This is a genomic window from Sulfurimonas gotlandica GD1, from assembly GCF_000242915.1.
Lineage (GTDB): Bacteria > Campylobacterota > Campylobacteria > Campylobacterales > Sulfurimonadaceae > Sulfurimonas > Sulfurimonas gotlandica.
On the sequence record NZ_AFRZ01000001.1, the window covers coordinates 403,701 to 461,371 of the forward strand.

Here is a 57,671-nt window from a genome sequence, read left to right on the forward strand (position 1 = left end):
CATTAGGAACTTTTTTATGTTTTAGAAGATATACCTTTTCTACAAGGTTTATTTTCATTATAACCTTGTGCAGTTCATCTTTTTGGGCTTCTAAAAGCTCAATTAATTCAATATTACTATTTACATCTACATAGCCCTTATGTGATTCAAACAACGATGAAATATTGTGTATCTCTTGATAAAGTAGTTCTTGACTCTCATATCCTGCCATACTTAAAAACTGCTCATTAACCTGCGTAACTACCCCATTATCTATCACTACAATTCCATGCTCAATCATGTCAACTATAGTTTTTGTTTGTAACATGTTTTTTAATATCTCTTCTTGAAGAAGTTGATTTTGCTTCTTGTTATATATATATTCACTTATCTTATATAAAACAAGTAAAAACTTTTTATTATTAAATGGTTTTAAAACAAATTTATCAACTCCATTATCTATAAGTTCCATGAGATAATCTGGCTCGTTATATGCAGAAGTGATGATAACTTTTTGCTCTTCATTTATCTCTTTAATGGCATGAACCATCTCTATACCATTCATCTTTGGCATATTAATATCGCTGATGACAATATCATAATGACCTGTTTTATAGAGCTGTAGCCCCTCTTCACCATTATCAGCTAAAACTATAGTTGGAAAAAAACGGCCTAAAAAATCATGTATCTCATGTTGAATAGCTTTATCGTCTTCAACATACAAAACTCTTATATCTGCTGCATACTCTTTTAGTTTACTTATAGTAATCATTTTTCCTCCTATAAAATCTTTATATGCATCTTAGCATAATGAAATTTGTACGTATATTATGTTATCATTTATAACATTTTACATTAAAATAATAATATTTGCTTATCTAGGTTACTAAGGAGGAGAATCTACATGAAAAAACTCGATACATCATCCCTTCGCAAAAGTGTTACCTTCTCCATAGTTATTACTATGTTTATTCTTATAGTTGTAATAGTAGCAATAACAAATTTTATTTATGAGGACAGGGATAAAGATTACGAAAGAAAGCACTCCCTTCAAGTTCATAGAAGTATAGATCAAACTATACACCATTATGTTAAAGAGTACGTATACATAAATAAACGTATTATTCAGACAACTAAACTGGCAACACTTTTAGAAAAAAAAGATCGTGAATCAATTTACAAACTTTTAAAACCTAAGTGGGATTTAATGCGTGAAGAAGAGAGTGCTCTTAAAACCATGCATATTCATCTTAAAGACGGTCACTCTTTTTTAAGAATGCACATGCCAAACATCTACGGTGATGAACTCACTCATATAAGACCTATAATAAAAGAGATTCATACTTCACATAAAGAGATATCTGGTTTTGAAACAGGTACACACAACTCACTCTATAGAATTATTACACCTATATTTGATAACAAAAACGAATACATAGGTGCTTTAGAAATTGGTTTAAGCCTTAACTTCATAATAAATGAGTTAAAAGATATCAATGGTGTTGATGGACTTGTATTCATTAAAAATGACAAATTATCCCTTCCTAAAAACATTAAGAATAAACTGTTAAATGGGTATGAGATACAATCTACTCCACATGGAAATCTCGACTTGATATATAAATCACTAAAAACTTTAGATTTTAAAAGACAAGATGTAACTGTATCAACTGCAAATAATGACTATAAAGTGCATATTTTCTCATTAAATGATTTTGAAAATAAACCAAAAATAAAAATTCTAATTTTTCACGATATTCTCAAATCTTTTACAGATGAAGATTACTTGTTGATTATTCAACTGTCGTTTATTTTAATATCACTTGCTATTTTGGTATGGTTTATTTACACCAGAATTAAATCATATGAAAATCGTGTAACAGAGATTTACAGAAAACAAATTTTAAAGATTCACGAGAGTCAGCATCTACTTGCGAAATCACAAAAGATTACTCATATAGGAAGTTGGAAACTAAATATAGCCTCAAATAAACTAATCTGGTCAGATGAGATTTATAATATCTTTGAGATAGATCCTAAAAAATTCGGTGCTACCTATGAAGATTTTTTAAATGCTATCCATCCGGATGACCGAAAGGCTGTAAACTCAAAATATTTAGAATCTTTGGAAAACAAAACACCCTATTCTCTTGAGCATCGCCTTCTAATGAAAGACGGGCGAATAAAATTTGTAAAAGAGAGATGTGAGACTACCTTTGATGAACTAGGTAATGCTTTAGTGTCTATTGGAACTATAGAAGACATTACTAAACAAAAAGAGCTTCAAAACGAGATAGAGTTTAACCGCGACTACCTTCAAAACATTATAGATGCCCTTCCTAATATCGTTATCGTGACAGACGGTGAAAAGATAAAAAGAGCTAACCGTACTATGCTTAACTTTACAGGATATGAGACACTCGACGAGTTCAAAAAGGATCATGACTGCATCTGTGATTATTTCATAAAAGAAGAAAACACTCTTATGCCTTTTGTTGATGAGCTTACTTGGCTTGCTTATATCTTTGCAAATCCAAACCAAACACATGAAGCTTCAATGATGCGCGATGGAAAAATTCATCGCTTTATTGTTCAGGCAAAAGACTTACCCGTAAATGACTCGACTTATGAAAAAAACATTAGTGTTGTTACTTTTGCTGATGTAACGGAGATTGAAGTTATCAGGAACAAACTAAACAATAGCAATAAAGTTCTTTTGGAAAATGAAGAAAAACTAAGAGCCATAACAGACTCTGCTCTGGATGCAATTATAATGCTAGATAATGATGGTAAGTTTATATTTTGGAATCCTAAAGCTAAAGCAATACTTGGCTATGAAGAAGATGAACTCTTAGGAAAAGATTTCCACAAAATTGTTGCTCCAAAAGCCTTTCATGAAGCAGCTAAAAAAGGATATGCAAAATTTGCAAAAACTGGAGAGGGGGATGCCCTTGGCAAGATTTTGGAACTCTCAGCTATTAAAAAAGGCGGTCATGAGTTTCCTGTCTCACTTCTACTAAATGGTGTTCAAATAGATGGGAAGTGGCACGGAGTAGGATTTATGCGTGACCTCTCTGAGACAAAAAAAATGCAGAACGAGATCAAACAAAAAGATGAGATAATGCTAGCTCAGTCACGCCAAGCAGCAATGGGTGATATGATTAGTATGATAGCTCATCAGTGGCGTCAACCAATAACAGCCATAAGCATGGGAGCACAAAACATGCAGCTTGATATTGAGCTAGAAGACGTTGATTATGAGAGGTTTAACGACAAACTTTCCAAGATAGTGGAGCAAACATCTTTCTTATCAAAAACTATAGATGACTTTAGAAATTTTTTAAAACCTAACAAAAAAGCAGACATTTGTATGCTTTCAAAATTAGTAGAAGGCACTCTTGGACTTATTGGGAAAAGTCTAGAAAACAATAATATAACTCTTAATAAATCATTCAAAAATGATATTGAGTTTATTACTTACTATAGTGAAGTCATACAGGTACTGCTTAATATTATAAACAATTCAAAAGATATCATACTTTTAAAAAATATGAGTAATGGGACTATAGATATAAGAACAGACGCAGATGAAGAAAATGTTTATATAGAGATTTGCGACAATGCGGGTGGCATTGCCCAAGACGTACTGCCTAGGATATTTGAACCATATTACACGACAAAAGATGAAAAAGGCGGTACAGGGCTGGGTCTTTATATGTCACAGATGATTGTAGAAAAGCATCTAAAAGGTACAATAGTTGCAGAAAATATTAATGGCGGAGCCTGTTTCAAACTATCTCTTCCAATAAAGAGCAACGATGGAAAGTAAAATGGTTGATTTAAAAAAGCTTAAAGATTATACAAAGGATATGAGAGTTCTTTATGTAGAAGACGACTTAACAGTTCAAACAGAAATGTCCGAATTTTTAAAGAGATTCTTTCCTACGGTAGTTTTGGCAAACAATGGAAAAGAAGGCTTAGAAGCTTATAAAGAAGGTAACTATGATCTAATCATCAGTGACATAAACATGCCTGTTATGAACGGTATAGAGATGTCTAAGACTATCTTAGGAGAGGATCAAAACCAATCAATAGTAATCATCTCTGCTTATAATGATTCAGAATACCTTTTGGATTTGATTAACTTAGGAATAGAATATTTTGTACTAAAACCAGTTGGTTTGAAGCAATTGACAAAAATAATATACAGAGTTGCCCAAGCTCACAATAATAAAAAACTTGCTCATCTCTATCATGAATCTATCAAAAAACAAAATATTGAACTAGAGAAGAGTCTTGAAGAAAAGAGCCAAATAATAAATACTCAAATATATAGAGACTCTCTTACAGGCTTAGATAACCTATGTGCTTTTATGTACAACACAAACAATCATAAGCATCTAGAGTTTACCGTACTTATGCTCCTAGATGTAGACAACCTCCAACACATCAATGACCTTTATGGAACTAAAACCGGAAATCAGGTTCTAATCAGCTTTTCAAAACTCATAAAAGAGTTTTCAGAAGAATATTATTATGAGCTTTACCATACATCAGGTGACCAGTTCGTCCTTCTAGATCAGGTGGCTTATATAGATACTGAAAAGTATGAGATAGAGTTTGATATTTTACTAAACAGGATTAAAGAGTTCACATTTTTCATAGATGATTTTAAAAAAGAGATTAGCGTCAATGCAACTATTGGTATGTCTCTAGGATTGGAACATCCCCTAAAACATGCTGATATGGCTCTAAAAAATGCAAAAGACAACAACAAGACCTACGCTGTATACAACACTCTAATTGATACGACAAAAGAGATGCAAGAAAAAATGGAGTGGAGACACAAGATAACAGATGCACTTGAAAACAATCGAATTGTTCCTGTATACCAGCCAATAGTTGACAGAGATGCAAATGTTATAAAATACGAATCTCTAATGCGGATTTTAGAGATAGTAGACAATCAAGAAATACTGATATCACCTGATAAGTTTTTGAAGATATCATTAGAGACAAAACAATACAGTCTCATCTCTGCAATGATGATTTACAAAGTACTTGATTTTTTGCAAACAAATGAGCATACTATCTCTATTAATCTGACCTATTCCGACATTACAAACAAAAGCTTTATGGAGAGCCTTTATAAAAGGATCTCAAAAGAAAACTTAGGGAATAGACTTATAGTTGAGATTACTGAAAATGAAAGTGTACAAGACTATAAACTTCTAAAAAAAAGTATTGAAAGATTTCGTAGTCTAGGCGTTAAAATCGCCATTGATGACTTTGGAAGCGGCTATTCTAACTTTAGTCAGATTTTAGAGATTCACCCTGAGTATATAAAAATAGACGGAACTCTAATTGAAAATATAGACATTGATTCACACGCTTTTATCTTAACAAAAGCGATAGTTACATTTTTTAATGAACTTGGGATAAAGGTGATAGCAGAATATGTACACAGTGAAAAGATTCACGAAATACTGCAGGAGTTTAATATAGATGAATTTCAAGGCTACTATTTCTCTGAACCACTCAGAGAAATATAATTTCCTTTAACTCTCATATATTGAGATAAATGAAGATATCTCAGAAAAAACAACTGCTCTGTTTTGCTCTTTTTCATCTAAGATCTTTTCTAGCATCAAAGCTATATTCTCATCCATATTCTCAACCAGTGTTCTTATATTTTCAAGTTTTTCATTTTTAAGAACATTTGTAAATCTATCATAAGCCGAATATGCTTCTCTTTTTGTAAGAGCATAAAAAAGTCTACGACCTATCTCAAATAGTTCAAACTCTTCATTTTTACCGGTATATGTCTTATCGTTAAAACCAAAATCTATATCTATTCCTTTATCTCTTAGATAAGCTCCTAACTTCATCATAAAACCGATAGATGCAGGAGTATATTGTTTTAAGACTCTAGTGTGAAACTGCTCAAAATTTTCATCTGCTTTCTTGTGTTTTTTATACTCTAGCATCAAAGTCTCAACATAGAAGTGTGCGTACTTCAAAGGAGTAGATTTAAGCACTGTATATCCTTCTACTCCCTCACTCACAAGCTGTCCGCCTAAAGATATGTTCACACCGCCGACAGCTTCACCATCTACCTTTGTTTTACATCCTTCAAATCCTATATCTCCAAGACCATGGATGCCACAACCTTTAACACAGGCAGACCAGTACATTCTAACTCTACCTTTTTCAAGAGGTACTTTCTCATCCAAATATGTAGCCATATTGATAGCATCATTTTTATTCTCAATTACACCAAATGGACAGTGCTGGGTTCCTGCACAAGCTATAAGGTGGTTAAAGTATGGAGAATTTACACTTTTGTATTTTTCAAAGAACTCTTCGCTCAGTAGAGTATTAACATCTTTGACACCTAAGATATATAGACTCTGTTCCATATCAAAACGTATCTCTTTATTTCCGTAAGTCTCACTAAGGTTCGCAACCTCTATCATTCCACTACCTGTAAAAACACCTGAAGGCACGACAACATGAACTGCAAAAGAGCCATCACGAAGTTGAACTTTCCCCTGATCTGGATCATTGAAATCCATCTTTGTCATAGTCTCACCGGCTCTTGCAAAATCAATTCCAGCATTTTCACGGATAGCACTTGATATCTCGTCCATTCCCACTACATCTATAAGAAAGTGAAGTCTGTTTTTGTTTCTGTTATCTCTAAAACCAAATCTTTTAAATAAATCAGTAATTGACTCAAAAGCTTTAACTACCTCATCCTCATTTGCTAAAAATATATCTGCACTCTTTGCAATCTTACCGACCTTTCCGCCAAGGTACATGTTATAACCGTAACAACCATCCTTTTGAGCCAGTACAAAACAGCAGTCATGTCCAAAAACATTACATCTGTTTGATAGTGAACCAGTTATAGAAGTATTGAACTTTCTAGGTAGAGTTGATATCCACTCAGGAGAATATAGAAAAGTCTTTTGAAGTTTTAAAAGCAGCTCATAAGATGGCAGAACATTGTCAAACCCTAGAGCATCCAGTGGATCTGTCATGATATTTCTAAAGTTATCAACTCCTGTCTGGTAAGAATCAATTCCAACATTTTTAAGTCTTTGAAGTATTGTTGGGATATCTTTAATGTCCAGATATCTAAGCTCACATTGGCTTCTTGTAGTAAGGTCTATATAGTCTTGTCCGTAAGCAAGCGCACACTCACCAATCTCTCTTGCTTGAGTTGAGTTTAAATATCCTCCGGGAATACGAAGCTTTATCATAAACATCTGGGGTGTAGCTGGTCTGTCATAGATGCCAAAACACTTTAAAAAGTATTTTTTGTCTTCATCTGGAATAGAATCATAACCATTTTTTGCATACTCCCCAAGCTTGTCAAAAGCATCTTGAGGATTTTTAAGTTCTTTAACTTCTTCAATTTTATTTAGTTTTTTACTTCTAGCTTCATAAGCTTTTTGAAGAGAATCCATATTAAAGCTCCAATATTATTTATATACATAATATTAGCTACTTATTAAACACTACTATACAGTTTTATGATTAGTTTTTATACAACTCTTTCTTTTTCTTTGATTGAAATACCTTCATAAGCACTCTTCACATGTTCTATCTCACCTACTATTTCTCTCTCTTGAAACTCCAGTCCCTGAGGAACTTTTTTAGAGTGCAGTTGTATGGCTGTCTGCTTAAAGTTTGGCTCGCCAGACTTTGGACAGAAGCTCTCATTTGTCAGAGCATTTACGAGTTGAGTATTAAAGTGAAAAGGAACAAATACATTACCGGATGCTACACTGTTTGTTACTCTAACTACAACACCTTCTACTCTCCCTCTGGCACTTGAGAGTGAAATTCTATCTCCGCTTTTTACTTCTAATTTTCTTGCATCTTTGGGATTGACATCTACCCATGCTTCAGGAGCAAGATTATCAAGTATCTCAATTGAGCGTGTTTTTGTACGAGTATGCCACTGCTCAACCGTGCGGCCTGTATTTAAGATAAGAGGGAATTCACTACAAATAGGTTCAGCCATAGGAAACCAATCTGCGCATATTAGATTTGCTTTTTTATCAGGAGTTCTAAATGGTATGTCACTAGAGTAGAGTCTCTTAGTACCTAGTGGTCTATCTTCATTACAAGGCCACTGAATACCACCATGCTCTTCCATCAACTCATAAGTCATACCAGAGTAGTCACAGAGCTGTCCGCGAGTAATCTCTTTAAACTCATTAAACGCGTCTAGAGGTTTTTTCCAGTGATTAAAGAGAAGCTCATGAACACCGTGAAAATATTTTGAAAAATCAACTATGATATCAAAATCACTTTTTGTATTACCCAAAGGTTCTACTGCTTTGTTTGCACGGTTACATCTACGCTCTGAGTTTGTATATGTTCCCTCTTTTTCTCCCCATGTAGCAGCTGCGAAAACGACATCTGCTATCTCTGCAGTATCTGACATAAAGGCATCTTGGACTACAAGCAAGTCGAGTTTTGCAAGAGTTTTACGAAGTTTTTCTTGATTTACAAAACTCACAAGCGGATTAGTAGCGACTACCCAGAGTGCTTTTATCTCACCTCTGTCTATGGCGTCTATTATCTCTGCATATTTATATCCACGCTCTAATGGAACAATCTCCACTGGTACATTTACTATAGCTGCGTACTCTTTTAGAGCTGCTTTATCACCAAAGTTTCTATATCCAGGGAGTGAAGATGTAAAACCGCTCTCTCTTGTCCCCATAGCATTACACTGTCCTGTAATGGAAAAAGGCCCAGCACCCTCTTTTCCTATCTGAGCTGTCAGTAGATGCAGGTTTACTATTGCACTAACCGTATCCGTTCCCATAAAAGACTGGTTAACACCCATAGTCCAAGCTGTTAAAACTGAATCTCCAGATGCAAACTGACGAGCTAATTCATAAAGAGTCTTAACATCTATACCCGTGATATTTACCACCTCTTGCGGAGGATAGTTTTGAAGATGTTTTTTTAGCTCTTTATAGCCATTTGTATTTGCTTTTATATAAGCTTCATCTTCCCAACCCTGCTCCATAATGATATAAGCCAGACCATTGAAAAGTGCCAAGTCAGTTCTTGGTTTTAGAGGTACAAATATATCAGCCATTTGAGCAGTTTTAGAGCTCCGTGGATCTATCACTATTATCTTAGGATGATTTTTGTTTTTAGCTATATGAAGTTTGAGTATAGGATGATTATCTGAGATATTTGCGCCGACAAGTATGATAGTATTTGCTTTTTCAAAATCTTCATAAGAGCCTACCGGACCATCAGAACCTAAAGACTGTTTATACCCCATAACGGCAGATGACATGCACAGAGTTGTATTTCCGTCATAGTTGTTAGTTTTTAAGCCAAGTTGAACAAACTTACCAAGAGTGTAGAACTCTTCTGTTAGAAGTTGTCCCGTAGAGATAACACCAACAGCTTTTTCTCCATGCTCTTTTGCGATGCGTTTAAATTCATCTGCAACTTTTTTATACGAATCTTCCCATGAAGCATAAACAAGCTCTCCGTTCTTTTTGATAAGCGGAGTTGTGACTCTCTCAGGAGAGTTAATAAGCTGGTGCTCACTCAAACCCTTTGGACAGAGTGTACCTTTATTTACAAAGTGTTTTGGGTTGCCTTTAGTATATACAGCTCTGCCATCTTTTACACCGATGTAAAGGCCACATCCCACTCCACAGTAACCACAAGTTGAAAAGACCCACTTATCTGGTTTTTTCTCATCACTAATCATTCCAAAGAGAGGATCATTTGAGAGTTTATATTTCTCTGCTTTTATATCAAAACCTAAAAAATCTTTTAATTTATTTATCATATTGACTCTTTATATTTAATTGCTATAATTTTAGCGCAAATAACAGATATGGGAACTTTTAATAGCCCATTTATTAATCAATTAGGAGTTTACATTGAGAAAAATTATTTATATACTTAGTATTATGCTTTTTACAACTGCTCATGCTTATAATATGGAAGACTTTGAGTTTTACACAGAGGCCTGTAAAAGAAATGATTATGTAAGCTGTTCTCATTTAGCCATCATATATGAAGAAAATATCATCGTCAAACAAGATATGAAAAAAGCATTTAATCTTTACTCAAAAGCTTGTGGAGGGGACTATGCCTTTGCCTGTCATAATGTAGCTGTAACTTACTCAAAAAGTAACAATCAGGCACTTAAAGATATAGCTCTAAAGTTTTATGATAAGGCTTGTGATGGTGGTTATACTGAATCATGTATACATCTTGGACGACTTCATAGAGATTCTCATACACTAAATAGGGACTATAAAAAAGCTAAAGAGTATTTTGCAAAAGCTTGTGAGGGAAACAATCGTCTAGGTTGTAAAGAAGAAAGGATTCTTGAAGAGTCTGGATATTAACTTATATACACATTATAATGAGCTAAGCCCATTATAATGGCATGGACTTTAGTCCCTACAACCCCCTAAAGCTTCAAAAAACAAGTTTTTTGAGAAAAACATGCATTATCTATACCTATTATCTTTGTTTTCCTACGAAAAATCCTCCTGCCATTCCAAGAGGAACTACAGTCGAATAAAATAAAAATCTGTCACTTATCTCACTCGCAAAAATCAGCACCAGAGAGAGAGTCAGAGAAACAGAAGCGACTCCAAATGCTGATGTACTTAAAAGTACTATACTAAACAGAGGAAGAAGTACGCCTCCAAGTGCTATTGAGATAAAACGAAATAGTCTTATATTTTTAAAGTTCTCTTCATATAATCTAAGAGTTCTTTTTAACTGATACTCATTTGTACCTTCACTGCTAAGTGTTCTAGCATCTTCATAAGTGAAAAACAATTGAGCAAGTGCTCCAAGCATCCCAAGAGCTACTAATGGAATAGCAGCTTCAAGCATTCCAAGAACTACGGCAACAAGACTAAGCATAATAGGACCTATATATGTCACTCCAAAGAACTTCATATTTGTAGTTATCCTATCCCAAGCCGGTCTTGCTTTAATGCGGTAAATCATACTTTGAGCGTAGATGCCATAGATTCCGGCTATTAGAGTTATTAGTTCAATTAGTAGTATTAGAATTTGCGGCATCTCTAAAAAGTAGAGAACAACAACAACATTCATCAAACCGGTAAAGACTCCAAGAGCTAATGCTTCACGGGATAACCATGATGTCTTTATATTTTTCATCGCAGTAAGTGCTAAAAATGGACGACCTAGATGCAGCGCTGAGAGCGGAAGACCAATAGCTGCTGGAAGCATAACTAAGAGTGCCATCATCCAGTTAACCTTTTCAAAGCCAAGCAGACTCATAATATCACCCAAAAATAAAACTGCAAAACCACCAAGTGAAATTTGAGTAAGCACTGTCATAAATACAAGTGGAAGCTCAGAATGTGCAGGTTTTAAAATATGCTCATCTACCTCTTTCATCGAGTCTGGCAATTTTTTTGGAAGTGTATATCTTGTTGTAGAGTTTGTTATTCTTGCATCAGGTAAGAAAGGCATATTCCCTTCTTTATCTATATCTTTTTCCAACCACTTTTGAATATTTACAACTTCTATCTCTATAGCTCCAGATGGACAAGCTTGAACACAAGCAGGAGTCTGACCAACATCGAGTCTCTCATGACACATGTGACACTTTGTAACTATCTTTCTCTCTTCATGGTAAGTTGGAACCTCATAAGGACAGTTCCAAGTACAGTACTGACAACCTATACAAGTATCATCATCATGGACTACGATTCCGGTTTCTGATATTTTTATGTAAGAATTTGTCGGACACCCTTTTAAACACTCAGGGTCGATGCAGTGGTTACAGCTCATAGAGTTAAAGAGCTGAGTAAAGGCTGGAAACTCTCCGCCTTCCATCTCGCCGACTCTTCTCCACTTTATATCAGCTGGATTATTATTTTGTTCATTACATGCGACTTCACAACAGTGACAGCCTACACATGCAGTTGCATCGAAGTGAAACCTGTACTGTTCACCCTCTTGCAATTTTGGTATATTTATAGAGTAATTACCACACTGCATTCCGGTGTCAGCTTTGTAATCTATGAAACTCTCTAAAGGTGTTTGCATATTTTAATCTCCATATACTTTGTAATTGCGATAATTATACATTAATAAAACACTATCTCTATATGCTGTAATGGTTAAAATTTGCACATGCCATTTTTTATAATTGATTAGAATTCAATCTCAATAAATATATTTTTTACAACTGATCTGCATGTCCAAAAAATATCTCTTGATGGGAATTTTTTCTCATACTCTCTAAAATATTCTTTGCTTTTATCTTTGTTGGAGCATCAAAATATATAAACATATTTCTTGAGAAGATAAAATCAAATTTACCAAGATTTAAAAATGACGGATCAAACAGATTTGCAAGTTCAAAAGTCACAAGAGATTTTACACTGTTTTTTAGAGCATATTGCTCACCGTGCTTATCAAAGTATTTGTCGAGTATCTCAGCAGACAAATTTCTTATATTTCTCTCTTTATAGATAGCCTCTCCTGCTCTGTCTAATGCATCTGAGTTAATATCTATACCTACAATTTTAAACTTACTAGGAATTACTCCAGCTTCAAGCAGTGCTATTGCTATACTATATGGTTCTTCACCTGTAGCAGACGGAGCACACAAAATATCTACATTTCCCACGCAAGCTTTTACAAGTTCTACAAGTTGGGCTACCTGTCTAAATTCTCTGTAAAAAAACGTTTCATTAGTTGTTAAGTAGTCAATAAGTTCCTGCTTTATCTTAGCATCTGAATCAACAATCGACAGTAGTTTTTCAAATGAGATAATCTCTCTTTGCCTACAAAAGGTCATTACTTTATTTGTTAAAATGTTTATCTGCTTATCAAAAGTAACGCCAGTTTCATTTTTAAAATACTCAGCTATTTTTGTAACATCACTATAGTCTGTAAGCTCTACAACTTTAACTTCCTCTTTTTCAACAATCGGTTTTTTTTTCTTAAAAAAACTAAACATTATGTGCAAAACTCCTTTATTGATTCTACTATCTCACTTATATCTAATACTTTAATATTTTGTACTTCTTTTCTTGCACGACTTGGCATCCCATCAACTATAGCACTACCCTCACTCTCCGTAATACAAGAAGAGCCATTTAGCCCAAGTGTTTTACAAGCCTCTACCCCATCATGGCCTATTCCAGTCAAAATCACACTAAGAATCTCTACCTCTTTAGCAAACACAACAAAAGAATTAAACAGAATATTAATATCTGGATTAAAAGCATTTACGGGAGAGTCTTTTTTAGAAAAGATAAATCCTGAAGAGTTTTTACTAACAGTAGTTGCTCCGCAACATACATACACATTTGCATTTTCTAAATAGGTATTATCCTGTGCAACTGAGATTGGATTCAAATGATTTTCTTGTAGTCGTTTAGCAAAGCTGGCCATAAAACCTACTACCATATGCTGAGCAATTACTATACTAGTGTTTTTTAGCTCAGGAAGAGCATTTATGATTTTTTCAATCTGTCCCGGCCCTCCTGTAGAGGCACCGATTAGGACGATTTTACTAGGTATTGAATGTTTCAAGTTTTGCATGTAACTCATCTGTCATAGAGTTTAAGTGATCAGCTGCAGCAGCTATCTCTTCTACGTTACGAGCATTTACTAAAGAGATATCATTAATCTGTGTTATTTGATTAACTATAGACTCAACATCGTTTCCAGTTTTTTCAAAATCAGTTACAGTTCTATCACTAGCACTTACTGCTTCATCAACTATTTGAACACTGATATTGATTTTTTCTTCAACTTTGATAGCCATATCTGATAACTTCTGAATATCTTCAGAATTACTGCTCATCTGACCGCTTACATCTCCTATTGACTGAACTATTACGTTGATTGTAGCATTAATCTCTGTTAGAGATTTTTGTGTTCTCTCTGCTAGTTTTCTAACCTCATCAGCAACAACAGCAAAACCGCGACCATGTTCACCTGCGCGTGCAGCTTCAATAGCAGCATTTAGTGCAAGTAAATTTGTCTGCTCGGCAATATCAGAGATAACTTCAAGAACAACTTTAACTTCATTGGCGTCATGAGAAAGAGCATTCATTCTCTCTGCAAGTTCTACTTCAAGCTCTGCACTTCTTTGCACTTGTGCTGTTAGAGATATTACATCATCACGGGCTTCATTAAGATTCTGATTTGCTTTGATGATATCTTCTTTACTCTCTTGCGCATCTGTTATAGCATTATTAATTTCATTTTTAATATGTATTGCTTTTTGTGTAGCTGCTTCAACAACAGATACAGACTTTTCAACATTTTCTCCAACACCTAAAGCTGTAGTAGATAGCTCATGAGATATTGAAGCATTTTCCGAAGAGCTCTGTTTTGAAGTATCAATCAACTCTTTAAGAGAAGTCATCAGTCCATTAAAACTTATCGCAATTTGTGAAAGCTCTAGTGGTGCATTTTCATCTACCTTAAGAGTTAAGTTTTTATTATCACCTATGGTTAAAAGGGTCTCTTTAAACTTATTAATTGGTTTGATAATACTAGCATTTACTGCAATTATAGAGATTGATATCATAATAAGAAGAATAATCACCGACCACATTATGATACTGTTTCTAATGCTGTTTGGTACTATAAGAACTTCTGCTTCATCAATCTCTGAGATAATAGCCCATTTAAAATCTTCACCTATATGTATAGTTGAAAATGAAGATAAAACAGGATTACCATTGTAATCAATTACTATCTTAGTCTCTGTACTCCCTGCTAGTGCTTCACGAGAAGCTTCAGTATCAACAGAACCAGTTGAAGGGTTTGCAAATGAAGCTTTTAGTGAGTGCCCTGTTGGGTCTAGAAAACTATCACTTCTCATAAGCTTATCTGGACCAACTAGATAATCCTCTTGAGAATCACCATAGCCACCTCTATACTGCATAATCTTATTTATTGAAGAATCACTGATTTGAAATACTAAAACAGCTTTTATTTCTCCACCAACTTTTACAGGAGTTGATAAGAACATTGCCGGAGCACCATTACTTGGTGCATATGGTTTCATATCCACAAATGTAGGACTATTATTTTTAACAGCTAGTCTATATGCCTCACCCAATCCACTATTTTTCAATGAACCGTGAGTAAGGTTGGCGCCATAATCAGACTCTTTCGCAGCCGTATACATTACATGCCCATGTTCTGCACCAATTATAAAAATATCGTAGTAGCCATACTCTTTCATATACTCTTGAAAAAAGACCTCATGTTTTTCTTTTTTTTCTTTTGCCAACGGATTATGTACTGGATAATCTTCAGTAGCCCCAACTTCTAATTCATTGTAAACATCTCTTAAATCAGTAACCATTGAATAAAGATTCTGAGAATGGGAAAGAACATTTATATCACCTATTCTCTCTGCGAAAAAGCTTTCTATCTGATTTTTCTTCATATCTCTTACAGTCGTCAACTGAGAGTAGCTATTTTTCATCAAAGCATCTTTACTTTTAGTAACAGATATATCAGTTGTAATGAAAGCTAATATTATTAGCGATAACGCTGTCGATAAGATAATTTGCATTCTTATTGATAGTCTATTCATTGAAGAGCCCTTTTCCTTAAAATTTTCAATATTGTAGCAAATTTTTACTATAAATTTTTAAGATATATTCGCTAATAATTATTTTCACATTTAAATAAAAGTGAATTATGCTATATAAAAAATCTGCATATATATCAGTCAATATATCTTTCTTAAATTGATTAATATTTAATCATAAAAGAGATTATTTTACTCTCATATTCCATTATAATTTTGCCATATAATTTGTTTAGGAGACAATATGGCAGGATTTAAAGACTTAAAAGGACAAGGACACGCACCGACGTTGTTCATGGCTTTTTTATACTTCGATATGAGTTTTATGGTATGGACTATGTTAGGGCCACTTTCTACAGAGATATCAGAGGCATTAGCCGCTGCTGGCCATATGATGAGTGCTGGGGAGAAAGCTACACTACTTTCACTTCCTATTCTTTCAGGTGCAATTTTGAGAATCGTACTTGGTTTTGGTGTTGATAAGCTAGGTGCCAAAATGACAGCAATGATGGCGCAAACTGTTGTTATAGTTGCACTATTAACTGCATTTTTTATGGGTGATGGAATAACTTACAATGCTCTACTTTTAGTTGCTCTTGGTCTTGGTTTTGCAGGGGCTTCTTTTGCGGTTGCACTTCCACAAGCTGGTCAATGGTATCCGCCTAAACTTCAAGGTGTTGTTCTTGGAATTGCAGGGGCTGGTAACATCGGTGTTGTAATTGACTTCCTATTTGCTCCAAAAATCGCTGAGATTTGGGGATGGGCTTCTGTATTTGGGGTTGGTGCTGTTATGGCAATAGTTACTCTTATAGCTTATGCTTTTTTAGCTAAAGATGCTCCGGCAGATGTTTATACTGCTCGTCCTAAAAAACTTAAAGATTATGGGAAATTACTTAAAGATAGAGATACATGGTGGTTTTCACTATTTTATGCAATCAGTTTTGGTGGATTCGTTGGTTTTGCAGGATATATGAAAGTTTACCTTATGAACACTTACCAAGCTGATATGAGTGCCTTTGGTTTAGATATTTTAGATGAGTCAAATGTAAAAGTTGTTGCCGGTTACTTTGGTGCTCTGTGTATCTTTGCAGGTGCAGTTCTTCGTCCTGTTGGTGGAGCAGTTGCTGACCACTTAGGTGGAATAAAATCACTTTACATCTTCTTTGGAACGGTAGCTCTTTTAGCAATACTAAACGCAACAATGACTCTACCTTTTGGCGTTGCAATTTTTGTACTCTTTTTAATCATGGCTAACCTTGGTATGGCAAACGGTGCAGTTTTCCAACTAGTACCTCAAAGATTTGGTAAAGACATAGGAATTATGACTGGACTTGTTGGTGCAGCTGGGGGTATCGGTGGTACTCTTCTTATCAAAACACTTGGATGGTCAAAGGGAACTTTTGATGGTTACTCAGCAGGTTTTATGATATTTGCGGCTCTTGTTTTAGTTGCACTTGCAGGGATAAGCTTAGTAAAAACTAGATGGAGAACTACTTGGGGTGTTGCAGCAGGCGGTAGAATCTAACCATATACTATTTAGATGATGATCTCTTCATCATCTAAACTTTCTTCAATTACAAATATTTTTAATAATTTATAATATAAACTAATTCTGTTATTTTCTTAAACTAACTCAATGACAATTTTGGTACAATACAGCATAAATCTACACATGTGCAAGGTATACTTTGAAGTTAATATTTTCTTATCTATTTTTTACAATGACATTATTAGCCCAGACAAACCAAGGATTAGGACTTTTTGAAGACTTAAATCTACTTCTTCTTACACTATTCATTATCATCATACTTTTTATATATAGAAATAGAGAACTTAAAAAAATCGATAAAAAAAATATAGAAGAACTACATGAACGTATAGAACTTGCTTTACTTGGTAGTAATGATGGTTTATGGGATTGGAATATTACTGATGACTCAATCTATTTTTCTCCTCGTTGGAAAGAGATGCTTGGATTTAAAGATGATGAACTTCCAAATGAAATGCCATCATGGCAAGATCGCGTTCATCCGGAAGACCTTCAAAGTGCACTTGATGAAATAGAAAAAAATATAAATGGCGAAACAGATTACTATGAAAATATTCATCGTATAAGACATAAAAATGGAGATTGGATATGGACTCTAGATAGAGGAAAAGTACAACTCGACGAGAATGGCAAAGCTGTTCGTATGATTGGTACGCATAGAGATATAACAAACATACAGGAGATGCAGCTAAAATACTCTCAACAAGTTCAGATTATAGAGCAGATTCACGATTCTGTTATTTCTACTGATTTGAATGGATATATCACTAGTTGGAATAAAGGTTCTCAAATACTTCTAGAATATACAGAAGAAGAGATGCTTACAAAACATGTTTCATCACTATTTTTAGAAGAAGACCATAAAGCTTTGCAGGAGGGTACTCAAGAGCTGATTAAACATGGGGAATACCATGCTGATAAACGTTTAGTAAAAAAATCTGGCGACATAATTTTTGTATCCTTGTCACTCTCTATTTTAAAAGATGAAAAAGGAAATCCAACTGCACTGGTAGGATATTGTCAAGATATTACTAAAAGAAAAGAAGCTGAAGAAAAGTTGTATGAGCAAAAAAATATTCTGCACTATCAAGCACATCATGATGAGTTAACACAACTTCCAAACCGTACTTTTTTTAACGAAAGACTCGAACAAGCTATAGAAAAAGCTAAGCGTAATAAAACACTTATAGCACTATTTTATATTGATTTAGACCACTTTAAACAGATAAATGATTCTCTTGGTCATGAAGTAGGAGATATAGTACTAAAAATAACTGCTGAACGTCTAAAGAATAAGATACGTAAGGAAGACACACTATCTCGTTTGGGTGGTGATGAGTTTACTCTAATCATAGAAGAGCTTAATATTGCAAAAGATGTTTCTCTCTTAGCACAAAAAATCATTGAAGATTTAGAAAAGCCTATCTATATAGATACTCATACTCTTTATATCTCAAGCAGTATAGGTATCAGTATATATCCTGATGATGACACAGATGCTAAGAACCTTTTAAAATATGCAGACTCTGCAATGTATAAAGCAAAAGAAGAAGGAAGAAATAACTTTCAATTTTACTCTAGTGAGATGACAGAGTTAGCCTTTGAGCATGTAGCTATGGAAGCTAGTCTTCGCCAAGCTTTACAAAATGAAGAGTTTGTTGTTTATTACCAACCTCAGATGGATGGACGCACGGATAGACTTGTAGGGATGGAAGCACTTGTAAGATGGAATCATCCAACATTAGGTTTAGTACAACCATACAAGTTCATACCTATTGCAGAGAAAAATGGGCTCATTGTGCAGATAGACCAATGGGTAATGAAATCTGCTATGACACAGTTTGTGGCATGGTATAAAGATGGACTAAACCCTGGTGTTTTAGCCATGAATCTAGCTGTTAAACAACTCCAGAAAAAAGACTTCATAGATACTATGAGTAATCTACTTAAAAGTACTCAATGCAAGCCAGAGTGGATTGAGCTTGAAGTAACAGAGAGTCAGATTATGACAAACCCACAAGAGGCTATTAAAATACTAAAGCAGATAAGTGAGATGGGAATCGAACTGGCTGTTGATGATTTTGGAACTGGGTACTCTTCACTCTCATATCTCAAACGACTCCCAATTGATAAGCTCAAAATTGACCGTACCTTTATACAAGACCTTCCTGATGATGAAGAGGATGTAGGTATAACAAAATCTGTAATAGCCCTCTCAAAGAGTTTAAATCTTAAAGTTATAGCTGAAGGTGTTGAGACTGATGAACAAAAGAATTTCCTTGTTGAAAATGGATGCCAAAATATTCAAGGTTATCTTTACTCAAAACCAATTACGGCAAATGAGATGAAAGAAAGATTTTTAAAGAATTCGTAAGCTATAATAAAACATAAAATATTAAAAAGTATTAAAATGGAGTATTTATGAATTCTGCAAAAATCATATATCTATTACTATTTTTCCTTATTTCTCCAATATTTGCCAACAGTGCAGTAGTCTTTATGTACCACCGCTTTGGTGAATCAAAGTACCCTTCTACAAACATCACTATAGAACAATTTGGGTATCAATTGGACTACCTTGAGAAAAATCATTACAATGTCTGGCATCTATCTAAAATAGTTGAACATATTAAAAACAAAAAATCACTTCCTCCAAAAACGGTTGCTTTGACTATTGATGATGCCTACATTAGCACTTTCACAAAAGCATATCCGATGCTAAAGAGTAAACACTTTCCATTTACTGTCGTTGTTAGTACAAATCAAGTAGAAAGTAAGTCAGAAAGTTACATGTCATGGGATCAACTACGAACTATGAAGGCTGATGGGGCTGAGTTTGCAAACCACTCCAAAAGTCATGATTTCGTACTTGCTCAAAATAACGAAACAGATGAAGTGTGGAAAAAACGAATTACTTATGAGATACAAAAAGCTCAAGATAAAATCCACGAAGAGCTTGGAGCAGAGGTAAATGAAAACCCGCGCCTTTTTTCATACCCATTTGGAGAGTATGATTTAAAGACTGCCCAGCTCATAAAAGAGCTTGGCTACATCGGAATCACTCAAACTTCAGGACCGCTTGGAGAAAACTGTGATTTAAGAACTGTGACAAGATTTCCTATGGCAGAAGCCTTTGCAAGCCCTAACAGCTTCATAAGCAAACTAAACACTCTGCCGATGCCAATAGAGTCAATTTCACAAAAAGAGCCTGTTTTTCAAGGAAAAAATCCGCCAAAACTCCGAATAATATTAAAAAAACCACTTGAAAATATAAACTGTTTTTTATCAAACGGTGATGCAATAGATTTCAAATGGGTGTCTCAAACAGAGATTGAGGTTAGTGCGAATGAACCTATTAAACCACCAAGAGAGAAGTACACTTGTACTGCACCAGCACAAGACGGAAAATGGTACTGGTACAGTCATCTGTGGATAGTTAAGTAGTTAGCCTATCTTTCTTATAAACATAACTTTTAGATAATTACCCTCTTGAAACTTGTTATGAACTCTAAAATCTTTTGGCAGTGAAAATGTCTGCTCAACTTTGTATCTTCCGTTTAACTCTTTAAACGCTCTCTTTACAAAGTCACTAAAGGTCATCATACTAAAGTTTGCAGAGTTTGTAGATGCAACTATAACTCCGCCTTTGTTAGTTATTTGGATAGCTTCTTTAAGAAGATTGACATAGTCTTTTGAAGCACTGAATGTATGTTTTTTTGAACGAGCAAAACTTGGTGGATCAAGAACTACCATGTCAAACAAGAGCTTTTTTCTTACCGCAAATTTGAAGTAATTAAATACATCTTCTACTATTATCTCTTGTTTATCTGCATCTATATTATTTACGCTAAATTGTTCTCTTGTTTTAGGAAGGCTTCTTTTTGCTAAGTCTACACTTGTAGTTTTTTTAGCACCGCCTAGTGCTGCGAAGATTGAGAATGCACCTGTGTAAGAGAAAGTGTTTAGAACAGTTTTGCCTTTTGCATACTTATCACGGATAGTTTTTCTAACATCTTTTTGGTCTAAAAAGACTCCAACCATTGCTCCATCATCTAGGTATATTGCAAAGTTTGCACCATTTTCTTTTACAATTATCGGTGCATCTGCTCTCTCTCCACAAACAAAATCATCCGCGTCATCAAGATACTTACCTTTGCCGTCAAATCTCTTTTTCTGATAGATACCTCTGTAGTTTACTGAAGATTTCAGTGCATCTAAGATTGCAACTTTAAGCTCATATATACCGATGCTGTACCAGGTAATCATATAAAAACCATCAAAGTAGTCTATGGTTAAACCGCCGACTCCGTCGCCTTCACCGTTAAAAACTCTAAATGCCGTAGTCTCTTCGTCGGAATAAAAATCTTCTCTATATTCAACAGCCGTTTTGATTTTTTTTGCAAAGTAATCTGCATCTATCTTTTCATCTTCTTTTGCTGTGAGTACCCAGCCATATCCTTTGTTCTGGATGCCGTAGTAGCCCTTGGCAATAAAGTTGTTTTTAGGATCTGTAAGCTTTACAATCGTACCTTCTTGACTCACTTTCGTCCAATCAACAATAGACTCTTTTGAGATTAACGGATAGCCATTTTTATAATTTGAAACAAATTCTTCTTTTACACTTAGGTTTATCTCTTTATTCATATTAACTCCCATTATCCTAGAAAATACTCAGTCCGGTTTTGTCTGTAAAGAGTTCCAAAGCTTTAGTTCCTACAAGAGAGTTTCCTTGAGCGTTTAAGCCAGGTGACCAAACAGATAAACCCATAACATTTGGAACAACAGCCACTATACCTCCACCGACTCCACTTTTCCCAGGTAAGCCTACATTAAAAGCAAAATCTCCAGATGCATCGTAGTGACCACAGGTAAGCATAACTGCATTTATTCGCCTAGATTGTGATGGAGTTAAATAAGTGACGCCTAAAATAGGATCAACTCCATCATTTGCCAAGTAAAGCATAGCTCTTGAGAGCATTTTTGTACTCATCTCTAGTGAGCAGTGTTTGAAGTAAGTTCCAACCACATCTTCAACTCTATTATCAAGATTGTTAAAACTTTTCATCAGGTTTGCCAGTGCTAAGTTTCTATATCCATGTTCCATCTCAGAAGCCGCAACTATTTCGTTTGAGCAGATTGATTCATCATCAGAAATAGCTCTTATGAACCCCAAAACTTCTTCATAAGCAGTTTTACAAGTTCCATAGTGATTTATAAGTGCATCTGTCACATTAATAGCACCTGCATTTATAAATGGATTTCTAGGTTTACCATGTTCATACTCAAGCTGAACAAGAGAATTAAATGGATTTCCTGATGGTTCATGTCCAATGCGCTTGTAAAGATCAGTATTGTAAAACTTAAGTGCCAAGGTAAAGCTAAAAACCTTAGAGATACTCTGAATAGAAAAGAGTGTATCTGCTTGACCTACGCTAAACTGTGTTCCATCAAAAAGTGTCAGAGACATGGCAAACTGATTTTGATTGATTCCAGCTAAAGCAGGAATATAATCAGCAACTTTCCCATCCTTTAGTAAAGGAGAAACTTCATCTGCAATTTCATTTATGATTGATTGATAATCCATAAGAAAACCTATTTTTTATTTTCTAGTCGGTCATACATAGCCAACATGTTTTGATAATCCGCATGAAGAGTAGTATCTATCAAAAAGTCGTCACCGTCTAAGATTTTCAGTGCTTTTAAAACTTTTTCTTCTGTAAAGATATTATACAGTGCATCTTCATATTCAGAAAATTCTAACTCCATCTCTTCCATCCTTGCTATCTCAACAATTATATGACCTAACTTATTTGTCCCATATTCCAGTATTTCCAAAGCATCTTCTGTCTCACCAAGAAGCAGGTGTATTTGTGCTTTAAAATCAAGCATATTAAAGTTATTCTCAAATATAACACCGATATATTTTTCCATATTTAAAGTATCTTCTAGCTGTTCAATGCTCATTAAAATATCTTGCGGGTCATAGTCTTTGAAGTTTAAAACCATATCACGAATTAGCTTTCCGTTATTTTTGTTGTTATATATCAAATCATCTATAGGATAGACTTCAGAAATACCGGGAACAATCATCTGACAAGAGTAAAATCCAAGATAGTTATACTCTCGTAAGTAACTCTCTTTTCCCATATCTTTTAGTATCTCCATAAGATAATCATACTCTTGCTCGCTTGTTGTCCCATCATATAAAAATGGCGAGTACTCAAAGCTTTTGCGAGAACTTAAAAAGCCAAATCCTAGCTTTCCGTTTGAGTCAACAAAGTGAGATTCAAGATTGAAACTGTCAGCTACTAAACTCATATCAAAAGTCGGCACTTCAAAAGAGTCTAAGTTTTCCAAAGAACGTCCCTGCATTAGCTCAGTCATAGTTCTCTCTAAAGAGACTTCCAAGATAGGATGCGCTCCAAAAGAGACAAAAAGAGTAGAGTTGTTAGGGTTTATAAGTGAGATGGCAGTAACTGGAAACTTCCCGCCAAGAGATGCATCTAGAACTTCTACAATGTAACCTAACTCTCTAAGAGCTAGAACATCTTTATGAACTCTAGGAAAACTCTCCACAAGTTCATCTGGAAAGTTTGGAAGAGCGTATCCATTTTTAATAATCTCTATCTTTGCATAACGTTCAAAAATCTCACTAAGTGACTGCACCTGAGCTTCTAGAGGTGTGTTTCCTGTTGCTAAACCGTTACTTACATAGAGGTTACTCAATATGTTAAGTGGTATATATATTTTTTCAGATGTTGAGTGTTTTATAAATGGTAGTGCTACAATTTTATCCTCATAATCACTGTTGAAATCTACTAAATCATCATCGCTAAGTTCTTTGCTCGGATTATATACTTCGCGTAGTTCATCGTTTAGATAATCTCCCCCAAACTCAAATGCAACTTCATCTGGATAATATTTTCTGCTTGGAAGATGAAAATCTATAAAAAAGTTATTTGTCTGAAGACGCTCTATATATTCACCCAAAGCACTCGCCACAGATGCATCCGAGACTATGCCTTTTCCGTTTGAGTAGATGTGTCTTGGTGCTTCTACTGAAGTAAGATTAACTGAGTAACAGTTCTCTAATGGATGCTTTTGCTGTGAGAAAGTCATCTCGCATCCAGCATCTGCTAAAACAGCTTGCATCTTCGCTATAGACTCTTCTAGTGGAGCATTTTTTGATAATAGATTCATTCGTTATCGCTTTGTATTTTGATTATCGGAGTATATCTAAAAGATATCAAACTGCCCTAAAGCCCAAACATACTAAAATACGTAAAACTATTTTAGGAACTCCTCAGATGTCATTTTCTTCACTTAAACTCTCTTCTCAAATAAACAAAGCATTAGTTAAACACAACTTTAAAGAGCCGACTCCTATTCAAGAAAAAGTGATTCCTCTTGTTCTGGATGGTCGTGATGTTATGGCTAAAGCGAAGACTGGAAGCGGAAAGAGTGCTAGTTATATTCTTCCTATTTTAGAGCTTCTGCAAAAGAGACGAGGTGAAGGTAAGGCAAAAATCAAAGTGCTTGTTTTAACTCCGACAAGAGAGTTGACTCTTCAGGTTGCACAGGCATTTGAGAACTTTGGTGAGTTTATGCAAACAAAGCCAAAAGTTGTAAGTGTTATTGGTGGAGAGGGCATCGGAGATCAGCTTTACGCTATCCAGCAAGGTTGTGACATCTTAGTGGCAACATCAGGAAGGTTTTTAGATGTTCTAAGCAAAAAGCAGATGAACCTCTCGCATCTAGAGTTTTTAGTTCTCGATGAAGCAGATAAGATGTTAAACCTTGGCTTTGCAGAAGAACTTGACCTAGTACTAGAAGCCATACCAGAGAAACGTCAAAACCTTCTCTTCTCTGCAACTTATCCTGAGAAGATTTTAAACATAGCTTCAAGAATCACACAAGACTCTGTTGAAGTAAGCATCGATGAAGATGTACCGACAGTAGATACAATCATTCAAAGAGTCATAGAAGTAAACCGTGACAATCGTGGACCACTACTTAGACATCTTATAAAGAGTGAGAAACTAAAACATATTCTTGTCTTTATGGCAAATAAACGTGCAACTGACAACATTGCTGAGAAGTTTAGAAAGTATGGTTTTACAGCAGAGTCTTTTCACGGTGATTTACATCAAGAAGACAGAACATATACACTAAATGAATTTAGAGATAAAAAAATAAATATTCTTTTTGCAACTGACATAGCTGCGAGAGGATTAGATATAGAGAACATCGAGTGTGTCATAAACTTTGACCTGCCCCGCTCTCCTACAGACTACATCCACCGAATCGGACGTACTGCAAGAGCCGGAAAGTCAGGACTGGCTATCTCATTTATCTCTTTTGAAGATCAGGCACACTTCTCTGTGATTGAAAAAAAATGTAAAGTAAAAATAGAAAAAGAGCAGATAGAAGGCTTTGAACTTATAGGTGAAGCACCTAAAGTAGAAAAAGGCCCTGCTCCCGTTAAAGGTAAGGGCAAAAGTAAAAAAGATAAGGCTAGAGAGAAGGCACTAAGAGAATCGAAGTAAGATAAAATGATGTTTTTATACATACTAAATATTTAAGTAATTTTAGAGATATATCTACGTTATAATTATTTCATGCATAGTAAAGACAATTAAGGTAGATGATGGATTTTATAGCAGCTTACGATATAGGAATCAACAAGCCGGAAGTAACAGAAGATGTACTTAAAGTATGGCAGGAGATGGTTAACTCACTCTCTGTTATGGCTGAAGTTCCAGCTTCTTTGGTTATGCATGTACTACCTGAGAAGATTGAAGTGGCACGTACGTCAAATGCACAAAATAATCCTTACGGACTTGGTGCATCTGAGAATCTTGGATGTGGTCTCTACTGTGAAACAGTTATGCGCAAAAAGCAATACCTTCATGTACCAAACTCACTAGAAGATGAAGCTTGGAAAAACAATCCTGATATTCCACTTGGAATGATAAGCTACTACGGTCTGCCTTTATTATGGCCTGACAAAACTGTTTATGGAACTATATGCATCCTTGATTCTAAAGATTTATATCCACCACAACATATCAAACAATTGATGGGTATATACCGCCAAGCCATTGAAAATGATCTAAAAATTTTAGAACAGGCTAAGGAGCTTATAGAGGCTAATAAACGTAATGCAAATAGTAAACTACGCATATCTGCAAAAGTATTGGAAAAAACTTCAGATGGAGTTGTAGTTACAGACAAAGAGCAAAAAATTATATTTATTAATAGCGGCTTTACAAAAACAACAGGATACTCAGAGAGTGAAGTAATAGGTAAAAACCCTAAAATTTTAAACTCCGGCAAGCATGATGAAAAATTTTTCGCATCCATGTGGGACTCTTTAAACTCTACCGGACAATGGCAGGGTGAGATATGGAATAAGCATAAAAGTGGAAGAATTTATCCAGAACTCCTAAATATATGTCAAATAATCAATGAAGATGGAAATCTTGAGTACTATGCCGGAATATTCTCAGATTTGACAACGCAAGAAGAGACTAAACAGCGTCTATATGAACTTGCATACTATGATGATCTTACCTCACTGCCTAACCGCAGCTTACTAAATAAAGATATGAAAATTCAACCAGAAGCCTATGTAGCAATTTTAAATATCAGAGGATTTACACATATTAATGATGTGTTTGGTTTCGATGCTGGAAACTTTATTCTGAGAGAACTAAGTAACCGCTTCTCAGAAAAACTGATGGGAAATGGGTTTTCTATCTATAGAGTAGGAAGTGATGAAGTTGTAATACTAAATAATATTCTTACATCTAAGGATAAGTTTAGAGAGTTTATTGCAGCTGTTATAAAACAGATGGACAATGAGATATTTCACTATCCTAAAGATGAAGTGGACATATCTGTGACTATATATGCCGGCATCTGCTTTGATAAAGAGAGAAGGCTTGAAAAAGCAGATATGGCTCTGCATCAGGCACAAATAGAGCATAAAGACTATGTAGTTTACTCTAAAGATGAAGATACTAAAAATATTCAAGAAAAAAATATAGAGATCATAAACAAAATCAAAAATGCCATTCAAAATGATGATGTCATTGCTTATTATCAGCCTATTGTTGATCTGAATGCCAGCATAATTAAATACGAGGCACTTGTTCGTCTTAGAGACGGTGATGATATACTGACTCCATACTTCTTTTTAGATATTGCAAAAAAGACAAAATACTATCATCAAATCACACATAGAGTTATTACTAAGACTTTTGAGCTATTTAGAGACAGAGAAGAGTCATTTTCCATAAATCTTACAGCAGAAGATATTTTAAACACAGAAGTTGTCTCTTTTATAAAAAGTGAACTTTTAAACTTCTCAAACATTGAGAGAGTAATTTTTGAAATTGTAGAGTCTGAAGATATATACAATATTATTGAAATCGAAGAGTTTATAATAGAGATGAAAAAAATGGGTGTAAAAATTGCCATTGATGATTTTGGTACCGGATACTCAAACTTTTCATACATGATGAAACTAGAACCAGACTACATCAAGATAGATGGTTCAATGATAAAAAATATAGACAAAGACGACAATGCGAGAAGAATTGTAAAGACTATCGTTACATTTGCAAAAGAACTTAGTATCAATACAATAGCTGAGTTTGTACACTCAAAAGAAGTATTTGATATTTGTAAAGAACTTGGTGTTAATGAATTTCAGGGCTATTACTTTAGTGAACCATTGGAGAAATTAGACTAATTAGACATCACTTATGTTTACATTCTACATGAAAACCCTATCATTTTTCAAAGACATATAAAAATGCTGGGTTTTGCCAAAATCTATTGCTATAATTTTTGATAAATAAATTTTCATAAATACAAAGGGATATAAATGTTAAAACTACTACCTGCTGTTGTCGGTTGTTTAGGACTGATGGTTACATCAAGTGTGTTGGGAAGCACACTTAATACTCAAGAAGAAAAAGCTAGTTATACTATAGGTATTCAACTTGGACAACAACTCCTCATTTCTAAAGAAGACATCAATCTTGATGCTATCAAGCTTGGAATGAAAGATATGTTTTCTGGTACAAAACCCAGACTAAGCAATGACGAAATGCGTGTTGCAATGGTAAACTATCAAAAAAGCAAACAAGTAAGAGAACTCTCTATGATGAAAAAGTTCTCAAATCATAACCAAAAAGAGGGCTTGGCTTTTCTAAACGCAAATAAAACTAAACCTGGTGTTAAAACTCTAGCAAGCGGTCTTCAGTATAAAGTGCTTAAATCTGGAACTGGAAAAGTTTCTCCAAAGTCCACAGATAAAGTAGTTACTCACTATCATGGAACACTTATAGACGGAACTGTATTTGACAGCTCTTACGATCGCGGTGAAGCAGTAAGCTTTCCAGTAAATGCAGTTATAAAAGGCTGGACAGAGGCTCTACAAAAGATGAAAGTAGGAGATAAATGGCAACTTGTCATTCCATCTGCTCTAGCATACGGTGAGCAAGGTGCTCCTCCAAGTATAGGTCCGGATGCAACACTTATATTTGATGTAGAACTATTAAAAATAAACTAATATCACTCTTCAAGCTTAGATGATGAATTTTCATCATCTAAGCCTTCTATCTAAATAATCAACTCTAAATTAATACTTTAAGAACACCTCAAAAACCATTAGTATACTTCACACGCAATAAATTGTATAATTATTAATCAATTAACTGTATACATTCCTCACTAGTTATCTTATAATTTTCCTATAACAAATTACTTTAAGGAGAATTACATGCTAAAGAAAATAATAGGTTTAGGATTAGGATTGTCATTAGTTGCCGCTTCATTGTTGGCAGCAGAACTTGAGAAGAAAAAGTTAACTATAGGTTTTATAGCACTTACTGACTGTGCACCAATCGTAATTGCTGAAGAAAAAGGCTTTTTTAAGAAGTATGGTTTAGATGTTCATGTTGTTAAAGAGGGTGGCGGATGGCCTGGAATCCAGCAAAAGGTAATAAGCGGAGAGTATGACTTTTCACACGCTCTTGCAGGTATGCCAATCGCTGCAACGCTTGGCATCAACGGCAACGCTAATCTTCAAGCTGTACTTTCTCTTGATTTTAACGGTAATGGTATTACATTTGGAAATAACATCATTAAAGAGATGAAAAAATACGGAATGGATGAGACTAAACGTCCTCTTGGTTCTGAATCACTCAAAAAGTATATAGATGCAAAACATAAAGCTGAAGGTTCTTCGTATCAGCCTTTATCTTTTGGTATGGTTCACCCGGTTTCAACTCACAACTACGAGTTAAGATACTGGATGGCAAGTTCTGGAATAGTTCCTGATCGTGATACGACTATCAAACCTTTTCCTCCACCGACAATGCCTTCAAACTTGATTGCAGGAAACATTGAGGGTTACTGTGTTGGTGAGCCTTGGAATGAGAGAATTGTTCTAAAGAAAAAAGGTTCTACTCTTGTAACTAACTACGATATCTGGAACAACAACCCTGAGAAAGTTCTACAGACTCGTGCTGACTTTATAGAGAAAAATCCAGAGACTACAAAAGCTGTAATGAAAGCAATTTTAGAAGCTCAGATGTGGCTGGATGCTTCATGGGAAAACCGCAAAGAAGCGGCAATAATCATGAGTAAACCAAACTATGTAAAAGCTCCTGTATCTGTGTTAGAAAAATCAATGACTGGTACATTTCAGTACTCGAACTATTTTCTCTCTACCAGCTTTACCCATCTCTTCTCTCTGTTCATCTGATAAGTTTATTATCATTTCAATTTTATCAGCTAGGTTTTTACTATCTTTAACTTCACACAAATATCCATTTACTCCATCATCCACAACTTCTTTGCATCCAATCCTTACTACTCACACGGTATGTGGTTCATTACTCAGATGTATAGATGGGGTCAAATCGACAAAGCTGTTGATATGAAAGCTGTTATAGAGTCTGTTTACCGCCCTGACCTATTTGCCCAAGTTGCCAAAGAAGTTGGTTATAGCCTTCCTCCAAGTGCTTGGAAAAAAGATGGTGTAGATAAGTACAACATGTTCATGGATGGAAAAGTTTGGGATCCTAACAAGGCTGTTGAGTACATCTTCTCTACAGGTATTGATGAGTCAAAAGTATCTAAAGAAGAATTGCTTAAAGTTAATAAATGGACTGTAAAAACTGAACAACCAAACTATGTATGTCCTTATGGTCCAGCTGGATGTGCTGATCCAAAGTATGTAACTAAATAGTTTTAAGTATACAAAGGCTTTGCCTTTGTGTATTTTGTAGTAGTTGATATCTTTAAGTGCCTAGAGCTAGATGCAAGAATCTTCCTTCATGTGGTCTCCTGATTTCTCTAGGTACTTTGCCAAAGGCACTTAAAGATGTAAATTACATTACAAACATTGAAGGAAGAATAATGAATAAAGAAACAGTTAAAAAAATTGTACTGCCTCTATTGGTCTTACTATTTGTAATCCAATTCTGGTCTGGGTTAGCACATGTTGTAGCAGATTTTCCAACACCAAGTGATACTTATGTAGCAGCTTTTGGTGGAGTGAATGCAGACGGAGATGAAATAACTGGTGTTTTAGCAGATCCATTTTATGTAAACAATCAAGATGACAAAGGTATATTTTGGCAGATAATAGCATCACTTAAGAGAGTTTTTGCAGGATTTGTTTTAGCGATTCTCGTCGGTGTTCCTATCGGTCTGTTTGTAGGGATGAGTAAGAGTGCTCAGTATGCACTAAACCCTTTCATACAGATATTTAAACCTGTTTCACCCCTAGCATGGCTACCACTGCTTCTATTTATATTTCAAGATATAAATATGACAGCTATTTCGACTATTTTTATAACATCTATTTGGCCTATTATCATAAATACGGCTCTTGGTGTTAAGAGTGTAAGTGAAGACTATATGAATGTTGCAAAAGTTCTTAGGTTCTCTCCATTAGAGAAGATCGTTCAAATTATACTGCCTGTTTCGGTTCCATATATCTTTACGGGGATGAGACTATCTCTTGGTATCGCATGGTTAGTTATTGTAGCAGCTGAGATGTTAACAGGTGGTATAGGTATCGGTTTTTGGATTTGGGATGAATATAACAACCTCAACTATCACAACATCATCATCGGTATTATCGTAGTCGGTCTTATTGGTTACTTTTTAGACTTGATTATGGGAAGACTTGCAGATTATTTTGATTATACAAAGAAAGGTAGAGCGTAATGAGTAAATTTTTAAGCCTAGAAAATATTGAAAAAAGATTTCCGATTCCGGGAAAAGATGACTACGTAGCTGTAACAGATGTAAATCTTGAAATTAAAGAGAATGAAATCATCTCTATCATCGGACATAGTGGATGTGGTAAGAGTACTCTTTTAAACATGATCTCAGGTCTGGATGCACAGACTGAAGGACATATTCTTTTAGAAAACAAACATGTAGATGGTCCGGGACCAGAGCGTGCAGTTGTTTTTCAAAACCACTCACTTCTACCTTGGCTTAGTGTTTATCAGAACATTGAGATGGCTGTAAAAAAGGTTATGCCTGAGCTGAGTTCGGCAGAGCTTAGAGAGAGAGTTGAAAAGTTTGTATCTATGGTAAATCTAGACCATGCAAAAGACAAACTGCCAAACGAGATAAGTGGTGGTATGAAACAGCGTGTCGGTATTGCCAGAGCACTCTCTATAAAGCCTAAAGTTCTTCTGATGGATGAACCTTTTGGAGCGCTAGACTCTCTTACTCGTGCAAATCTGCAAGAGCATCTGATGAGAATCCAGCAAAATGTTAAAAACACTGTAATCATAATTACACACGATATTGATGAAGCTGTACTTCTTAGTGACAGAGTTATTATGATGACAAATGGTCCGGATGCAACTATCGGAGAGATATTAGAAGTAAATCTTAAACGTCCAAGAAACAGAGTTGAACTACAGAGTGATCCGGAGTATATCAGATGCCGTGAAGCGATACTAAGCTTCTTGTATGAAAAATTTGCAAAAGATGATGAATAAAAAATTATAAAAAAGGAAAATACCAATGCAAGAATTCATGACAACTTATAAAGAGAATGTTCTTGATATTGAAAACTTTCTCATTGAGACAGTTTTCAATCTTGGTAACGTAGAATATAGAGAGAGTGACGACTATAAAAAAGTTTTCAAAGTCTTTCCCTCTCTAGAGTTAATCTACACATGCGATGAAGAGTCGATGCTTCAAACATCTCCAAATATTTACAGGAACAAATCAAGTGATACACCAATAGGCAGAAACAGAGAATATTTGCTAAACAAAATTGATTTTGATGATAGTGATATTGCAATCACTAAGCCATACATAAGTAGTGCAACAAGTGAGACATGTATAACTGTAGCAAAAAAAGAAAACGGAAAAATCTACTTTCTTGACTTTAATATCTCTGTTTTACTACAAAGATTGGGTCTCGTAGAGGTACATAACGGTTTTAACTTTGTTAGTAAAAGCTTTTATTTTTTAACTGCAAATATCATGATGATATTAGCACTATTTACAATTGGATACTCGGTATATGAGTTTATTCATTCATTACTATTTAAAGATGGACTCTCAATAGAGGCAATTTTTAAACCGGTTATTGCTCTTACACTTGGACTTGCAATATTTGACCTTGCAAAAACTGTTTTTGCTCAAGAAGTAGTATTTAAAAGTTATTCCAAAAACTCTCATGAAGAGTATAAAGTTTTAACAAAATTCTCTATTACTATACTTATTGCTTTACTAATAGAGTCCCTTATGGTAGTATTTAAAATTGCTATAGATGATTATTCTCAGATGATTCACGCTTTTTATCTCATAGGCGGTGTATCTATCTTGATGATAGCACTGGGACTGTTTATATATTTTACAAAAAAGAAAGTTTAACATGCAAAACAACAACATCAAAACATCAGGTTTTTCACTTGCAAAAGGTAAAGACTTAACGGGTGATGATTTTTACGACATTAAAAGTATCGGCAACTTGACTGTAGGTATAGTCTGTGATGGTGTTGGAAGTGCAGATGCAGGTGCAGAGGCTGCACAAAGAGTTACGACTTATCTAATGAACAACTTTAAAATTCGCCCAAAAACATGGAGTATCGAGAAGTCTATAAACACTTTTATAAAATCCATAAATGCTATTCTTTATGAAGAATCAATTCTAAACTATGAGAGAACTGAGCTTGTTACGACTCTTACTATTGTAGTCATAGAAGGCAACAAACTCTACGGTGCAAATGTTGGAGACTCCAGAGTTTATCTCTATAGAGACAAAAGCATTAACCAACTATCTATTGATCATGCTATGGAAGAATCAGGATATGAAAATGTCCTAACACAGGCCATTGGAATTGACAAAGAGGTAGAGCCTTACTACTTTGAAAATATCATCCAAAAAGATGACAAAATACTTCTATGCAGTGATGGGCTATACACTCTTATGAGTGAGAACCGTCTTGAGACTGGCATCTCTAACGGAGCTTCCTATCTAGTAAAAAAAGCTTCTAAACTAGTAGAAAACAATCTACCAGATGACACAACTGCCGTAGTTATTGAAATATCAGAAGCTAATGAGGTAGAAAAACTAAAACATCAAAAGGTAGAGATTCCCAAGAGTCTAAAAAAAGCTCAAGTGATTGACGGTTACACTCTTCTAAAGTCACTTATACAAAATGAGAGGACTTGGCTTTGTACCAAAAAAACCAAACAATATGTAGTTAAGTTTGCTCCAACTGAGGCGATTGATGATGAGATTATCCTAGACCTCTTCGTAAAAGAGGCATGGAACGCAAAAAGACTAAAAGCCAACTTCTTTCCAAAAGCTGTTATACCTAAAAACAGAACTGCCCGTTACTATGTAATGCAACTCTTTCATGGTGAAGATTTAGACTCATATCTCTCTCATAAACAGATAACTATCGATGATGCAGTTGAGTTGGCATCTACACTTCTAGACATGTCACAGTTTTTACTAAAGTATGACCTAGTTCACGGAGACATCAAACCTCCAAATGTTATGATAGCAAAAGATAACGATGAGAACTTAGAGTTTAAAATCATTGACTTTGGAAGTATTACAGAGATTTTTTCTAAAAACACAAGAGCGGGGACTCCTAGTTTTCTTTCCCCCGAGAGATTTAAAGGAGAGGCAATAAGTGAGTCTAGTGAGATATTTTCTATCGGCGTTACACTATATCTAGCTTTAACTGGAAAATATCCTTATGGAGAGATAGAACCTTTTCAGACACCAGCTTTTAAGCAGGCAAAAAAACCAAGCTTCTATAACAACAACATTCCTGATTGGCTAGACAGTGTCATACTTCGCTCAATCACTATAGATAAAGAGCTTAGATACGAGCACTATTCTGAGATGAACTATGAGCTTAAACGTCCAAAAAAAGTCAAACCTTTCTTCCCTAAAGATGCCACTCTAATAGAACGTTCACCTCTTACTTTTTACAAGAGCGGATTTATCATAATGTTACTCATAAACTTCGCTTTACTCATTTGGATGAACTCTTAAAAACTAAAAAAAATTAACATTGTGCTACAATGTAAATAAGTTAATTTTCAAGGGAGTGTCCATGCAATCATCTTCTATGAACGCAGTTTTTTCAAGTCTTTTATCTAAAAAAGATCTAACTATCAGTGATGAGCTTCTAAAAAGTATTATGGAAAAAGGAATCATCACTCAGATAATGGATGATGATAAACAGCCTTCTATAAATATATTTGCCAACAAACAATTATATCTCTCGTCAGTTGTACCTGTCTTGCATGATTTTGGTTTTATTATAATCGATGAAGTCGCTTATAAGATAAATAAAGATGAACATGAAGTCTATATCAACAGATTTAACCTTAAAATGGATGATACTAAAAATCTTAGAGAGTCAAAATATAATATTGAAAATGTAATATCTGACTCTCTAAGTGGTAGTATTCTTCCAAGATGCAGACTCTTCTCACTAGTTTATAATCAAAATCTATCAATCAGAAAAGTACTTCTTCTTCGTGCTATGATTGAGTATATAGACCAAGCTGTAATAGCTCTAAATCAAGAAGCTATTTTACACACTATAGCCATCTATCCTAATATTTCTAAACTATTTGTAGAATATTTCATAGCTAAGTTTGACCCGCTGTTGGACAAACGCGAAAAAATTATGAAAGATTTTGAACTAAAGATTGAAGAAAAAATAAAAGACGTTCCAAATATTATGGACGATAAGATTTTAAAACTCACTTATGCTTTGATTAAAAACCTTCTAAGAACAAACTACTTTTTAAACAATCCGGCTATCTCATTTAAGATAGACACTGCGTCCTATTCTGAAAATCTAAAAGGTCTACAACCAAAGATAGAAGCCTTTGTATACCATCCTGACTTTAGCGGTCTGCATCTTAGAATGAGCAAAATTAGTCGTGGTGGACTTAGATGGAGTGAGAGACATGAAGACTACCGTCAAGAGATAAAATCACTTATGATTACCCAAGAAGGGAAGAACTCTATCATCATCCCTGATGGAGCCAAAGGCGGATTTGTTATAAAAAAAGAAGCATCTACTATCACTAAAGATGTGTTTAAAACCATCTATAGCGCTTTTATAAACAACATGCTGGATTTAGTTGATAACATGGTAGATGGAAAAATTGTAAGACATGAAAACATCATAGCTTATGACGGTGATGATTCATACTTTGTTGTAGCTGCAGACAAAGGAACCGCTGCTATGAGTGATGTAGCAAATGAGATAGCAGTGAGTCGTGGTTACTGGCTCGGAGATGCATTTGCCAGCGGTGGTAGTAACGGCTTTGGACATAAAGAGCTAGGCATCACAGCTCGTGGTTCTCTTATGTCATCTGAGAGATTTTTTATCCAACGTGGAATAGATATTCAAAAAGAGTCTATTACTATGGTAGGTATCGGAAGTATGAATGGTGATGTTTTTGGAAATGGACTGCTCTATTCTAAAAAATTTAAACTTTTGGCTGCCGTATCTCACAAAGAGATATTTATAGATCCAGACCCTGATATAGAGAGAAGTTTTGAGGAGCGTTCACGACTATTTACTGCAAAAAACGGTAGCTGGAGTGCGTACAACAAAGAACTTATTTCACAAGGCGGAGGAGTCTTTCTACGTTCACAAAAAAGTATAGAACTCTCTGCTGAGATAAAAAAGATGATAGGAACAACAAAAAAAGCTCTCAGTGGTGAAGAGTTAGCCAAAAAAGTCTTGATGATGAAAGTAGATATGCTCTTTAACGGTGGCGTCGGAACTTATGTCAAAAGCTCAGATGAATCAAACCTAGACTTAGGTGATAAACAAAATGAAGCGGTTAGACTAGATGCAAGTGAACTAAAAGCAAAAGTTGTATGTGAAGGTGGAAATCTTGGTTTTACTCAAAAAGCACGTATTGAGTATGCAAAAAACGGTGGAGAGATAAATATAGACGGTATTGATAATGCTGCCGGTGTAAACACTTCAGACCATGAAGTAAATCTCAAAATCCTTCTAAACATCATAAAATCAAAAGACCTTTTAGATGAGAAAGAAGCTAATCAGACTTTGCAAAACTTAACAGAGCAAGTAGTAAATCTGGTTCTTTGGAGTAACTACCATCAAGCTCTTGCAATCTCTCGAGATTCTAGCCTAAGCAAACGATATCTTGATGATTTTTTATCTAGCATCGAAGTCTTGGAGACTAATTTATCTAGTTTTTCAAGAGCGGAGTATTACATTCCAAAAAATGAGAATATGCATGAGATTTTATGTGCTGAAGGTTCTATAGTTAGACCTATTCTAAGTTCAATTATCTCCTACTCAAAAATATTTATAAAAACTGTCTTACTTGATTCTAAGCTTATAGATGAGACATTTGCAAATCAGTTTCTCTTTAAGTACTTTCCAAAATCTTTTCTTGCTGCTTATGAGCATGAAATAATACACCATCCCCTGCGCCGTGAGATAATTGCTACAATGATGGCAGACACTATTGTAAATCTTCAAGGTGCTACTTTTATTGCTGACTACAACAGAAGAGGAAAAGAGAGTTTCTTGCTAAAAATAAAATCTTACCTCATCACAAACCAGCTCTTTGATGCTAATGACATTAGATTTGAGATATATAGAAACGATTTTAAAATGGACATTAAACTACAGTACAAGCTTCTCGATGATATAGAGCGTACGCTTGGATTTAGTACAAGATGGATGCTAAAATACCTCAGCAAACACAAAGTAGATGTAAATCATATACTAGATTATAAAGCAGACCTCTTTAAAATTCTTGGTAACATGAATGAAGACAACATTGTAAAAATCCTAGATGACAATCATCAGTTCAACCTCTTCTTCAGCGCAATTGATTATTTGAAATTTGCTGTTGCTGCAATAATGGTCAAAGAGAACTCTTTTCATACATTTAACAACGTTGCCATACTCTTTTATCTAGTAGTTAATGAGTTTAAAATACTAGAGATGATTACATCGCTAAACACTATAGAGATAACATCTGGTTCTCAGAAAGTTCTAAGACATCAAATACTTCAATACATAGAGTATATAGTCGTTCACTATACAGAGCAGGTTTTAGAGTTTCAAAGAGTAAACGAGACACCTCAAGATGCTTTTAAGAACTACATGGAAAATGAGAAAGATGATTTTGAAGATATACAAAACAACATCAAGTTTTTTATGTCAAAAGAGGTAAAAAGCATAGAAGAAGTAAGTATAACTGTTAATCAGATTATGACCTCTTTGATTTAGGAATCAAAACATTGCTAGTTATAAGTCTCTATTGAATATAATCATAAAAATAAATTTTAGATTACTTAGATGGATATCAATTGAACTGGCTTAACTTTTTTGACACTAAACCAACACAACTACGTCATCCATTTGGTAGAGGTATAAATGCTACTATCTCTCCTGATGAAGAGGAACTTTTCAATAAGTCTTACGTGGCATTTGAGAAACAAGACACCCTGCAGGCTTATGAGTATTTTTTTAAATCATTGGAAAACTTTTCCGGTGATATTTCAAATAACAATATAACTTACAATAAAGAAGATGACAAACTAAACTTTGTAATTTACCAAGGCAGTGCAAGGATTGTTGGAGTAGTTACACCTGAGCATCTATATGCTGAAGTAATTATGATTAAAAAAGCAGATGCAGAAGTTGCGCTTAAACGCTACATACTAGAGCGTAACTATCAGCTTACTTATGCTTACTACTTCAGCGATGATGAGCATATAAAACTAAAGTTATACCACGATAACATTACAGCTTCTCCACAAAAGATATTTTTTCCTCTAAGAGAAATAGCGCTGAATGCAGACTTTGACAAAGAGTATCTTAAAACTGAATTTCCAAACATAACACTTCAAGACACTGAGCATCTGGTAAAACTAGATGAGAGCGAGTTAAAGATCAAATATGATTTTTTACATATATGGATAGATGAGCTCGAAGCCAAAATACTTACGCTTCCAACAAATGACAATGCAGGCATGCAAGCATTTTTATACCTGCATATACTTTTAAAAATAGACTATCTTCTAGTTCCTAAGTGTGAAATCTATCAAAAGATAAATAAAAAAATACAGAGATATTTTAGTGATGAAGGTCTCCCAACAGAGGCTAAAAATGAAAAGCTTAATAAGTATATTACTAAACTAAAAGAGATGAGTTTTAAGGATTTTAGTACAAAGTTCTACAATGCAAAATACACTTTTAATCCTATGGAGAAAACTTCACTTGAAGAGATAAGCAACTTTATCAGTGAGTCACTGATTAAAATACGTTGGTACAAAAACAATCGCTACACTCAGATAATACCTACCATATACAAATATATATCTTTTTACATTTTGTTTAATTATGGTTTAAATCCAGTTATAAAATCACTTATGCATACATTGGTGGAGATTCAAAATCCAGCCTTTTTCGAAGCTATGGATTATTCGCCTCTCTACGATGAAGAGAAAAATATTTTTGCTAAAAAAACTATTATTTCAAAAATTGATGATGCTATTACTCCACACCTTGGTCAATATAAATCACTAGAATCTTTTGGAGATGAACTCAACTTCTCATCTCTAAATGAGTTTAATAACAGCTATCTTTTAGAGCTAAAACATCTAAATTTTGAGGAGATATAGTGAATACTCAAGCACTTTTAGAGACTTACATTGATAACATCATTCAGATAATGACGCCCTACGGCACTGGCACAGGTTTTATTATTGATGATTTGATTATTACAAACTCGCATGTTGTCAGCGGACTAAAAGAAGTCGTAATCAGCTCTAAACAGGTTAAAAGAGTTATTGCTCAAGTTGTCTATGACGATCCTGATTATGATTTGGCATTTATAAAAACAGTGTTTAAAGCACCGAAGAATCCGCTAAAACTATCCACAACACCGGTGAACAACGGTGATATTACTGTTGCAATAGGACATCCTTACGGATTAAACTACACAGCAACAGAAGGTATTGTCTCAAAGGCTTCAAGACTTTATGAAGATTTGGAATACATTCAAATAGATGCAGCCATCAACCCTGGAAACAGTGGTGGACCACTTCTAAATATTCATGGAGAAGTTACAGGAGTAAATACCTTCATCATACAAAATGCAAACAACTTAGGCTTTGCTCTTCCCTACTTCTATGTCCAAGAGAGCCTTAAAAACTTCAAAGATGTAGATGCCGCAAACATCATCAAATGCCCTTCATGTAAAAATCTAATTCATGAAAAAGATATAAAAAATGACTACTGTTCAGAGTGTGGAACTAAACTAGAAGTCGCCTACCAAAGAAGAACTGGTTACAACCCAACTGGATCCACAAAACTTCTAGAAGAGATACTTACTTCTCTTGATGTAAACGTCACTCTTGCAAGACGCTCACAAGCTTCTTGGAGAGTAGACCATGGCAGCGCAAGAATAGAGATTAACTATTATGAAAATGGAATTATAATAGGTGATTCAAAACTATGCAGAATCCCAAAAGAAAATATAGGTGCCATTTATGACTATATGCTAAGTGAAAATGAAAAGCTCACTTACCTGCAGTTTTCCATAAATGAAAACAGCATCTATCTCTCTTATCTGATTGTTGATTCTTCATTGACACTAAAAGAGGGTAAGATAGCGCTAGAGAGACTCTTTAAACTATCAGACAAATACGATGAAATCCTAATTAACAAATTTAAAGCCATAAAACTAAAACGAGACGAGGAAGATGAATAATGCGTAAATTTTTAGAGTTCAGTGTTGATCTGGACAACTTTATAAATGATTTAAATGAAAAGCTAAAATCAAACAATGAAAAAATAGAAGAGCTTTTAAAAACAGAAAATAAGACTTATGCCAATTTTGTAAAACCACTACAGATGCTAGAGGAATATTTGGAGCAGTTCTTTACTCCACTATCGCATCTTAACTCTGTGATGAATTCTGATGAGACGCAAAAGATATACGCAGATTCTTTGCCTCTTATAACAGAGTACTCTACAAAAATATCCCAAAATATAGATATTTACAATGCTTATAAAGAGATACAACAAAAAGAAAAAGAGTCTCTAAATTTCGAACAAGAAAGAGTTGTAGAGCTAAATATACTGCACTTTGAACTTAGCGGTGCTCACCTAGATGCTGCATCAAAAGAGAGACTTCAGGAAATAAACATAAAAAAGAGTGAACTTTCAAACAACTTCTCTCAAAATATCCTGGATGCAACAAATGCTTATGAGTATGTAACTGATAATGAAGATGATGTTGATGGCTTACCAAAGAGTGATATTGAGACTGCGAAGTTCGAGCAAGACGGAGTGACAAAGTACAAGTTTACTCTACAGATGCCATCATATATCGCATATATGACATACGGCAAAAATGCACAAATCAGAGAAGAGCTTTATAAGGCTTATGTGACAAGAGCACCTGAGAATGCACAAATCATAGATGAACTATTAGCACTTAAAAATGAGATGAGTAAGATACTTGGATTTAACTCTTATGCTGAGTACTCACTTGCATCTAAAATGGCAAAAGATACACAAAGTGTAGAAGAGTTTTTACAAACTCTAGTTACAAAAGCTAAACACCAAGCCCAAGAAGAGTTAAAAGAGGTTCAAGAGATGGCTCCAGAGCCTCTACAAAGCTTCGATAGTGCATACTACAGTGAGATACTCAAAAAAGCAAAATATGATATTGATGAAGAGTTATACCGTCCATACTTTGAGCAAACAAGTGTAGTAAAGGGTATGTTTGAATTTTTAAACAAACTTGTTGGCATCAACTTCAAAAAAGTAGATGAAAAACTTTGGGATGAAAAAGCGACTTCCTATGATGTTTTTATAGGTGATGATTTAAAAGCAAGAATCTACTTTGATCTTGAAGCTAGAAAAAGTAAAAGCGGTGGAGCGTGGATGCATAACTGGCAAGCTCACTGCAAAGATGAAAATGGCAATACACAACTTGCATCTGCATTTGTAGTTTGTAACTTTCCAGCATCTAGTGAGACGCAAAAATCTCTTCTTCGTCATGATGATGTTGTAACACTATTTCATGAGATGGGTCATACAATCCACCACATTTTAAGCAGTGTAGATGAAAATGAAGTTAGTGGTGTAAATGGTGTTGAGTGGGATGCTGTTGAGTTTCCTTCTCAGTTTTTAGAAAACTTTGCCTATGAGCCAAGTGTTTTAAAACTCTTTGCATCTCATCATGAAACTGGCGAAATTATTCCAGATGAGATGATAGAAAAACTTGTTCGTGCCAAAAACTTCCTCTCAGCTTCTGGGATGCTTAGACAGTTAGAGTTTTCTATCTTTGACTTTAAACTTCACACTAAGCTTTACCAAGGTGAAGAAGTTCAAGAGCTTTTAAATGATATAAGAAAAGAGACTGCTCTTATTAAGACTCCAGAGTATAACAAGTTTCAAAATGGTTTCTCACACATTTTTGCAGGCGGTTATGCAGCTGGTTACTACAGCTACAAATGGGCTGAAGTACTTAGTGCAGATGCATTCTTTAGCGTAGTAGATGAAGGAATCTTCGGCTCACAGACTGCTAAAAAATATCTTAGCATAGTTCTTAACGGCGGTGGAGCGAAAAGTATGGATGACTACTTTAAAGAACTGATGGGAAGAAAGCCTAACCCTGAGAACCTGCTAAGGTTAAACGGCATTAAGTAGTGAAGTCTCTTCTACTACTCTTTGTTTTTTTAACTTCACTCTTTGGAGATAAGATTTTGACAATAGCAACTTACAATGTAGAAAACCTCTTTGACTTAGAAAAAAAAGGCTATAAGTACAAAGAGTACGAGCCAAACACAAAGTCAAACTGGAATCAAAAGACATATAAAATCAAACTTCAAAACATTGCCAGAGTCATTAAAGACATAGATGCTGACATCATTGCTCTTCAAGAGATTCACTCACTTCAAGCATTGAAAGATTTGAGATTTACTCTAAAGCAAAATGGTCTTTACTATCAATACTACTCAATAGCAGATAAAAAACATACAGCCATAAAAGTAGCTATATTAAGCAAACTGCCATTTACATACTCAAAAGAACTATCTGTTACCTCAACATATAAATATAGAAATATTTTAGAGACAAAGTTAAAAATATATGGAAACGACTTGTATATGTTTGTAAACCACTGGAAAGCTAAATCTGGTCCTGAGAGTATGAGAATAACATCTGCAAAGAGTCTCAGAAATAGAATATCTGAAATAGGCTATGACGAGAATATAGTGCTGCTTGGAGATTTTAACTCTGACTATGAAGAGCATATAAAGTTCAAAAAGAACAGAAAACTTAACGACACTAATGGAAAAACTGGAATCAACCATGTTTTAAGAACTATAAAACAGAATCAGAAAGCTTCAAATACAAAGTATGAAAAAGAAAACTTATATAATCTCTGGTATGACACAGATGCACCTAATAGATACTCATATATCTTTAGAGGTGAAAAAGAAGCTCTTGATAACATCATAGTCTCTCAGCCACTTCTAGATAAAAAAGGCATCTCTTACATAAATGACTCTATAACTAATCTGGATAAAGAATATCTATTTAAAAAGAAGCAGATTTACAGATGGCAAGTCTCAAAGGAAAGAGTCCCTAAACACAAAGGAGCAGGCTATTCTGACCATCTTCCAGTTATTGCCAAGTTTATGCTAAACACCAATTAATCTCTTTTTTACCGTGAGCTTTTAAGTACTCATTTGATTTTGAGAATGGTTTTGAACCGAAAAAACCTCTGTATGAAGACAGAGGTGAAGGGTGTGGAGCCTTTAAAACAAGATGAGTAGATGCATCTATCAGGTTCTCTTTTTTCTGAGACGGTCCACCCCAAAGAATAAAAACAATATTTTCATATTCAGATGAGAGTTTTTTTATAACGAAATCACTAAATTTTTCCCAACCTCTGCCCTTATGAGAGTTTGCCTTTGCCTGCTCTACCGTTAAAACACTGTTTATAAGTAAAACACCCTGCTCTGCCCAGGAAGTCAAGTTCCCAGATGCAGGTTTTTTGCAGCCCTCATCATCAACTAACTCTTTAAATATATTTATAAGTGAAGGCGGTATCTTACACTCGTCACAAACAGAAAAAGCCAGGCCATTTGCCTGTCTCTCTCCATGATATGGATCTTGACCAAGAATTACAACTTTCACTTGCTCTGGGGTAACTAAGTTAAAAGCCCTAAAGATGTTTTCATATTCAGGAAAGATTGTTACTGCTTTGTACTCTGCTTCTACAAACTCTTGAAGTTTTATAAAATACTCTTTTTGCATTTCAGATGCAAAAAGAGCTGACCACTCATTGTTTAAAATCATTATGACCCCCTACCTTTTACAGTATATCAAGCTTTTGAGATACTAATGTGATGTTTTTTTATATTATATTAACTTATCTTCTATATTTTTATAATAATAGCAATTTCTTATATTAAATTTATATAAAATATTATCTTTTAATAAAATATTAATTTTACTTTAATTATACTCTCTGTTATTGTATTTAGCCAAACTTATTGCGAAATAAGGACGGAAAGCTGTGAGTCTTAAATTTTGTGTAAAATTGAAGATTGTCTAGTTGCACTTCTTTCATCTGCGCTCCTTTTTTTTAATCAGAATATGGCTCTAAACTAAAGGATGTAAAATGTTAAACAACATGACAATAAGAGGAAAACTAATTTTCCTGAGTATTGTAGTTCTCTCCGTAATCATAGCTTTTTCCGTAAGATCTTCTTATTCTACTTGGAATGATCACAAAAATATTAAAGATACAGCTTCATTAATAGAACTATCTGTAAAGATGAGTGCCGTTTTACATGAACTACAAAAAGAACGGGGTGCGAGTGCCGGTTTTTTAGGTTCTAAAGGAACTAAGTTTGTAGATATACTTCCAAAGCAGCATAGCTCCACAGATGTTAAAATAAAAGAACTTAGAGCTTATATTAGTGAAAACGCTTCAAATTATACTAATATAGTAACTAAAGAGATAGATTTAGACTCTGTACCTGCAATAAGAACAAAGGTAAAATCTCAAACTACTGAGGTTAAAGACGCAGTTAAATTCTATACATCTTTAAATAAAAAAATCATAGATACTATCTCTGAGTTTTCTACAGTTCCAGAAAATGCCGAGCTAAGAACAAACTTCAACAGTTTTGTAGTTTTTATCAGTTCAAAAGAGCGTGCCGGAATTGAGCGTGCAGTTTTATCTGGTGTATTTGCGAAAAATGCCTTTACAAGAGCTACAGCTGCAAAATTTGCTTCTCTTGTATCTGAACAAAATGCATTTACAAACCTCTTTATGCATACAGCAAACAGTGCTATGCAAGAAGCATATAAAAAAACAAAATCAGATAGCTCATTTGCAGAGGTTGAGAAGTTTAGAGAAATTGCCTCTTCAAATGAGAACTCTTTTGGTGTAGATGCCACTGTATGGTTCCAAACAATAACTAAAAAAATCAACAAATTAAAAGAGTTTGAAGACACATTAGCCAAGCATACTTTGGATACGACCGCTTCAATGGTTTCTTCATCATTTATGCTACTTCTTTTTGTATCTATAACTTCAACACTAGTTGTATTATTTGTTATGTACCTTACAAGAGATGTATCAAACGGTATATCAAACTCCATAAACAGAGTTAAAAAAATCATTGGGCAGATAACAACAGAAGGTGACTTGTCTATTGATGTAGACAGAAGAGAAATTGTTCGCAATGAAATGGATGAAATTACGCATCTGCTTGCTACACTAGTGGACCTCATTAGAGATTTAACACAAAGAATAAATACATCTGTTCATAGAGCTTCACAAGGAGATTTTACTTTTGATCTTAATACTGATGGATTACATGGAGATTTTGCTGAAGCAATTCGCAATGTAAAAGATGGAATTTGTGCAATGAAAGAAGCACATGAAAAACAAAAAACTATCAACTTTAACTCAAATGTCAGATCGGTTGGAAGTATAGGTGACGGACTTGGTCTTATTCAAGGTGAGATGTCAAATGTGATAAGTGAGCTCGGTGAAGTTCAAATCACAACAAAACATACAGCTCAAACTTCAAATGACTCAATGAGTGCAGTAGAAAATATTTTACAAAAATTACAAATACTTATTGAGCAGATAAGCGATAGTAACACTTCTATCGAAGGTCTTAATGATAAAACAAATGAGATTACTTCTGTTGTTGACCTTATTAAAGATATTGCTGAACAGACAAATCTGCTTGCTTTAAATGCAGCTATTGAAGCAGCAAGAGCCGGTGAGCATGGACGAGGATTCGCTGTTGTTGCAGATGAAGTTCGTAAACTTGCAGAGAGAACTCAAAAAGCAACTAGTGAAATAACGATATCGATTAACTCTATGAAACAAGAAGCTAGTGTTATCTTAGATAAATCAGAGACTATGACTTCTTTAGCAGATGAAGCTTCTACTTCAGTAGACAATTTTAACACTGTGATGAGTGAGTTAAATACAGAAGCAACTGGAATGGCTAAAATTATAAATGATATGGAAAACAAAGTATTTATAGTTTTAGCTAAAATTGACCATATTATATATAAAGCAAATGCTTATGACGCTATTGTAGCGGCTGACAAAAGCAGATCATTTGGCTCACATACAGCGTGTAGACTAGGTAAATGGTATGAAGGCTCTGGTAAAGAGCGTTTTGGAGATACAGAAGCTTACAGGTTAGCTCTCTCGCCACATAAAACAGTTCACGATAGTGTTCATAACTGTATTGTTTATTTTGAGAATGAAGACAAAAGAATAGAAAATGAAGGGCATATTGTACAAAACTTAAAAACGATGGAAGAAAATAGTGACAAACTATTTGTTCTTTTAAATGAGATGCTTGTTCAGTATCATAACTAAGACTCCAGAGAACTTCTTTATGACTAAGTCATAAAGAAGTTCTGAGATATTACTCTTGAGAGAGTTCTAAGATTATCTCTCTTAGTTCATCTTTGTCAAAAAAGATATTTAAAGACAACTCACCATTAAACCTCTGTAACATCTCACTCTTTTTAGCAAGTCTTGAATCAGTATCATTTTTAAGAGGTTCCAGAGCGTCTTGGAGCTCTTTTTTATAGCCATTAACGATGTCTGCTCTCTTTTCTTCTTTACTCTGAACTATCTCAACGACATTACTACGCATAGTCATTATCACTATAATTATAAAAATCACTATACCGACTGCAGAATAAATTATTTCACTATCCACTACAAACCTTTAACACAAATATTAATCTAAATTTATCACAAGTATATCAAAGTTTAACACTATTATGATGGCTTTTTGGGTATCATCTAAAATATTTTTTGACAAAATGAAATATATTTTAAAATACTAAAAAAAATATGTAACAATATAACAAATTTAAAAGGAATAATATATGTCTCATTTAAACCACTCTGAAACAGATACGTACACATATAACGATGCTCAAGTAAAAATCATCACTGTATTCACAGAAGATGGAAAATCAACTGCCTTGGTTGAAGATGAAAACGGTGAACTATTTGAAGTTGCAAAAGATTCTCTAAGAGAAAGTGTTTAGTTAAATATAAAAATCTTTTAAAAACTCTATATAAATGCTGCCGCTAAACACGGCATCAGAGACATAAAACTCACTACTTACTCACTAGTCTATACTATAATCATCAAATATCTATATAAGTGAATATAATAATGAAATCAACAAAATATCTTGCTATTGATAAAAACATTATTACCAAAGGTATTAGTTTAGATTTTAGTATATTCACACTCTCTTCAGATAAACAGATGAACTGTTTTAAAGAGAATGGTGTCTGCTTCACAAGTAACGATAAAGTTATTATTGATTCTATAAATGTTTTATATGTAGAAGAGCAACAACATGAAGAGTATAAAAAGTTTTACCAGACTTTTTTAAATACTCAAGATGAGCTAAAAAACATTAAACTGGATAATAAGCCATCTGTTATATATGAACACGCTTCAAACGTTCTTAACGACCTTTTTAGTAATCCTGAAACACTAAGTAATTATGACTCCTCAAAGGAAGTTGTAAATGAGATGATAGAGACTATTTTAAGTGATAATTTTACTATCAAATCTCTAATGGATATTGCGACACATGATTACTACACACATACTCACTCCATAAACGTCTCCATTTACGCACTAAGCTTAGGCTCATATATGGGGATGCAACCTGAGACACTATCAGAACTTGGAGAATCAGCTCTCTTACATGATTTGGGTAAAAGTAAAATAGACTCTGCGATAATAACTAAAAATGGGGCACTTACAGACAGAGAGTTTCATGAGATTAAAAAACACCCTGAATTAGGTTATAGATTAGGACTAAAATTAGGTATTAAAAACAATAATGTACTAGACGGTATAAGACATCACCATGAAAAAATGGATGGCACTGGCTACCCATCTAAACTCAAAGGTACACAAATACCACTATTTGCACGTATTATTGGCGTCTGTGATATCTTTGACGCACTAACAAGCAGAAGAACCTACAAAGAAGCTATGACAACATTTGACGCTATAAAACTTATGAAGTTAAAAATGAATAATCATGTTGATGTTAAACTTCTAGATAAGATGATAAGGATGTTTCAGTAACATCCTTTTAATCTCTAAGCTTATCCCTTATCTCTAAAAAGTCATCTAAATTCTCAAAAAACAGATCTACCAACTTCGGATCAAAATGAGTTCCTTTTCCATTTCTAAATAGTTCAAAAATCTCTTCATCACTCCAAGCTTTTTTGTATGCTCTATCACTACCCAAGGCGTCAAAGACATCCGCGACAGCTGTAATACGGCCGTATATATGAATATTCTCACCTTTAAGACCATTAGGATATCCACTGCCGTCATACTTTTCATGATGCTCATAGGCTACGGTTGCGGCAGCTTTTAATATATCTCTATTTGAGCCTTTTAATACATTGTAGCCTATCTCACTATGAGTTCGCATGATCTCCCACTCATCAGCATCTAGCTTACCAGGCTTTTTCAAAACATTATCAGGAATCCCAACTTTACCTATATCGTGCATTGGTGAGGCGTCATAAAGCAGTTCTGACTCTTCTTTAGGCAGTCCATATTTACAAGCTAATAGTTTAGAGTACTCTGCGACGCGTTTTACATGGTTTCCTGTCTCTTTGGAACGTGATTCACCTATCTCACCCATCTTGTATATAACTTCACGTTGTGTCTCTTCTATCTCTTTGTGGACATTAATAACATCACTAATATCATATTGAATACTCATGTACTCAACAATATCACCATTTAAGTCTAAAATCGGAACTATCAGTGTGTCAAGATATATTGTTCTTCCATCTTTTGCCACATTACTAATAACACCATTAAAATTCTTTTTAGATTTTACAGTGTCCCACAAGTTTTTATAAAACTCATCTGTAACACTTTTATCTCTAAGAAGAGGAGTGTGTCTTTTACCTAGTAGTTCTTCTTTTTTAAAACCTGTGATTTTTTCATGTGTTTCATTTATATATGTAATTACACCATTTTCATCTGTTCTTGTAAAAGAAGCTGCGCTCTCTATTGCTTTTTCATACTGAGCAAGTAAATTCATCTTATCTTGTAAGCTTTGATTTGAAGTGCTTAACTCTTTAGTTAAAAGTTCTTTTAGCTCTTCTAATTCTGTAATGTCATGTCTGATAGCTATATATTCTACTATGACATTTTTATCATTTTTAATAGGAAATATATTTACATCTACAATATAATAACCCCCATCTTTTTTTCGATTTTTTATTTTTCCATGCCATATTTGCCCTATTTGGATAGTAGTCCACATCTCTTTAAAGACTTCAGGTGGAGTATCACTATGTCTAACTATGGAATGAGGCTTACCTAAAAGATCTTCTTTAGAGTATCCTGAGAGTTTTACAAAAGCATCATTGACATAGGTTATTTTTCCTCTTAAATCAGTTTTAGATACCAATGTTGTCTTATCAATGGCATTTTGTAATTGTTCGATTGTATTTGTCTTTTGTCTACTTTGTCTGTAAAAATAAAATATAATCATCAGAGCAAATAGAGCTATAAGATATTTAATAAGCTCCACAATTAACATATTATATATTGCATTGTCATCTCTACTTGATATCACGTATCCAGCTGTATTTCCTGCCACATCTTCAATAGGGACAAAAATAAATATTTTATTTTTTCCTAAATTAAAGCTATCTTGCGCAAAAGCTTTATTCTTTCCTATATTATCAGTTATATAGCCCATAATACTTTTCATTGAACCTGTTGAGATGATATTGTTTGCATGTATATTGTTTGACATATAGTATTTGTCACTAGCACAAAACTCATGATAGTATTTTTTCAAATGATCTTTAACAACTCTTGATTCCATAATACTTTTTTTTATAATTATAGAATAATCAGCATCTAAAGACTCTTTCATCTGCTCTATTACAGATAATACACTAATAGACAACTCTACACTGCCAACGTACTCTTCATTATGAAAAATTGGATAAACATATCTAAAACCATCAAAATATTTTCCAACTTCAAAGCCATATACAGGCTGTTTAGTTTCTATGACTTTTTTGATGCTCTCTCTAAATAAAAGAGTGTCGCCAAATTTACCTTGTTTGTGAAATCTAAAAAAGCTCTCTCCATCTGCTAAATGAAAGTGCAGTTGAAGAATACCTGACTTCTCCATTCTTTTATATCTTTCATTTAATAAAATATATAGTTTTTCTCTATTGCTGTCTCTATTTAAACCGGCATTAGACTCATTTATAATACTAGCTATCTCATGATTTTCTAAAAGCTCATGAAATAGTGTCTCAACAACTCTTTTATTTGAAATCACTTTTTCACTGTATTGCAACTGCAAGTCATAGATTTTTTCTGCTAAATATAGATTTTTCTTGTATGTAAACTCAAAATACAAGATCAATCCAATACTTAAAATAGTTAGTATCAGAATGATTCTTTCTTTATTTATTATTTTTCCCAAAATACAAGCCCCCCCCCTACATTTACTTTAAATGTAATTATAATAGGGATAAGTGAAGAAATAGTGAATATTTAAATAATATAGGATACAATTTCATATGAAATTATTAATAATAAACTCTGATAAGGTCTTTAGCAAAAATTTTAAAGAGTATTTTTCAAAAAAAAGCTTTAGTGTAGACAGTTATGAAAACTGCGATACTTTGCTAAACTATAAAAATATCAACCACATAATCGCTCAATATGATGTTATTTTTTTATCAATAGAAAAAGACAAGCTATTTGCGCTTGATGTGCTTGATCATATAAATGTACTTGGTATTCATGCTGCAGTTATATTTTTGAGTTATGTAGACTCCATAGATCTTATGTCAAAAGCCTTTGCCAGAAACTGCGAAGACTATATGCTTCATCCATTTTCTCTTAAAGAGATAGAACTACGTGCTATGAAAGCAGTTAGAAAAAAAATGAAATCTGATGAGATATATCTTGTTGGAAACTACACCTATACACTATCTCAACATGCTGTTTTCAATGACCATCAATATATAAAACTAACAAAGATAGAACTGAGTATTTTATACCTTTTGATTATTCATAAAAATCAAATTGTTTCGCATGAAAAAATTGTAAACTTTGTATGGAAGGGAAAAGATATTTTACAAAACACTCTATCTGTTCATATAAAAAATCTAAAGAAAAAGATAATAGGTCTACCTATAGACTCAGTAAAAGGTGTTGGATATTCTATTAGACTAGATCATTAACTAATGACAAAACAAAAAATAACCGCTATAATATTTAACAAAATTTTTTATGGTTAAGTCTTTTCATTAAAACTGGAGAACTAGATGCAAATAATCAAACAATACTCTCAAGAAATCCAAGAATGTGTACAAGACTTTAATATAAGTCTTCAAAGTCTACAAGGCGATCATACAAAAGACCTTCTCTATACACACGCATTAATCGAATATAAAAAACTATTTCTGAACTTGCTTTTATCTATTTCAGATGAAGAGATAGAACACAACACAAAAGTTCTTGTCAACTTCACTATAGAACATGAGATATCATACCTATTTTTATATAGTGAACTTATAACTGTTGTTCGCAAGCTTCTTGGAATACTTTTGGAAAAAAATGACTTAGAGCACATACATGAGATTAACAACTTTTTTACAGAACATGAGAATAGAATCACATCTTTGTATTTACATAGGTTTCTTAAAAAACTAAAGCTAAAGAGTGAACTTCGTCTTTCTCATATATCCATAATGCAGGATAAGAAGTTTATGGTGCACTATGAGAGTCATATCAAATGGATTCTAAATCTTATTCTCTACATAGAACGAAGTGTCTATGATAACGACTATCCTGAACTAAATCCCAACCTGTGTGAGTTTGGAAAATGGATGCACAGTGCTACTACTTCTTACCTTATATCTACCACTCACTTTAAAGTCATAGAAAAACTTCATATGAATCTTCATGACTTGGCGGCTAATGTCGTAAACCACTGTCAAAATAACAATGATCCACGTCCATCAACACTAATACATCTTATGCAGCGTATAGATTATTATTCGCTTGAGATAGGAAATGAAATAGCATTTCTAAATGAGATAGAAGAGAGTGCAAAAGATCCGCTTACGCATCTTCTAACAAGAAGACTGTTTAATAAGATCATGCTAAATAAGCTAGATATTGCAAAGGCGACTGGTAGAGAATTTGCTCTTATGATGTGCGACCTAGATCACTTTAAAAGAGTAAATGACAGCTATGGTCATGCAGTTGGAGATGTTGTACTAAAACACTTCTCAAGCATTTTAGAAGAGATACTTCGCAAATCAGATTATATATTTAGATTTGGTGGTGAAGAGTTTATGGTTTTACTGCCTATGACTGACAAAAAAGAAGCTCTAATACTAGCTCAAAAAGTTTGTGATGCAATAGTCGCTTCTGAAGTAATAGTGGAAGATATAACTATAAAATATACGGTAAGTATTGGGACTATATCAATTATTATTGACAACAGTGTAGTAATAGGACAAGAAGCAATAGATAAGTACATTACACAAGTTGATGAAAGACTGTATCTTGCAAAAGAGCGAGGAAGAAATCGCGTAGAATAGTTATGTGTTTGGAAGTTTTTAAAGGTCTTCAGTGGTGGACGAGACCACTTGCATATAGCTCTACGGCACCTTAAAATAGGCACTTTAAAGAAGTGGTTTCAAAAAAAGTTAACACATATGTAACACCACTATGTATTTATTAGCGTTTTACACTGCTCTTTGAACTTTGGAAGACCATTTCTAATAATCCATTCTACTATGGCTAGATTAACACCTTCGTAGTCATGAGCTATGTAAGTTCTAACATCATACATACCTTTGACATCATTATCATCAAAGGCACTTAAAATATCATCTGCATGTTCTTTTTTTAGTTTGTTGAATTGTTCAGCTATTGCAGTAAGATGCATTAATATTGCTGGTCTATCTGTCACATAATCTTCGAGTGCTTTTGTGATGCTTCCAGAGTTATCTACTATTTGTTCTATATAGTCAATTTTCTCCAGAATGAGATAAACTTTACTAATAGACTCTTTAGACATATATTGCTCTGTCTATAATAAACTTCTTACCTGTTTTTCCCATACCAGTACTATCTGCTAAATCAACAGGCAAGCCTAGCGCTAAGCTTAGCTCTGCTTGTATTTCATGGATACGCTTGATAGAACCAAAACCGTATTTACTTGCAAAGGCTGGTGTTGCTTCTACAAGAATATCTACATCGCTATCTGCATCTGCTTCGTCACGAGAGTAAGAGCCAAAAAGTGCTTGAATTAAAAAGCCTTCTTCTTGGTATTTAGCTTTAACATTTTTAAGATAATTAAGTATTGATTCTTTATTCATAATTAGGATTATAGCATTTTTTACACCATTTAAAAACTGCAATGTCAAGCATTTGCGTTATCTGTGTAGTTTCTGTGTGACTTGTGTAACTATGCAGACATGAGTTTGTGAAAGCGTGCAAATACTCAAATATTTTTTGATGTTTATGTAAAATATTTGGATAGAAGTATAAATATTTATAAATAGATAGTTTGGTGTGTGCAAGAAAATTTATAATTTTTAAAAAAGTGTTTGGAAGTTTTTAAAGGTCTTCAGTGGTGGACGAGGAGAGGTTCGAACTCTCGGTAGGATTACTCCTACGCATCCTTAGCAGGGATGTGGTTTCAGCCGCTCACCCACTCGTCCATTTGAAGACGGGAATTATAATGGTTTTTGTATAACAGTTAGCTTAAATCAAACAAGTTTATATTATAATTTTTAAAAGCGATAAAAGGAATAAATTATGAGGCTCTTCATATACTTTTTATTTACTGGTATGCTACTCGCAAACACCTACCCTAACTTTACAGAAAAAGATTTTATACACATTCAAAACACTGCAGGTAGGATTGCTAAAAATAGAGCTGATGACTATCAAAAGACTATAGATTCATATAAAAAACTTCCAAAAAGCAAGCAGCTTTTAAAAGTCAACTTCTACTTAAACCAGCTTCTACCTCAGTATGATGATATTATGCAAAAACAAGAAGACTATTGGGCATCTCCAAAAGAGTTTTTAATTGCAGGCTTTGGAGACTGTGAAGATTATGTAATCATCAAATACTTCACTTTGTTAAAACTTGGTTTCGATAAAAAGAAATTGTTTTTAACTACTGTAAATGAGAAGTATATAGGCGGCTATCATATGGTGCTTAGTTATTTTGAAAAAGAAGGTGAATCACCACTGATTTTGGACAATCTTAGTTTTAGAATTTTGAAACTTGAAACTAGGAAAGATTTGGAAGTAGACACTTTCATAAATACTCTCGGAGTCTATAAAATAGACAAGAACAACAGACTTATAAAAGTACAAAGTAGCTCTCCTAAATTTCAAGAGCTACTTCAAAAAGTAAAAAAAGAAAACTAGAGCTTTTCTAAAATCTTAGCTACTACTTCTGCCGGATTAGCGGATTGATAGATTGGACGACCTACAACTATAAAGTCCACCATTGCACTCTTGGCAAATGCTACATCTGCAACTCTTTGCTGGTCTCCTGCATCTTCACCAAAAGGACGAATACCTGGAGTCAGTGTCATAAAATCATTTGAAGTGATTCCTTTAATAGACTCACTCTCAAAAGCTGAACATACTACACCGTCAAGTCCACTATCGTATGCATCTTTTGCAAATTGATCAGCTTTAGATGCTATACCTTTTTCATAAACTTCTGAAAACTCATCTTCACTAAAGGATGTAAGAGCCGTTACGGCTAAAACTATTGGTCTTGAAGGGTAAGACTTAAGTCTATCCATTACGCCACTCATAGCACGTTTACCTGCAGATGCATGAATGTTAAACATATCCACACCAAGTCCCATGATAGACTCAGCAGCATCTGCCATAGTATTTGGAATATCATATAGTTTTAAGTCTAAAAATATTTTAAAATCTGGATTTATTTTTTTAATGTCTTTAAGAAATTCTTCACCATCTCTGATGTAAGTACGAAGTCCGACTTTCAGCCAAACATCATACTCCTTTATTTTTTCGATTAAGTCTAAGTTTTCTTCTCTTGTAGATAAGTCAAGCGCTACACATAATTGCATTAATACTCTTTTTGTTTTATTTATGAAAGTATAGCAAATATTAAGTTCTAAACTGCTCTAATTGATGAGTTAATTTATGCGTCATATTAGTTAGATGCGCAACGGCATCTGTAATCTCATGAACACTCTCACCATTTGAAATTGATATATCATTAATATTATTAATCTTGATAGAGATATGTTCCATATGTTTTCCGGCTTTTTCAAAGTCTTCTACACTTTTGTCACTTGCAAGAGTAGCTTTATTTACAATATCCGTAGTAGTATTGATTTTCTTCTCAACATTTGTAGAAACAACTGCAAGCTCTTCCATCTGTTTTGAGTTTAGACTCATACTGTCACTGGCCGAGTGAGTAGCTTGAACTATTAGGTTGATTGTAGCATTTATCTCTGCTAATGAGTTCTGCGTTCTCTCTGCTAGCTTTCTGACTTCATCTGCTACAACTGCAAAACCACGTCCATGTTCACCTGCACGGGCGGCCTCAATAGCAGCATTCAGTGCAAGTAGATTTGTCTGGTCTGCTATATCTGAGATAACACTTAATACATTTTTCACCTGTTCACTGTCATGAGAAAGTGATTCTATTTTATGTGCCAAATCAACTTCAGATTCTGCACTTCTTTGTACTTTGTCTGTTAAGTCTATTATCTCTTTTCTTGCATCATTTAGCATATTACTTGCTTCTAAAATCTCTTGTTTACTAGCTTTAGAATCTTCTATTGCTCTTAAAATCTCAGCTATCATCTCAGCTGTACTTTGTGTCGCATCTTTAATGATTTCAACTGAAGTGTGTACATTTTTGCTAACTACATGAGATGTCGTAGAAAGCTCTTGAGATACAGATGCATTCTCAATAGCGCCACTTCTAGCTTCATATATAAGAGAGTTTAAAGAGCTCATCAAACTGTTAAAAGCTAAACCTATCTGAGATATCTCTTTTGGAGTATTTGTATCAATCTTTATGGTTAAATCTCTGTCGTTAGAAATCTTACTCATCATCTCTTCTAAGTTGATAATGTGTTTCGTAATACCATTTTTAACTAAGAAATAAACACTACCCATAAAAACAATCAAAATAATGATTGCTGAACTTACTACATTAAAAACTATAGTTTGAATGTTATGTAAAGCTTCCTCTTCTATCTTTTGAATTTTTGGTTTAATACTATCAAGTAAATCTTGTCTGTAAGCACCTGTCCCAATTACCCAACCCCAAGGCTTAAAAAGTTCAACATAAGAAATCTTGTCTTCTACTTTATCTGAACCTGGTTTCGGCCAGACGTAATCAACATAGCCACTGCCTTTTTCTTTAGCAATTTTAGCAAACTCGGCAAATACAAATACACCATTTTCATCTTTTAAACTTGATAAATCTTTTCCATTTAACTCCGGCTTAACAGGATGCTCAACTATGACAGCATTTAAATCATTTACCCAGAAATATCCGTTGTCTCCATATCGCATCTGAGATATGACTTTTAATGCATCTTTTTTTATCAACTCTGCTCTATCAGACGTATATTCACCTGTTCCGACAACCCAGTTAAAAGGCTTAAATAGTTTTACAAATGAGATCTTTTCTTCAGGGGTTTTCGAACCCGGTTTTGGCCACACATAGTTTACAAAACCACTACCATCATTTTTAGCAACTTTTGCAAACTCACTAAAAAGTTCCACTCCATTTATATCTTTTAGTTTAGATAAATCTTTACCGTTTAACTCTGGTTTAATAGGGTGATCAATAATAACTGCATCTAAGTCATTTATCCAAAAATATCCATCGTTTGAGTATCTGGTTGTGCTGATAATATTTTTAATATGATTTTTAAGTTCACTATTAGAGAGTCTATTTTTATTTTTTTCATACTCACTCTCTACAGTAAAATACAGAAGATTCATCTGCTGTGTCAAACCACCTGCAACTTCTTTTTTCACATTTTCAATAGATGTTTTTTCATAAAAAGAGTTCAATGTTTTTACAACAATAGATGTAAACATTTTTAGCTCATTTTTTTTTACATCATATGTTTCTTTTGTATAGTTCTCTATACTTTTTTCTGTTGAGTTATTTACTTCATTTACGAACTGCGCAGCAAGTGCAATTGACATAAAAAGCATTGCAGTAAATATAAGAATCTGTAATCTCAATTGTATGGACATTTTTATAAGATATTCTTGCATAATATACCCTTGTTATATAATAAAAAGTAGTATAACTATATTATTCTTAATCATAATTGAATGACTATTCATTTATT

General features: G+C 34.1%; 44 protein-coding genes, 1 tRNA gene and 1 riboswitch (1 of these 46 only partly in view). Of the genes, 26 read left to right on the forward strand and 19 right to left on the reverse strand.

Annotated features, from left to right (window positions below; genetic code table 11):
- On the reverse strand, positions 1–751 hold the 5' portion of the coding sequence (locus SMGD1_RS01950; protein ID WP_008339925.1) for a response regulator. It extends 518 nt beyond the left edge of the window; only the first 751 of its 1,269 coding nucleotides appear in the window; the start codon lies at positions 749–751; its stop codon lies off the left edge, out of view.
- A gap of 132 nt (positions 752–883) precedes the next feature.
- Between SMGD1_RS01950 and SMGD1_RS01955 the strand changes: the two genes are divergently transcribed.
- Positions 884–3,808, forward strand: coding sequence for a PAS domain S-box protein (locus SMGD1_RS01955; protein WP_008339962.1), 2,925 nt, complete (start codon positions 884–886; stop codon positions 3,806–3,808).
- Positions 3,798–5,531 carry an EAL domain-containing response regulator gene (locus tag SMGD1_RS01960; RefSeq protein ID WP_008340049.1) on the forward strand — a complete coding sequence of 578 codons (1,734 nt, stop codon included), beginning with the start codon at positions 3,798–3,800 and terminating at the stop codon, positions 5,529–5,531. The genes SMGD1_RS01955 and SMGD1_RS01960 overlap by 11 nt, the downstream gene beginning before the upstream one ends.
- A 6-nt stretch (positions 5,532–5,537) precedes the next feature.
- On the opposite strand, the gene SMGD1_RS01965 is transcribed toward SMGD1_RS01960, so the two are convergent.
- Together SMGD1_RS01965 and SMGD1_RS01970 are read right to left on the reverse strand one after the other, a co-directional pair.
- Positions 5,538–7,451 carry a ferredoxin--nitrite reductase gene (locus tag SMGD1_RS01965; RefSeq protein ID WP_008339916.1) on the reverse strand — a complete coding sequence of 638 codons (1,914 nt, stop codon included), beginning with the start codon at positions 7,449–7,451 and terminating at the stop codon, positions 5,538–5,540.
- Positions 7,452–7,528: 77 nt separating this feature from the next.
- Positions 7,529–9,817 (reverse strand): molybdopterin oxidoreductase family protein, encoded by a 2,289-nt coding sequence (locus tag SMGD1_RS01970; RefSeq protein WP_008339996.1) that lies wholly within the window; start codon positions 9,815–9,817, stop codon positions 7,529–7,531.
- A gap of 94 nt (positions 9,818–9,911) precedes the next feature.
- Between SMGD1_RS01970 and SMGD1_RS01975 the strand changes: the two genes are divergently transcribed.
- On the forward strand, positions 9,912–10,385 hold the full coding sequence (locus tag SMGD1_RS01975; RefSeq protein ID WP_008340052.1) for a tetratricopeptide repeat protein: 474 nt from the start codon (positions 9,912–9,914) through the stop codon (positions 10,383–10,385).
- Between the two features lie 118 nt (positions 10,386–10,503).
- Here SMGD1_RS01975 and SMGD1_RS01980 read toward each other — a convergent pair whose 3' ends face one another.
- The 4 genes from SMGD1_RS01980 to SMGD1_RS01995 form a co-directional block, all read right to left on the reverse strand.
- Positions 10,504–12,072 (reverse strand): DmsC/YnfH family molybdoenzyme membrane anchor subunit, encoded by a 1,569-nt coding sequence (locus tag SMGD1_RS01980; protein ID WP_008339986.1) that lies wholly within the window; start codon positions 12,070–12,072, stop codon positions 10,504–10,506.
- A 136-nt stretch (positions 12,073–12,208) separates the two neighbouring features.
- Positions 12,209–12,991, reverse strand: coding sequence for a CheR family methyltransferase (locus SMGD1_RS01985; protein WP_008339941.1), 783 nt, complete (start codon positions 12,989–12,991; stop codon positions 12,209–12,211).
- The gene (locus tag SMGD1_RS01990; protein WP_008340007.1) at positions 12,991–13,578 is read right to left on the reverse strand and encodes a chemotaxis protein CheB; all 588 of its coding nucleotides are present in this window, start codon (positions 13,576–13,578) and stop codon (positions 12,991–12,993) included. Before SMGD1_RS01990 ends, SMGD1_RS01985 begins: the two co-directional genes overlap by 1 nt.
- Complete coding sequence (locus tag SMGD1_RS01995) at positions 13,550–15,484, reverse strand: methyl-accepting chemotaxis protein (protein ID WP_008340068.1); 1,935 nt, start codon at positions 15,482–15,484, stop codon at positions 13,550–13,552. The genes SMGD1_RS01990 and SMGD1_RS01995 overlap by 29 nt, the downstream gene beginning before the upstream one ends.
- Positions 15,485–15,836: 352 nt before the next feature.
- Here SMGD1_RS01995 and SMGD1_RS02000 point away from each other — a divergent pair, with 352 nt between their 5' ends.
- The 3 genes from SMGD1_RS02000 (at position 15,837) to SMGD1_RS02010 (ending at position 20,585) form a co-directional block, all read left to right on the forward strand.
- Positions 15,837–17,117: an MFS transporter gene (locus SMGD1_RS02000; RefSeq protein WP_008339934.1), complete on the forward strand. Its 1,281-nt coding sequence runs from the start codon at positions 15,837–15,839 to the stop codon at positions 17,115–17,117.
- Between the two features lie 163 nt (positions 17,118–17,280).
- Positions 17,281–19,515 carry a sensor domain-containing protein gene (locus SMGD1_RS02005; protein ID WP_008340048.1) on the forward strand — a complete coding sequence of 745 codons (2,235 nt, stop codon included), beginning with the start codon at positions 17,281–17,283 and terminating at the stop codon, positions 19,513–19,515.
- Between the two features lie 47 nt (positions 19,516–19,562).
- The gene (locus SMGD1_RS02010) at positions 19,563–20,585 is read left to right on the forward strand and encodes a polysaccharide deacetylase family protein (protein ID WP_008340484.1); all 1,023 of its coding nucleotides are present in this window, start codon (positions 19,563–19,565) and stop codon (positions 20,583–20,585) included.
- Here the strand turns inward: SMGD1_RS02010 and SMGD1_RS02015 are convergent, their stop codons facing one another.
- Genes SMGD1_RS02015 through SMGD1_RS02025 form a run of 3 tightly spaced genes read right to left on the reverse strand, consistent with a single transcriptional unit; the run spans position 20,586 to position 24,341 of the window.
- Positions 20,586–21,785 (reverse strand): class I SAM-dependent rRNA methyltransferase, encoded by a 1,200-nt coding sequence (locus SMGD1_RS02015; RefSeq protein ID WP_008340094.1) that lies wholly within the window; start codon positions 21,783–21,785, stop codon positions 20,586–20,588.
- A gap of 16 nt (positions 21,786–21,801) precedes the next feature.
- On the reverse strand, positions 21,802–22,725 hold the full coding sequence (locus SMGD1_RS02020) for a glutaminase (RefSeq protein ID WP_008340078.1): 924 nt from the start codon (positions 22,723–22,725) through the stop codon (positions 21,802–21,804).
- Between the two features lie 8 nt (positions 22,726–22,733).
- Positions 22,734–24,341, reverse strand: a complete 1,608-nt coding sequence (locus SMGD1_RS02025) for a YcaO-like family protein (protein ID WP_008340025.1) — start codon at positions 24,339–24,341, stop codon at positions 22,734–22,736.
- Positions 24,342–24,448: 107 nt separating this feature from the next.
- Here SMGD1_RS02025 and SMGD1_RS02030 point away from each other — a divergent pair, with 107 nt between their 5' ends.
- The 4 genes from SMGD1_RS02030 (at position 24,449) to SMGD1_RS02045 (ending at position 29,919) form a co-directional block, all read left to right on the forward strand.
- Positions 24,449–25,687, forward strand: a complete 1,239-nt coding sequence (locus SMGD1_RS02030) for a DEAD/DEAH box helicase (protein WP_008340073.1) — start codon at positions 24,449–24,451, stop codon at positions 25,685–25,687.
- Between the two features lie 98 nt (positions 25,688–25,785).
- The gene (locus SMGD1_RS02035) at positions 25,786–27,897 is read left to right on the forward strand and encodes a sensor domain-containing diguanylate cyclase (protein ID WP_241761424.1); all 2,112 of its coding nucleotides are present in this window, start codon (positions 25,786–25,788) and stop codon (positions 27,895–27,897) included.
- Positions 27,898–28,032: 135 nt separating this feature from the next.
- Positions 28,033–28,722 carry a BamJ family beta-barrel-assembly machinery protein gene (gene bamJ, locus SMGD1_RS02040; RefSeq protein ID WP_008340487.1) on the forward strand — a complete coding sequence of 230 codons (690 nt, stop codon included), beginning with the start codon at positions 28,033–28,035 and terminating at the stop codon, positions 28,720–28,722.
- A gap of 210 nt (positions 28,723–28,932) precedes the next feature.
- Positions 28,933–29,919: a CmpA/NrtA family ABC transporter substrate-binding protein gene (locus SMGD1_RS02045; RefSeq protein WP_008340488.1), complete on the forward strand. Its 987-nt coding sequence runs from the start codon at positions 28,933–28,935 to the stop codon at positions 29,917–29,919.
- Here the strand turns inward: SMGD1_RS02045 and SMGD1_RS14540 are convergent.
- Complete coding sequence (locus SMGD1_RS14540; RefSeq protein WP_277812883.1) at positions 29,842–30,003, reverse strand: hypothetical protein; 162 nt, start codon at positions 30,001–30,003, stop codon at positions 29,842–29,844. The two genes, SMGD1_RS02045 and SMGD1_RS14540, sit on opposite strands and share 78 nt — an antisense overlap.
- 36 nt (positions 30,004–30,039) lie before the next feature.
- Here SMGD1_RS14540 and SMGD1_RS14470 point away from each other — a divergent pair, with 36 nt between their 5' ends.
- From SMGD1_RS14470 to SMGD1_RS02090, 10 genes are all read left to right on the forward strand, one after another.
- Positions 30,040–30,405 (forward strand): hypothetical protein, encoded by a 366-nt coding sequence (locus SMGD1_RS14470; RefSeq protein WP_241761425.1) that lies wholly within the window; start codon positions 30,040–30,042, stop codon positions 30,403–30,405.
- 170 nt (positions 30,406–30,575) lie between these two features.
- On the forward strand, positions 30,576–31,391 hold the full coding sequence (gene ntrB / locus SMGD1_RS02050) for a nitrate ABC transporter permease (protein ID WP_008340492.1): 816 nt from the start codon (positions 30,576–30,578) through the stop codon (positions 31,389–31,391).
- Positions 31,391–32,182, forward strand: coding sequence for an ABC transporter ATP-binding protein (locus SMGD1_RS02055; protein WP_008337938.1), 792 nt, complete (start codon positions 31,391–31,393; stop codon positions 32,180–32,182). Before ntrB ends, SMGD1_RS02055 begins: the two co-directional genes overlap by 1 nt.
- A 25-nt stretch (positions 32,183–32,207) precedes the next feature.
- Positions 32,208–33,068: a hypothetical protein gene (locus tag SMGD1_RS02060; protein ID WP_008338118.1), complete on the forward strand. Its 861-nt coding sequence runs from the start codon at positions 32,208–32,210 to the stop codon at positions 33,066–33,068.
- Position 33,069: 1 nt separating this feature from the next.
- Positions 33,070–34,707 (forward strand): bifunctional protein-serine/threonine kinase/phosphatase, encoded by a 1,638-nt coding sequence (locus tag SMGD1_RS02065; protein WP_008337663.1) that lies wholly within the window; start codon positions 33,070–33,072, stop codon positions 34,705–34,707.
- 61 nt (positions 34,708–34,768) lie between these two features.
- Positions 34,769–37,954 carry an NAD-glutamate dehydrogenase domain-containing protein gene (locus SMGD1_RS02070; protein WP_008337701.1) on the forward strand — a complete coding sequence of 1,062 codons (3,186 nt, stop codon included), beginning with the start codon at positions 34,769–34,771 and terminating at the stop codon, positions 37,952–37,954.
- 80 nt (positions 37,955–38,034) lie between these two features.
- Positions 38,035–39,351: a hypothetical protein gene (locus tag SMGD1_RS02075; protein WP_008337919.1), complete on the forward strand. Its 1,317-nt coding sequence runs from the start codon at positions 38,035–38,037 to the stop codon at positions 39,349–39,351.
- Positions 39,351–40,442 (forward strand): trypsin-like peptidase domain-containing protein, encoded by a 1,092-nt coding sequence (locus SMGD1_RS02080; protein WP_008338045.1) that lies wholly within the window; start codon positions 39,351–39,353, stop codon positions 40,440–40,442. Before SMGD1_RS02075 ends, SMGD1_RS02080 begins: the two co-directional genes overlap by 1 nt.
- Positions 40,442–42,391, forward strand: a complete 1,950-nt coding sequence (locus tag SMGD1_RS02085; protein ID WP_008337973.1) for a M3 family metallopeptidase — start codon at positions 40,442–40,444, stop codon at positions 42,389–42,391. Before SMGD1_RS02080 ends, SMGD1_RS02085 begins: the two co-directional genes overlap by 1 nt.
- The gene (locus tag SMGD1_RS02090; protein WP_008337679.1) at positions 42,391–43,401 is read left to right on the forward strand and encodes an endonuclease/exonuclease/phosphatase family protein; all 1,011 of its coding nucleotides are present in this window, start codon (positions 42,391–42,393) and stop codon (positions 43,399–43,401) included. Before SMGD1_RS02085 ends, SMGD1_RS02090 begins: the two co-directional genes overlap by 1 nt.
- On the opposite strand, the gene SMGD1_RS02095 is transcribed toward SMGD1_RS02090, so the two are convergent.
- Positions 43,382–44,047, reverse strand: a complete 666-nt coding sequence (locus tag SMGD1_RS02095; RefSeq protein WP_008337812.1) for a uracil-DNA glycosylase — start codon at positions 44,045–44,047, stop codon at positions 43,382–43,384. The genes SMGD1_RS02090 and SMGD1_RS02095 overlap by 20 nt on opposite strands.
- Before the next feature lie 177 nt (positions 44,048–44,224).
- Positions 44,225–44,314, forward strand: a riboswitch (cyclic di-GMP riboswitch).
- Between the two features lie 58 nt (positions 44,315–44,372).
- Here SMGD1_RS02095 and SMGD1_RS02100 point away from each other — a divergent pair.
- Entirely contained in the window at positions 44,373–46,607 is a 2,235-nt protein-coding gene (locus SMGD1_RS02100; RefSeq protein WP_008337766.1) for a methyl-accepting chemotaxis protein, read from the forward strand.
- A 49-nt stretch (positions 46,608–46,656) separates the two neighbouring features.
- On the opposite strand, the gene SMGD1_RS02105 is transcribed toward SMGD1_RS02100, so the two are convergent.
- The gene (locus tag SMGD1_RS02105; protein ID WP_241761426.1) at positions 46,657–46,890 is read right to left on the reverse strand and encodes a hypothetical protein; all 234 of its coding nucleotides are present in this window, start codon (positions 46,888–46,890) and stop codon (positions 46,657–46,659) included.
- A 238-nt stretch (positions 46,891–47,128) separates the two neighbouring features.
- Between SMGD1_RS02105 and SMGD1_RS14700 the strand changes: the two genes are divergently transcribed.
- Together SMGD1_RS14700 and SMGD1_RS02110 are read left to right on the forward strand one after the other, a co-directional pair.
- Positions 47,129–47,293 carry a hypothetical protein gene (locus SMGD1_RS14700; protein ID WP_008337972.1) on the forward strand — a complete coding sequence of 55 codons (165 nt, stop codon included), beginning with the start codon at positions 47,129–47,131 and terminating at the stop codon, positions 47,291–47,293.
- A gap of 131 nt (positions 47,294–47,424) precedes the next feature.
- Positions 47,425–48,360, forward strand: coding sequence for an HD-GYP domain-containing protein (locus SMGD1_RS02110; RefSeq protein ID WP_008337705.1), 936 nt, complete (start codon positions 47,425–47,427; stop codon positions 48,358–48,360).
- Between the two features lie 7 nt (positions 48,361–48,367).
- On the opposite strand, the gene SMGD1_RS02115 is transcribed toward SMGD1_RS02110, so the two are convergent.
- On the reverse strand, positions 48,368–50,749 hold the full coding sequence (locus SMGD1_RS02115) for a PAS domain S-box protein (RefSeq protein WP_008337940.1): 2,382 nt from the start codon (positions 50,747–50,749) through the stop codon (positions 48,368–48,370).
- 97 nt (positions 50,750–50,846) lie between these two features.
- Between SMGD1_RS02115 and SMGD1_RS02120 the strand changes: the two genes are divergently transcribed.
- Together SMGD1_RS02120 and SMGD1_RS02125 are read left to right on the forward strand one after the other, a co-directional pair.
- Positions 50,847–51,515, forward strand: coding sequence for a response regulator transcription factor (locus SMGD1_RS02120; protein WP_008338084.1), 669 nt, complete (start codon positions 50,847–50,849; stop codon positions 51,513–51,515).
- 84 nt (positions 51,516–51,599) lie between these two features.
- Complete coding sequence (locus SMGD1_RS02125) at positions 51,600–52,883, forward strand: sensor domain-containing diguanylate cyclase (RefSeq protein WP_008337708.1); 1,284 nt, start codon at positions 51,600–51,602, stop codon at positions 52,881–52,883.
- 128 nt (positions 52,884–53,011) lie between these two features.
- Here the strand turns inward: SMGD1_RS02125 and SMGD1_RS02130 are convergent, their stop codons facing one another.
- The 3 genes from SMGD1_RS02130 to SMGD1_RS02140 form a co-directional block, all read right to left on the reverse strand.
- Positions 53,012–53,365 (reverse strand): HepT-like ribonuclease domain-containing protein, encoded by a 354-nt coding sequence (locus tag SMGD1_RS02130; protein WP_008338067.1) that lies wholly within the window; start codon positions 53,363–53,365, stop codon positions 53,012–53,014.
- Entirely contained in the window at positions 53,358–53,666 is a 309-nt protein-coding gene (locus SMGD1_RS02135) for a nucleotidyltransferase family protein (protein WP_008338020.1), read from the reverse strand. Before SMGD1_RS02135 ends, SMGD1_RS02130 begins: the two co-directional genes overlap by 8 nt.
- 255 nt (positions 53,667–53,921) lie before the next feature.
- Positions 53,922–54,011, reverse strand: a tRNA-Ser gene (locus SMGD1_RS02140).
- Positions 54,012–54,108: 97 nt separating this feature from the next.
- On the opposite strand from SMGD1_RS02140, the gene SMGD1_RS02145 reads away from it, so the two are divergent.
- Positions 54,109–54,732 carry a transglutaminase-like cysteine peptidase gene (locus tag SMGD1_RS02145; RefSeq protein ID WP_008338076.1) on the forward strand — a complete coding sequence of 208 codons (624 nt, stop codon included), beginning with the start codon at positions 54,109–54,111 and terminating at the stop codon, positions 54,730–54,732.
- Here the strand turns inward: SMGD1_RS02145 and pyrF are convergent.
- Positions 54,729–55,412 carry an orotidine-5'-phosphate decarboxylase gene (gene pyrF, locus SMGD1_RS02150; protein ID WP_008337858.1) on the reverse strand — a complete coding sequence of 228 codons (684 nt, stop codon included), beginning with the start codon at positions 55,410–55,412 and terminating at the stop codon, positions 54,729–54,731. The genes SMGD1_RS02145 and pyrF overlap by 4 nt on opposite strands.
- Before the next feature lie 40 nt (positions 55,413–55,452).
- Positions 55,453–57,594 carry a methyl-accepting chemotaxis protein gene (locus SMGD1_RS02155; protein ID WP_008338131.1) on the reverse strand — a complete coding sequence of 714 codons (2,142 nt, stop codon included), beginning with the start codon at positions 57,592–57,594 and terminating at the stop codon, positions 55,453–55,455.
- Between the last annotated feature and the right edge of the window lie 77 nt (positions 57,595–57,671).

Coding starts and splice junctions, on each gene's coding strand:
- SMGD1_RS01955 (WP_008339962.1), top strand. CDS start 884: ATGAAAAAACTCGATACATCATCCCTTCGCAAAAGTGTTACCTTCTCC.
- SMGD1_RS01960 (WP_008340049.1), top strand. CDS start 3,798: ATGGAAAGTAAAATGGTTGATTTAAAAAAGCTTAAAGATTATACAAAG.
- SMGD1_RS01965 (WP_008339916.1), bottom strand. CDS start 7,451: ATGGATTCTCTTCAAAAAGCTTATGAAGCTAGAAGTAAAAAACTAAAT.
- SMGD1_RS01970 (WP_008339996.1), bottom strand. CDS start 9,817: ATGATAAATAAATTAAAAGATTTTTTAGGTTTTGATATAAAAGCAGAG.
- SMGD1_RS01980 (WP_008339986.1), bottom strand. CDS start 12,072: ATGCAAACACCTTTAGAGAGTTTCATAGATTACAAAGCTGACACCGGA.
- SMGD1_RS01985 (WP_008339941.1), bottom strand. CDS start 12,991: ATGTTTAGTTTTTTTAAGAAAAAAAAACCGATTGTTGAAAAAGAGGAA.
- SMGD1_RS01990 (WP_008340007.1), bottom strand. CDS start 13,578: ATGCAAAACTTGAAACATTCAATACCTAGTAAAATCGTCCTAATCGGT.
- SMGD1_RS01995 (WP_008340068.1), bottom strand. CDS start 15,484: ATGAAAAATAGCTACTCTCAGTTGACGACTGTAAGAGATATGAAGAAA.
- SMGD1_RS02000 (WP_008339934.1), top strand. CDS start 15,837: ATGGCAGGATTTAAAGACTTAAAAGGACAAGGACACGCACCGACGTTG.
- SMGD1_RS02010 (WP_008340484.1), top strand. CDS start 19,563: ATGAATTCTGCAAAAATCATATATCTATTACTATTTTTCCTTATTTCT.
- SMGD1_RS02015 (WP_008340094.1), bottom strand. CDS start 21,785: ATGAATAAAGAGATAAACCTAAGTGTAAAAGAAGAATTTGTTTCAAAT.
- SMGD1_RS02020 (WP_008340078.1), bottom strand. CDS start 22,725: ATGGATTATCAATCAATCATAAATGAAATTGCAGATGAAGTTTCTCCT.
- SMGD1_RS02025 (WP_008340025.1), bottom strand. CDS start 24,341: ATGAATCTATTATCAAAAAATGCTCCACTAGAAGAGTCTATAGCGAAG.
- SMGD1_RS02030 (WP_008340073.1), top strand. CDS start 24,449: ATGTCATTTTCTTCACTTAAACTCTCTTCTCAAATAAACAAAGCATTA.
- SMGD1_RS02035 (WP_241761424.1), top strand. CDS start 25,786: ATGATGGATTTTATAGCAGCTTACGATATAGGAATCAACAAGCCGGAA.
- bamJ (WP_008340487.1), top strand. CDS start 28,033: ATGTTAAAACTACTACCTGCTGTTGTCGGTTGTTTAGGACTGATGGTT.
- SMGD1_RS02045 (WP_008340488.1), top strand. CDS start 28,933: ATGCTAAAGAAAATAATAGGTTTAGGATTAGGATTGTCATTAGTTGCC.
- SMGD1_RS14470 (WP_241761425.1), top strand. CDS start 30,040: ATGTGGTTCATTACTCAGATGTATAGATGGGGTCAAATCGACAAAGCT.
- ntrB (WP_008340492.1), top strand. CDS start 30,576: ATGAATAAAGAAACAGTTAAAAAAATTGTACTGCCTCTATTGGTCTTA.
- SMGD1_RS02055 (WP_008337938.1), top strand. CDS start 31,391: ATGAGTAAATTTTTAAGCCTAGAAAATATTGAAAAAAGATTTCCGATT.
- SMGD1_RS02060 (WP_008338118.1), top strand. CDS start 32,208: ATGCAAGAATTCATGACAACTTATAAAGAGAATGTTCTTGATATTGAA.
- SMGD1_RS02065 (WP_008337663.1), top strand. CDS start 33,070: ATGCAAAACAACAACATCAAAACATCAGGTTTTTCACTTGCAAAAGGT.
- SMGD1_RS02070 (WP_008337701.1), top strand. CDS start 34,769: ATGCAATCATCTTCTATGAACGCAGTTTTTTCAAGTCTTTTATCTAAA.
- SMGD1_RS02085 (WP_008337973.1), top strand. CDS start 40,442: ATGCGTAAATTTTTAGAGTTCAGTGTTGATCTGGACAACTTTATAAAT.
- SMGD1_RS02095 (WP_008337812.1), bottom strand. CDS start 44,047: ATGATTTTAAACAATGAGTGGTCAGCTCTTTTTGCATCTGAAATGCAA.
- SMGD1_RS02100 (WP_008337766.1), top strand. CDS start 44,373: ATGTTAAACAACATGACAATAAGAGGAAAACTAATTTTCCTGAGTATT.
- SMGD1_RS02105 (WP_241761426.1), bottom strand. CDS start 46,890: ATGCGTAGTAATGTCGTTGAGATAGTTCAGAGTAAAGAAGAAAAGAGA.
- SMGD1_RS14700 (WP_008337972.1), top strand. CDS start 47,129: ATGTCTCATTTAAACCACTCTGAAACAGATACGTACACATATAACGAT.
- SMGD1_RS02110 (WP_008337705.1), top strand. CDS start 47,425: ATGAAATCAACAAAATATCTTGCTATTGATAAAAACATTATTACCAAA.
- SMGD1_RS02120 (WP_008338084.1), top strand. CDS start 50,847: ATGAAATTATTAATAATAAACTCTGATAAGGTCTTTAGCAAAAATTTT.
- SMGD1_RS02125 (WP_008337708.1), top strand. CDS start 51,600: ATGCAAATAATCAAACAATACTCTCAAGAAATCCAAGAATGTGTACAA.
- SMGD1_RS02130 (WP_008338067.1), bottom strand. CDS start 53,365: ATGTCTAAAGAGTCTATTAGTAAAGTTTATCTCATTCTGGAGAAAATT.
- SMGD1_RS02135 (WP_008338020.1), bottom strand. CDS start 53,666: ATGAATAAAGAATCAATACTTAATTATCTTAAAAATGTTAAAGCTAAA.
- SMGD1_RS02145 (WP_008338076.1), top strand. CDS start 54,109: ATGAGGCTCTTCATATACTTTTTATTTACTGGTATGCTACTCGCAAAC.
- pyrF (WP_008337858.1), bottom strand. CDS start 55,412: ATGCAATTATGTGTAGCGCTTGACTTATCTACAAGAGAAGAAAACTTA.
- SMGD1_RS02155 (WP_008338131.1), bottom strand. CDS start 57,594: ATGCAAGAATATCTTATAAAAATGTCCATACAATTGAGATTACAGATT.